Source organism: Streptomyces sp. NPDC093018 (genome assembly GCF_040684035.1).
Taxonomy (GTDB): Bacteria; Actinomycetota; Actinomycetes; order Streptomycetales; family Streptomycetaceae; genus Streptomyces; species Streptomyces murinus.
The window spans coordinates 408,880-466,550 of record NZ_JBFBFF010000002.1 but is presented as its reverse complement, the minus strand read 5'-3'; the positions used below and the strand labels follow the sequence as shown (position 1 = coordinate 466,550).

General features: G+C 71.6%; 50 protein-coding genes, 1 pseudogene and 1 riboswitch (2 of these 52 only partly in view). Of the genes and pseudogenes, 22 read left to right on the top strand and 29 right to left on the bottom strand.

All coding sequences use genetic code 11. The features are described from left to right. From AB0N90_RS05970 to AB0N90_RS05950, 5 genes are all read right to left on the bottom strand, one after another. Positions 1–147: the beginning of an ABC transporter permease gene (locus AB0N90_RS05970; RefSeq protein ID WP_365193277.1), read on the bottom strand. It extends 633 nt beyond the left edge of the window; only the first 147 of its 780 coding nucleotides appear in the window; it begins with the start codon at positions 145–147; its stop codon lies off the left edge, out of view. Continuing rightward, entirely contained in the window at positions 144–1,139 is a 996-nt protein-coding gene (locus AB0N90_RS05965; protein ID WP_365193608.1) for an ATP-binding cassette domain-containing protein, read from the bottom strand. Before AB0N90_RS05965 ends, AB0N90_RS05970 begins: the two co-directional genes overlap by 4 nt. A 114-nt stretch (positions 1,140–1,253) precedes the next feature. Further along, positions 1,254–2,093 (bottom strand): DUF4097 family beta strand repeat-containing protein, encoded by an 840-nt coding sequence (locus AB0N90_RS05960; RefSeq protein WP_365193275.1) that lies wholly within the window; start codon positions 2,091–2,093, stop codon positions 1,254–1,256. A 78-nt stretch (positions 2,094–2,171) separates the two neighbouring features. Continuing rightward, positions 2,172–2,681: a toxin-antitoxin system HicB family antitoxin gene (locus AB0N90_RS05955; protein ID WP_365193273.1), complete on the bottom strand. Its 510-nt coding sequence runs from the start codon at positions 2,679–2,681 to the stop codon at positions 2,172–2,174. A 187-nt stretch (positions 2,682–2,868) separates the two neighbouring features. Next, positions 2,869–3,759: a LysR family transcriptional regulator gene (locus tag AB0N90_RS05950; protein WP_365193271.1), complete on the bottom strand. Its 891-nt coding sequence runs from the start codon at positions 3,757–3,759 to the stop codon at positions 2,869–2,871. Between the two features lie 116 nt (positions 3,760–3,875). On the opposite strand from AB0N90_RS05950, the gene AB0N90_RS05945 reads away from it, so the two are divergent. Then, a complete protein-coding gene (locus AB0N90_RS05945; RefSeq protein ID WP_365193269.1) occupies positions 3,876–4,241 on the top strand; it encodes a nuclear transport factor 2 family protein in 366 nt (121 codons plus the stop codon). 24 nt (positions 4,242–4,265) lie between these two features. On the opposite strand, the gene AB0N90_RS05940 is transcribed toward AB0N90_RS05945, so the two are convergent. Continuing rightward, positions 4,266–5,129, bottom strand: coding sequence for a thioesterase family protein (locus AB0N90_RS05940; RefSeq protein WP_365193267.1), 864 nt, complete (start codon positions 5,127–5,129; stop codon positions 4,266–4,268). Positions 5,130–5,288: 159 nt separating this feature from the next. Here AB0N90_RS05940 and AB0N90_RS05935 point away from each other — a divergent pair, with 159 nt between their 5' ends. Continuing rightward, a complete protein-coding gene (locus tag AB0N90_RS05935) occupies positions 5,289–6,599 on the top strand; it encodes an alpha/beta hydrolase-fold protein (RefSeq protein WP_365193265.1) in 1,311 nt (436 codons plus the stop codon). On the opposite strand, the gene AB0N90_RS05930 is transcribed toward AB0N90_RS05935, so the two are convergent. The 10 genes from AB0N90_RS05930 to AB0N90_RS05885 all read right to left on the bottom strand — a co-directional run bounded on the left by AB0N90_RS05930 (position 6,508) and on the right by AB0N90_RS05885 (position 17,893). Continuing rightward, positions 6,508–7,167, bottom strand: a complete 660-nt coding sequence (locus AB0N90_RS05930) for a trimeric intracellular cation channel family protein (RefSeq protein WP_085566662.1) — start codon at positions 7,165–7,167, stop codon at positions 6,508–6,510. The genes AB0N90_RS05935 and AB0N90_RS05930 overlap by 92 nt on opposite strands. Positions 7,168–7,214: 47 nt before the next feature. Then, the gene (locus AB0N90_RS05925) at positions 7,215–8,606 is read right to left on the bottom strand and encodes a M1 family metallopeptidase (RefSeq protein WP_365193264.1); all 1,392 of its coding nucleotides are present in this window, start codon (positions 8,604–8,606) and stop codon (positions 7,215–7,217) included. A 134-nt stretch (positions 8,607–8,740) separates the two neighbouring features. Further along, on the bottom strand, positions 8,741–10,198 hold the full coding sequence (locus AB0N90_RS05920) for a dipeptide ABC transporter ATP-binding protein (RefSeq protein ID WP_365193263.1): 1,458 nt from the start codon (positions 10,196–10,198) through the stop codon (positions 8,741–8,743). Next, positions 10,195–11,280, bottom strand: coding sequence for an ABC transporter ATP-binding protein (locus tag AB0N90_RS05915; RefSeq protein ID WP_365193261.1), 1,086 nt, complete (start codon positions 11,278–11,280; stop codon positions 10,195–10,197). Before AB0N90_RS05915 ends, AB0N90_RS05920 begins: the two co-directional genes overlap by 4 nt. Then, entirely contained in the window at positions 11,277–12,284 is a 1,008-nt protein-coding gene (locus tag AB0N90_RS05910) for an ABC transporter permease (protein ID WP_361677371.1), read from the bottom strand. Before AB0N90_RS05910 ends, AB0N90_RS05915 begins: the two co-directional genes overlap by 4 nt. A 72-nt stretch (positions 12,285–12,356) precedes the next feature. Further along, positions 12,357–14,126, bottom strand: a complete 1,770-nt coding sequence (locus AB0N90_RS05905) for an ABC transporter substrate-binding protein (RefSeq protein WP_361677374.1) — start codon at positions 14,124–14,126, stop codon at positions 12,357–12,359. Between the two features lie 33 nt (positions 14,127–14,159). Further along, positions 14,160–15,158, bottom strand: a complete 999-nt coding sequence (locus AB0N90_RS05900; protein WP_361677377.1) for an ABC transporter permease — start codon at positions 15,156–15,158, stop codon at positions 14,160–14,162. Between the two features lie 297 nt (positions 15,159–15,455). Further along, complete coding sequence (locus tag AB0N90_RS05895) at positions 15,456–16,268, bottom strand: enhanced serine sensitivity protein SseB C-terminal domain-containing protein (protein ID WP_361677380.1); 813 nt, start codon at positions 16,266–16,268, stop codon at positions 15,456–15,458. Between the two features lie 92 nt (positions 16,269–16,360). Beyond that, positions 16,361–17,146 carry an enhanced serine sensitivity protein SseB gene (locus AB0N90_RS05890; protein WP_361677383.1) on the bottom strand — a complete coding sequence of 262 codons (786 nt, stop codon included), beginning with the start codon at positions 17,144–17,146 and terminating at the stop codon, positions 16,361–16,363. 42 nt (positions 17,147–17,188) lie between these two features. Beyond that, positions 17,189–17,893 carry an AAA family ATPase gene (locus AB0N90_RS05885; protein ID WP_365193605.1) on the bottom strand — a complete coding sequence of 235 codons (705 nt, stop codon included), beginning with the start codon at positions 17,891–17,893 and terminating at the stop codon, positions 17,189–17,191. Between the two features lie 172 nt (positions 17,894–18,065). Further along, positions 18,066–18,163, top strand: a riboswitch (glycine riboswitch). Positions 18,164–18,320: 157 nt separating this feature from the next. Between AB0N90_RS05885 and gcvT the strand changes: the two genes are divergently transcribed. The 6 genes from gcvT to AB0N90_RS05855 all read left to right on the top strand — a co-directional run bounded on the left by gcvT (position 18,321) and on the right by AB0N90_RS05855 (position 26,010). Beyond that, positions 18,321–19,439: a glycine cleavage system aminomethyltransferase GcvT gene (gcvT, locus tag AB0N90_RS05880; protein ID WP_361677386.1), complete on the top strand. Its 1,119-nt coding sequence runs from the start codon at positions 18,321–18,323 to the stop codon at positions 19,437–19,439. A 130-nt stretch (positions 19,440–19,569) separates the two neighbouring features. Then, complete coding sequence (gene gcvH, locus AB0N90_RS05875; protein ID WP_037657181.1) at positions 19,570–19,947, top strand: glycine cleavage system protein GcvH; 378 nt, start codon at positions 19,570–19,572, stop codon at positions 19,945–19,947. 15 nt (positions 19,948–19,962) lie between these two features. Next, the gene (glyA, locus tag AB0N90_RS05870) at positions 19,963–21,228 is read left to right on the top strand and encodes a serine hydroxymethyltransferase (RefSeq protein ID WP_365193259.1); all 1,266 of its coding nucleotides are present in this window, start codon (positions 19,963–19,965) and stop codon (positions 21,226–21,228) included. Between the two features lie 55 nt (positions 21,229–21,283). After that, the gene (locus tag AB0N90_RS05865; protein WP_365193257.1) at positions 21,284–22,651 is read left to right on the top strand and encodes an L-serine ammonia-lyase; all 1,368 of its coding nucleotides are present in this window, start codon (positions 21,284–21,286) and stop codon (positions 22,649–22,651) included. 53 nt (positions 22,652–22,704) lie between these two features. Then, positions 22,705–23,922, top strand: a complete 1,218-nt coding sequence (locus AB0N90_RS05860; RefSeq protein WP_365193255.1) for a GNAT family N-acetyltransferase — start codon at positions 22,705–22,707, stop codon at positions 23,920–23,922. 375 nt (positions 23,923–24,297) lie between these two features. Then, positions 24,298–26,010 (top strand): hypothetical protein, encoded by a 1,713-nt coding sequence (locus AB0N90_RS05855; protein ID WP_365193253.1) that lies wholly within the window; start codon positions 24,298–24,300, stop codon positions 26,008–26,010. Here AB0N90_RS05855 and AB0N90_RS05850 read toward each other — a convergent pair. Then, complete coding sequence (locus tag AB0N90_RS05850; protein ID WP_365193251.1) at positions 25,983–28,439, bottom strand: NB-ARC domain-containing protein; 2,457 nt, start codon at positions 28,437–28,439, stop codon at positions 25,983–25,985. The genes AB0N90_RS05855 and AB0N90_RS05850 overlap by 28 nt on opposite strands. 491 nt (positions 28,440–28,930) lie before the next feature. Between AB0N90_RS05850 and AB0N90_RS05845 the strand changes: the two genes are divergently transcribed. Next, positions 28,931–29,485, top strand: coding sequence for a glycoside hydrolase family 25 protein (locus AB0N90_RS05845; RefSeq protein ID WP_365193249.1), 555 nt, complete (start codon positions 28,931–28,933; stop codon positions 29,483–29,485). 52 nt (positions 29,486–29,537) lie between these two features. Here AB0N90_RS05845 and AB0N90_RS05840 read toward each other — a convergent pair whose 3' ends face one another. Beyond that, positions 29,538–29,750: an EF-hand domain-containing protein gene (locus tag AB0N90_RS05840; RefSeq protein WP_361677408.1), complete on the bottom strand. Its 213-nt coding sequence runs from the start codon at positions 29,748–29,750 to the stop codon at positions 29,538–29,540. 60 nt (positions 29,751–29,810) lie between these two features. Next, positions 29,811–30,722 (bottom strand): MerR family transcriptional regulator, encoded by a 912-nt coding sequence (locus tag AB0N90_RS05835; RefSeq protein ID WP_365193247.1) that lies wholly within the window; start codon positions 30,720–30,722, stop codon positions 29,811–29,813. 49 nt (positions 30,723–30,771) lie between these two features. Here AB0N90_RS05835 and AB0N90_RS05830 point away from each other — a divergent pair, with 49 nt between their 5' ends. Further along, positions 30,772–31,434: a GNAT family N-acetyltransferase gene (locus AB0N90_RS05830; protein WP_365193245.1), complete on the top strand. Its 663-nt coding sequence runs from the start codon at positions 30,772–30,774 to the stop codon at positions 31,432–31,434. On the opposite strand, the gene AB0N90_RS05825 is transcribed toward AB0N90_RS05830, so the two are convergent. From AB0N90_RS05825 to AB0N90_RS05800, 6 genes are all read right to left on the bottom strand, one after another. After that, positions 31,405–32,592: a YncE family protein gene (locus AB0N90_RS05825; protein WP_365193243.1), complete on the bottom strand. Its 1,188-nt coding sequence runs from the start codon at positions 32,590–32,592 to the stop codon at positions 31,405–31,407. The genes AB0N90_RS05830 and AB0N90_RS05825 overlap by 30 nt on opposite strands. After that, complete coding sequence (locus AB0N90_RS05820) at positions 32,592–33,416, bottom strand: polysaccharide deacetylase family protein (protein ID WP_365193241.1); 825 nt, start codon at positions 33,414–33,416, stop codon at positions 32,592–32,594. Before AB0N90_RS05820 ends, AB0N90_RS05825 begins: the two co-directional genes overlap by 1 nt. 70 nt (positions 33,417–33,486) lie before the next feature. Next, positions 33,487–34,095 carry an ATP-binding protein gene (locus AB0N90_RS05815; protein ID WP_365193239.1) on the bottom strand — a complete coding sequence of 203 codons (609 nt, stop codon included), beginning with the start codon at positions 34,093–34,095 and terminating at the stop codon, positions 33,487–33,489. Positions 34,096–34,315: 220 nt separating this feature from the next. Beyond that, positions 34,316–35,083: an enoyl-CoA hydratase-related protein gene (locus AB0N90_RS05810; RefSeq protein WP_365193238.1), complete on the bottom strand. Its 768-nt coding sequence runs from the start codon at positions 35,081–35,083 to the stop codon at positions 34,316–34,318. A 79-nt stretch (positions 35,084–35,162) separates the two neighbouring features. Then, positions 35,163–36,386 carry an Ig-like domain-containing protein gene (locus AB0N90_RS05805; RefSeq protein ID WP_361677429.1) on the bottom strand — a complete coding sequence of 408 codons (1,224 nt, stop codon included), beginning with the start codon at positions 36,384–36,386 and terminating at the stop codon, positions 35,163–35,165. A 172-nt stretch (positions 36,387–36,558) separates the two neighbouring features. Then, on the bottom strand, positions 36,559–37,782 hold the full coding sequence (locus tag AB0N90_RS05800; protein WP_365193236.1) for an Ig-like domain-containing protein: 1,224 nt from the start codon (positions 37,780–37,782) through the stop codon (positions 36,559–36,561). A 267-nt stretch (positions 37,783–38,049) separates the two neighbouring features. Here AB0N90_RS05800 and glgX point away from each other — a divergent pair, with 267 nt between their 5' ends. After that, the gene (glgX, locus tag AB0N90_RS05795; RefSeq protein ID WP_365193234.1) at positions 38,050–40,299 is read left to right on the top strand and encodes a glycogen debranching protein GlgX; all 2,250 of its coding nucleotides are present in this window, start codon (positions 38,050–38,052) and stop codon (positions 40,297–40,299) included. A gap of 198 nt (positions 40,300–40,497) precedes the next feature. Further along, entirely contained in the window at positions 40,498–41,004 is a 507-nt protein-coding gene (locus AB0N90_RS05790; protein WP_361677438.1) for a SigE family RNA polymerase sigma factor, read from the top strand. A 17-nt stretch (positions 41,005–41,021) separates the two neighbouring features. On the opposite strand, the gene AB0N90_RS05785 is transcribed toward AB0N90_RS05790, so the two are convergent. Next, on the bottom strand, positions 41,022–41,582 hold the full coding sequence (locus AB0N90_RS05785) for a hypothetical protein (RefSeq protein ID WP_365193232.1): 561 nt from the start codon (positions 41,580–41,582) through the stop codon (positions 41,022–41,024). 66 nt (positions 41,583–41,648) lie between these two features. On the opposite strand from AB0N90_RS05785, the pseudogene AB0N90_RS05780 reads away from it, so the two are divergent. The 3 genes and pseudogenes from AB0N90_RS05780 to AB0N90_RS05770 all read left to right on the top strand — a co-directional run. Beyond that, positions 41,649–42,368, top strand: a pseudogene (locus tag AB0N90_RS05780) (dolichyl-phosphate beta-glucosyltransferase); the annotation flags it as partial. A gap of 38 nt (positions 42,369–42,406) precedes the next feature. Continuing rightward, the gene (locus AB0N90_RS05775; protein WP_365193230.1) at positions 42,407–43,642 is read left to right on the top strand and encodes a glycosyltransferase family 39 protein; all 1,236 of its coding nucleotides are present in this window, start codon (positions 42,407–42,409) and stop codon (positions 43,640–43,642) included. Positions 43,643–43,730: 88 nt separating this feature from the next. Continuing rightward, entirely contained in the window at positions 43,731–44,216 is a 486-nt protein-coding gene (locus tag AB0N90_RS05770; RefSeq protein ID WP_365193229.1) for a hypothetical protein, read from the top strand. Positions 44,217–44,229: 13 nt separating this feature from the next. On the opposite strand, the gene AB0N90_RS05765 is transcribed toward AB0N90_RS05770, so the two are convergent. Genes AB0N90_RS05765 through AB0N90_RS05755 form a run of 3 tightly spaced genes read right to left on the bottom strand, consistent with a single transcriptional unit; the run spans position 44,230 to position 48,667 of the window. After that, positions 44,230–44,751 carry a GNAT family N-acetyltransferase gene (locus tag AB0N90_RS05765; protein WP_365193228.1) on the bottom strand — a complete coding sequence of 174 codons (522 nt, stop codon included), beginning with the start codon at positions 44,749–44,751 and terminating at the stop codon, positions 44,230–44,232. 11 nt (positions 44,752–44,762) lie between these two features. After that, complete coding sequence (locus AB0N90_RS05760; RefSeq protein ID WP_361677453.1) at positions 44,763–46,571, bottom strand: ABC transporter ATP-binding protein; 1,809 nt, start codon at positions 46,569–46,571, stop codon at positions 44,763–44,765. After that, the gene (locus tag AB0N90_RS05755; protein ID WP_365193227.1) at positions 46,568–48,667 is read right to left on the bottom strand and encodes an ABC transporter transmembrane domain-containing protein; all 2,100 of its coding nucleotides are present in this window, start codon (positions 48,665–48,667) and stop codon (positions 46,568–46,570) included. The genes AB0N90_RS05760 and AB0N90_RS05755 overlap by 4 nt, the downstream gene beginning before the upstream one ends. A gap of 219 nt (positions 48,668–48,886) precedes the next feature. On the opposite strand from AB0N90_RS05755, the gene AB0N90_RS05750 reads away from it, so the two are divergent. The 7 genes from AB0N90_RS05750 to AB0N90_RS05720 form a co-directional block, all read left to right on the top strand. Continuing rightward, a complete protein-coding gene (locus AB0N90_RS05750; RefSeq protein ID WP_365193225.1) occupies positions 48,887–49,795 on the top strand; it encodes an ABC transporter ATP-binding protein in 909 nt (302 codons plus the stop codon). Then, positions 49,792–50,526, top strand: a complete 735-nt coding sequence (locus tag AB0N90_RS05745; protein ID WP_365193223.1) for an ABC transporter permease — start codon at positions 49,792–49,794, stop codon at positions 50,524–50,526. Before AB0N90_RS05750 ends, AB0N90_RS05745 begins: the two co-directional genes overlap by 4 nt. 26 nt (positions 50,527–50,552) lie before the next feature. Beyond that, a complete protein-coding gene (locus AB0N90_RS05740) occupies positions 50,553–51,803 on the top strand; it encodes a sensor histidine kinase (RefSeq protein WP_365193221.1) in 1,251 nt (416 codons plus the stop codon). Then, positions 51,793–52,458: a response regulator transcription factor gene (locus AB0N90_RS05735; protein WP_365193219.1), complete on the top strand. Its 666-nt coding sequence runs from the start codon at positions 51,793–51,795 to the stop codon at positions 52,456–52,458. The genes AB0N90_RS05740 and AB0N90_RS05735 overlap by 11 nt, the downstream gene beginning before the upstream one ends. A gap of 131 nt (positions 52,459–52,589) precedes the next feature. Then, positions 52,590–54,356 carry an ABC transporter ATP-binding protein gene (locus tag AB0N90_RS05730; protein ID WP_365193218.1) on the top strand — a complete coding sequence of 589 codons (1,767 nt, stop codon included), beginning with the start codon at positions 52,590–52,592 and terminating at the stop codon, positions 54,354–54,356. Further along, a complete protein-coding gene (locus tag AB0N90_RS05725; RefSeq protein WP_365193216.1) occupies positions 54,353–56,131 on the top strand; it encodes an ABC transporter ATP-binding protein in 1,779 nt (592 codons plus the stop codon). Before AB0N90_RS05730 ends, AB0N90_RS05725 begins: the two co-directional genes overlap by 4 nt. A 306-nt stretch (positions 56,132–56,437) precedes the next feature. Further along, on the top strand, positions 56,438–57,671 hold the 5' portion of the coding sequence (locus AB0N90_RS05720) for a M4 family metallopeptidase (RefSeq protein WP_365193214.1). 422 nt of this gene lie beyond the right edge of the window; only the first 1,234 of its 1,656 coding nucleotides appear in the window; the start codon lies at positions 56,438–56,440; the stop codon falls past the right edge of the window.

The window sequence follows — 57,671 nt, the reverse complement described above, 5'->3', positions numbered from 1 at the left end:
GCCCCCGAAGGCGTACACGAACAGCAGCAGCATCAGGATCGGCATCATGGCGGCGCCGAGCCCCACGGAGGGATAGCGGATCGCGTGCTTGAGATTGCGGCGCAGCATCGTCCGCGAGTCGTGCACGGCGTGGGCGAACGTGCTCATCGGTTCTCCTTGAGGTGCAGCGGGGAGCCGGGGCCTGCGGTGCCCTGGCCGGTCAGGGCGAGGAAGACGTCGTCGAGGTCGGGGGTGTGCACGGAGAAGTCGGCGGCCCGGATGCCGGCGGCGTCGAGCCGGTCGAGCAGGGCCCGCAGCGCGTCGAGTCCGCCGTCGCCCGCGACCCGCAGGGCGAGTTCGCCGTCGTCCCGGACGGCACCGGGGAAGGCCGTGACGGCGCGCTCGTACTCGGCCGGGTCGGTGAACCGCAGCCGTACATGACTGCCGGGGATGCGCGCCTTCAGCTCGTCGGCGGTGCCCTCGGCCACGATCCGGCCGCCGTCGAGCACGGCGATCCGGTCGGCCAACTGGTCGGCCTCCTCCAGGTACTGGGTGGTGAGGAAGACCGTCGTACCGCCCGCGACCAGCTCGCGGACCATGTCCCACATGGTGCGGCGGCTGCGCGGGTCGAGGCCGGTCGTCGGCTCGTCCAGGAAGATCACCTGGGGCTCGCCGACCAGCGTCATGGCGAGGTCGAGCCGGCGCCGCATCCCGCCGGAGAAGGTCGCGGCCCGCTTGCGGGCGACGTCCGCGATGCCGAACCGTTCGAGCAACTCACCTGTACGGGCGCGCCCTTCGCGCTTGCCGAGGCGGAGCAGGTCGGCCATGAGAAGCAGATTCTCCTCGGCGGTGAGCAGGTCGTCGAGCGCGGCGAACTGCCCGGTGACCCCGATCGCGCCGCGCACCCCGTCCGGGGCGGTGGCGATGTCGTGGCCGGCGACCTGGGCCTGCCCGCCGTCGGCGGCGACGAGCGTGGACAGGATCTGCACGGTGGTGGTCTTGCCGGCCCCGTTGGGCCCGAGCAGCGCGAACACGGTCCCGGCCGGGATGCGCAGATCGATGCCGTCGAGGACGGTCTTGTCGCCGTACGACTTGCGCAGATCGAAGGCGGAGACGGCGGCGGGTGGCCGCGCGCCGCCGCTCCTACTTGGCGTGGGCATGACAGAAGAAGGCATGACGCCCCCCGTTCGAAGGCTGAGGTGGAGTGAAGAAGAGCGTGCGAAGGACGAAGGAAGAAGGAAGAAGGTGCGGTGCGCGGGGCCGGGTGCGGCGGCTCAGCGCCGGGCGCGGCGCACGTCGATGTTGCCGTAGCGGGTACGGGCGCGGACCTTGACGGTCTCCTCGGACCGCTCGGGGGCGCCGGAGGCGGTGAGCGTGTTGCGCACATGCCCGCGCTCGGAGCTGACGTCGAGCCAGGCGGCGGTGCCCTCGCGGACCCCGATCTCGATGGCGCCGTAAGAAGTCTCCAACTGCACGCTGCCGCGCACGACTTCGGCGGCGCGCAGGGTGCCGTGGGCGGTGGTGGCGACGACATCGCCCTCGGCGCACTCGATGTCGATGTCGCCGTTGGCACCGTTCACCCGCAGCTCGCCGGTCACCACGCCGACGACCGTGCTGCCGTGCGAGTTCTTCAGGACGGCCGGGCCGTGGACGGTGCCGACGCGCAGACTGCCGGAGCTGGTGGTGATCTCGGCACCGCCCGCGACCCGGTCGACGCTGATCGAGCCGTGGGAGACGGTCAGCCTGAGCGGTCCGGCCGTATCGAGGCGGACATCGCCGACCGAGGTCTTCACCCGGGCCTCGCCGAGCCCGCCCTCGCCGAACACCTGGACCCAGGAGCCGCTGACGTCGACGCGTGAGCCCGTGGGCAGTTCGACCGTCACCTCGACGGTGCCGGTGGGTCCGATGAAGGCACGTTCCTTGGTCCGGACGCTCAGCTCGCCGTTCGCGTACGTGACCTCGGTCTGCTCGGCGGCCCGTACGTCCCTGCCCCGCTTGCCGCCGGGCAGCACCGCCACGACGGTGTCGGGGCGGTCGCTCGCGATGAACCGGACGGAACCGGCGCCCACATGGGCGGTGACCGAAATGGGTTCGGGGGTGTCGAAAGCAGGCATGGCTGTGCCGTCCTCATGAGTCCTGGGTGCGCCCCCGCTGGTGGGACGTGGTCTGAGTGAAGCGGTCGGGCGGGGCGGCTAGCGCACCCAGCCCGTGAAGCTCTGTCCGAACGTCTGGGTCTGCTCCGCCGGGCGCGGCCGGGCCCCGCCGTCGACCGCGGCCGACACGGCCCGCACGAGCCACGCGTTGACGGACAGCCCCTCCCGGCTCGCGGCCTCCTCGGCCCGCGCCTTCAGCTGGGCCGGCAGCCGCAGATTGACCCGGGCGGTGCCGCCCTCTTCGGTGTCGAGGGGCGCCTGCGGCGGCGCGACCGGCTCGGCGGCGGCCTCGACGGGCCCGCCGGTCTCCGGCAGCGTCACCACGAAGTCGGGATCCAGCCCCCGCAGCCGCACATCGACCGAGCCGGGCGCCAGGTCCCGGGTGATCTCGTCCATCGCCGCGGACAGCACATTGAGCATCGTCAACCGGGCCGCCGACTCCAAGGGAGCGGTCAGCCGCTCGGCCAACTCCCGGGCGTCCTCCCCGCCCGCTTCGGCGGCGACGGAGAGTTCGCGACGGAGGTTGTCGACATAGGGGGTCAGGTCCATGACGCCATCATGGCACCACAGTGGCGCCACACGCAAGGGGGGATGGCGTCACACACACAGAAGCCTGCGGGAATCATCGACGCCAAAGCCCTGACCTGCGGAAACATGCTTCACAAACTTCGTGCACCAAAGTGGCGCCGGGCGGTGCCATGTGGCGCCACTTGATGCCATGTGGCGCCACATGACGCTAAGCGTGCGCCGGACCGGTGAACGCCCGGCGGCCGTACGCGAGCAGTTCGCGCACCGCCGGGCCCTGTCCGCCCTTCCAGATCAGCGCGAGCAGCGCGGGCGTCTCGACGTCCTCGATCAGGCGGGCGGTGAGCCGGTCGCCGTAGCGCGCGGCCATGGACTCGCTGAGGACGGCGACCGCGAGATCGCGGGCGGCGAGGTCGGCGATGGCATCGGCGGCGGTGGCCTGGAGGGCGATCACGGGGTGGAGGTCCCGCGCGGCGCACGCCCGGTCGAACACCGTACGCAGTCCGGTGCCGGGCGGCATGCACACGATCGGGTGGGCGACCAGCTCGGCCAGGGCGACCCGGGGCCGCGCGGCCAGGGGATGACCGGGCGGTACGGCGGCGACGAGCCGTTCGCTGATCAGGGTCAGCGTCTCCAGGCCCTCCGGGGCGGCGGCCGCGGCGCCGACCAGCGCCAGGTCGACGGTGCCCGCGCGCACCCCCTCGACGAGCCGGTCGGAGTTGTCCTCCAGGAGCGAGAGTTCCACCCCGGGGTGGTCCCGGTGGAACGCGGCGAGGGCGTCGAACAGCGGGGTCACGGTGCAGCCGACGACCATCCCGACGGTGAGCCGGCCCCGGATCAGATCGCTCACCTCGCCCACCGCCTGCCCGACCGCCCCGGCCGCGGCGAGCGCGGTGCGGGCATGGGCGAGCGCGGCCTTGCCCGCGACCGTGAGCGTGACCGTGCGCGCCGAGCGGTCGAACAACTCGGCCCCCAGCTCCCGCTCCAGCCGGCGGATCTGGGCGCTGACGCCGGACTGGCTGATGCGCACCCGCTCGGCGGCCCGGGTGAAGTTCCGCTCCTCGGCGACCGCGACGAAGTACTCCAGCTGCCTCAGTTCCATGACTGTGGATTCTAGTTTCCAGAAGTTCCATCTGTTGGACTTCTGATCGGCCCGCGACCAGGCTGGGAGGCGTCGAGAGACGGTGTCGGCAGACATCACGGACCGAGGAGGAAGCCGTGCCCGAGTACGAGAAGGCCATGCGCCCGGAGGACATCACCCGCTTGTTCGTCGAGCGGTCCAACGCGGGGGACGCGGCCGGGGTCGCCGCGCTCTACGAGGAGGACGCGGTGCTGGCGTACCCGCCGGGCGAGCGGACCGTGGGCCGGGAGGCGATCCGGGAGCTGTGGGCGAAGGTGCTGGCGAACCGGCCCCGGTTCGCGCCGGAGCCGCCGCTGCCCACGCTGGTCAGCGGCGACATCGCGCTCACCGCGACCCCGCCGAAGGACGGGACCGGCGCCCGCGCCCAGGTCGCCAGGCGCCAGCCCGACGGCAGCTGGCTGCGGCTGCTGGACCAGCCGGAGTTCGTGGCGCCCGCCCGTTGACCCCGGCCCCCGGGCGCGCCCGGGTCAGGCCAGCCTGACCCGCGCCAGCTGGCGGGACTGGGCCACCAGCCGGTCCTCGCTGTCCCAGACCTCCGCGTCCTCCTCCAGGAAGCCGCCGGCGAGGTTGCGGGTCGTGATGGCGACGCGCAGCGGGCCCGGGGCGGGGCGGTGCCGGATGTGGGCCGTCAGTTCGACGGTGGGGACCCAGCCCTTGAGGCCCATCTCGAAGGCGGTCGGCGGCAGCGCGTCCACGGCGAGCAGCAGCGAGAGCGGGTCGGCGTCACGGCCGTCCGCGAGGCCGAACCAGGCGCGCATCTCGCCCTTGCCCGAGGGCTGTCCGATCGCCCAGCCGACGGTGGCCGGGTCCAGCTTGAGCAGCAGCCGGTCGGTGATTTCCGAGACGCCCTTGAGCGGGTCGGGGCCGTCGGCCGGGCCGAAGCACCGCTCGTAGGGCGGGATCGCGGGCGGCTTCGCGGTCGTACGGACGTCGTCGGGGAGGCCGGCGAGGTCGCCGTAGGAGGCGAGGACGCGGATCCGCTCGACCTCGTTGCCCTCGTCGTCGTACTGGAAGAGCGAGGCCTGGCCGGTGGAGAGGGTGCGGCCGGTGCGGACGGTCTCGGTGCGGATCACGGCCCGGCCCGGCCGGGACGCGGTCAGATAGTGCGCGGAGATGGTGAAGGGGTCCGGGTGCGGCAGGGCGTCCCCGAGGGCCCGGCCGAGCACGGCCAGCAGATAGCCGCCGTTGACGGCGCCGAGGATGGTCCAGCCGGCCGAGAGATCGATGTCGTAGACCCCGGGCTCGCGGCGGACGACGGCGGTGTCGCGGTCGAACTCGCTGTCGCCGGTCACGGCCCGCGACGGGGAGGGCGCGGAAGCTGCTTCTGCCATGACTGAACGGTACAACAGGCAATTACTAAGCGGTAGCTTTCCTGCTTCACCACCCCTCGCCGTCACGGTAGGATCACAGGAGGTGAGGTTTCGGCAATTTCTCGGTAAGTGTCAGGACACGTCCGTAACCCCGGGGCCTTGTTTTCCCTCTATCGGGACATGAGCCTCACCGGGACTCCGTTCCTCTACACGACCGTCGTGCTGGCCGTGATCGCCCTCATACTGCCGCTTCTGCTGTGGTCGAAGATGCGCGGCCCCAAGCACCTGCGCACCGTCGCCCGCGTACTGATGCTGCTGTTCGCCCAGGGCACGGCCGTCACCCTGGTCTTCGTGCTGGTGAACAACCAGAACAACCTGTACGACAACTGGGCCGACCTCTTCGGCACCGGCAGCCATGTCGAGCAGGCCGCCGACCTCGGCCGCGACGGCACCGGCGGCATAGCGGTCAAGCACCTGCCCAAGGTCAAGCAGACCTTCACGCAGGCCACGGGGCCCGGCATGCACTCCGCCGGCGGCGTCCGCGTCACCCAGCTCAAGGGCCGGGTCTCCGGCGTCGACGCCGAGGTCTACGTCTGGCTGCCGCCGCAGTACAACGACCCGGCGTACCGGCACAAGAAGTTCCCGGTGGTCGAGGTGCTGCCCGGCTACCCCGGCTCGGCGCGCGCCTGGTTCGGCTCGATGAAGGCCCATGAGCAGCTGCTGCCGCTGATGAAGAGCGGCCAGGTCGCCCCCTTCATCATGGTCGCCCCGCGCACCAACCTGCTGGCCGGTGTGGACACCGGCTGCGCCAACATCCCGGGGCAGGTCAACGCCGACACCTGGCTGAGCATCGACGTGCCCAAGATGGTCATGGACAACTTCCGTGCCCAGCCGGCCCCGCAGGGCTGGGCCATCGCCGGGTACTCGGCGGGCGCCCAGTGCGCGGTCAAGCTGGCCGTGGCGCACCCGGACCGGTACAAGGCCGCGGTGAGCATGTCGGGCTACAACGACCCGATCGGCGAGCGCAACTCGCTGGCCGCGCAGAACCCCACCCTGCGCGCCGAGAACAACCCGTATCTGCTGCTGAAGAAGGCCACCGTGCCGCCGCCCATCGCGCTCTACCTCTCCGGCGAGTCCGGTGACGGCTACGAGGCGGGCATGGCACTGGAGTCCGTCGCCAAGGCGCCGACCACCGTGCACGTGGTCTTCCTGCCGAAGAGCGCGGGCGGGCACACGATGGCGCTGTGGCGGCCGCAGGTGCCCGATGTGTTCCGCTGGCTCACCCTCCAGATGGGCCAGAGCCACGCCAAGGGCCGGGACCACTCCGTGCCCGGCACCCCCGCCCCCGGTACCGGCGTCGGCGCCCCCGCCGGAACGGCCGCGGCCGGGAGCACCGGTACTACTCCTCGGTCACCGTCGAACGGCGGTTCCACGCACGCGGAGCTCGCCAGTGGTACCGCATCGCGAGCAGACGCAGCACAAAAGCGGTGACGGCCGCGATCCCACTGGTGAGGGGGGTCAGCGCGTCGTAGCGGATGCACAGCACCACCATGCCCGCGCCGACCATCGCCGGGACCGCGTAGAGATCGCGGTCCCAGCGCAGCAGCGAGGGCACCTCGTTGGCCACCAGGTCGCGCAGCACACCGCCGCCGACCGCGGTGGCCAGGCCGAGCGTCGCCGACGCGGTCAGGCCGAGGCCGTAGCCGTACGCCTTCGTCGTACCGCTGACACAGAACAGCCCGAGGCCGGCCGCGTCGAAGACCAGCACCGCCGTCTGGATCCGCTCCACGTGCGGGTGCAGGAAGAAGACGACGAGGGTGGCGAGCAGCGGGGTGACGAAGTACCCGAGGTCCGTGAACGCGGCCGGCGGCAGGGCCCCGATCACCACATCGCGGAAGAGTCCCCCGCCCAGCGCGGTGACCTCGGCGAGCACGGCGATGCCGAACACGTCGAAGTTCTTCCGGACGGCCAGCAGCGCGCCGGAGATCGCGAAGACGAAGATGCCGATCACGTCGAGCGTGTGCTGGACGGAGGGGCTGAAGAACTGTTGGAGCTGCACCCTGACATTCTCACCTGTCGAGCGGGCTGAACCTTACAAAGCCAGGTTTACAGGGCGGGTTTACCTGTGGTGAACAGCCAGGTGTCGAACAGATCGCCGAGCTGCTGTCCGCTGATCCGCTCGGCGAGGCGGATGAAGTCCGCGGTGTCGGCGTTGCCGTGCCGGTGCAGCCGGGTCCAGGCGGGGAGCAGCCTGAAGAACGCCTTGTCGCCGATCCGCTCGCGCAGCACCTGGAGGGTCATGGCGCCGCGGTCGTAGACGGCGTCGGCGAACATCGTGTCCCGCTGCGGGTCGGCGACCTTCGTCTGCCAGAAGTGCGAGTCGGCCGGGTACGAGTCGTAGTCGGCCAGGAACGCGTCATGGGCGGTGCGGGTCCCCCGGTGCTCGGCCCACAGCCACTGGGCGTAGGTGGCGAAGCCCTCGTTGAGCCAGATGTCCTTCCACTGGGCCACGCTCACCGAGTCACCGAACCACTGGTGGGCCAGCTCGTGCACGATGGTCGTCTCGTTGCGCACGGCGGAGTACGCGGGCTTGGACTGCACCTCCAGCGAGAACCCGGCCTCGGGCATGTCGTCCACGATCGCGCCGGTCTCCTCGAACGGGTAGGGCCCGAAGATCTTCGACCAGTAGTCGGTGGCCTCCGCGGTGACCGCGTACACATCGACCTTGTTCGAGTTCTTCAGCACCGGGTCGACGGCGACGTAGATCGGGATGCCGCCGGGGGTGCGGCCGGTGCGGACGTCGAACTTCCCGATGGTGGCGGTGGCGAGATAGGTCGCCATCGGCTCGGACTCCCGCCAGTGGGTGTACGTCGAGCCGCCTCGGTCGCGCGTCGACACCAGCCGCCCGTTGGAGACGGCGGTCAGGCCCTTCGGCGCCTTGATCCGGATGTCGTAGGTGGCCTTGTCGGAGGGGTGGTCGCTGGACGGGAACCAGGTGGAGGCGGCGTTGGGCTCGCAGGCGACGAAGACGCCGTCGGAGGTCTTCATCCAGCCGTACTCGGAACCGAAGACGATGGGCCCGCTCAGGGGCTGGGGCACGCCGCCGTAGGTGACGCGCACGGTGAAGCGCCGGTTCCTGGCGAGCGAGCCGCGCGGGGTGACGGTGACCTCGGCGCCGTCCCGGCTGAACCGGGCGGTCCGTCCGTTCACCTCGATCCGGGTGATCTCCAGCTGCTGGAGGTCCAGATCGAAGGAGGAGAGGTTCTGGGTGGCGCGGGCGGTGAGGGTCGTACGGCCGTCCAGGCGGCCGGTGCCGGGGGCGTACGCCAGGTCGAGGTCGTAGTGCAGCGCGTCGAAGCCGCCGTTGCCCAGCTCGGGGAAGTAGGGGTCGCCGATGCCGGGGGCGCCGGGGGTGGGGGCCGGGGCGGCGGCGATGAGCAGGAAGGAGGCCGCGGCGGTGGCCAGGACCCCCGCACGTGCCGAACGGGAGAGTGCCATGAGTCGTCCCTTTCGAGCGTGTACCGATCAGGTGTCGGACACGGGCGACTCTGCACTCTCCCGTTCAGGCATGTACATGCCCTTGCGTGAACCGGCCTCGGGCGGCGGGCCCTTTTCGGCTACTTGCCCTTCGGCTACTTGCCCTTCGGCTTCGGGGACTTGGGAGCGGCTTCGGGCTCGGCGCCGGACTCGGGCTCGGGCTCGGGCTCGGCAGCGGCTTCCGCCTCCGGCTCGGACGCCGACTCCTCGGCGGCGGGCTCCGGGTCCGCGGCGGCCGCGGCCTCTGCCTCAGCCTCGGGCGCGTCCTCGGACTTCGCGGCGGCCTCCGGCTTCGAGTCCGACTTCGGCTCCGGCTCCGGCTCCGCAGCCGACTCCGGCGAAGTCTCCTTCGCAGTCTCGGACTTGACCTCGGGCTTGGCTTCAGACTTGGCCTCGGGCTTGGCCTCGGCCTCCGGCTCCCCGGCCAGCACCGCGTCCGGCACCAGCTCCGACGCCGCCTTCGCCGCCGACAGCAGGACCGTGTCCTGCGGGGCCTGGTCGGCGAAGTTCTCCGGGTGGTGGCAGGCGACCCGCTGGCCCAACTTCAGCTCGACCAGCTGGGGTTCGGTGGTCCGGCAGATCTCCGTCGCCTTCCAGCACCGGGTGTGGAAGCGGCAGCCCGACGGCGGGGCGATCGGCGAGGGTACGTCGCCGCGCAGCAGGATGCGCTCGCTCTTCTGGCCCCGGCGCTTGGTGTCCGGCACCGGCACCGCCGACATCAGCGCCTTGGTGTACGGGTGCATCGGCGCCTCGTACAGGGCGTTGCGGTCGGCCAGTTCGACGATCTTGCCGAGGTACATCACCGCGATCCGGTCCGAGACATGCCGGACGACGGAGAGGTCGTGCGCGATGATGACGTAGGTCAGGCCCAGCTCCTGCTGGAGGTCGTCCATGAGGTTGACGACCTGGGCCTGGATCGACACGTCCAGCGCGGACACCGGCTCGTCGGCCACGACCAGCTTCGGCTTCAGGGCGAGCGCGCGGGCGATGCCGATGCGCTGGCGCTGGCCGCCGGAGAACTCGTGCGGGTAGCGGTTGTAGTGCTCGGGGCTCAGGCCGACCAGTTCGAGCAGCCGCTGGACCTCCTTCTTCACCCCGCCCTCCGGCTCGACGCCCTGCAGCCGGAACGGCGCCGAGACGATCGAGCCGATGGTGTGCCGGGGGTTCAGGGAGCCGTACGGGTCCTGGAAGATCATCTGGATGTCGCGGCGCAGCGGACGCATCTCGCCGGTGGACAGCCGGGTGATGTCCTGGCCCTCGAAGGAGATCGAGCCGCCGGTCGGGTCCTGGAGGCGGGTGATGACCCGGCCCATGGTCGACTTGCCGCAGCCCGACTCGCCGACGACGCCCAGGGTCTCGCCCTTGCGCACCTCGAAGTCGATGCCGTCGACGGCCTTCACCGCGCCGACCTGGCGGCGCAGGAGGCCCTTCTTGATCGGGAAGTGCTTGGTCAGGTTCTCGACCTTGAGCAGCACCTCGCGCTCGTCCGGAGCCGACGCCTGCTCGGGTACCGCGGCCTTCGCGGCGGTGTCCGTCTTCTTCGTCTCACTCACAGCTTCGGCGCAATCTCTTCGGTCCAGATCCGCTCGCGGTCCTCGGCCGGCAGGTGGCAGGCGGACCAGTGTCCGGCGCCGACCAGCTGCAGCTCGGGGCGCACCGTGCGGCTGACGTTCTCCGCGGGGACGTCCGCGTACGGGCAGCGCGGGTGGAAGGCACAGCCCGAGGGGACGTTGATGAGGCTCGGCGGCTGGCCCTTGACCGGGATGAGCCGTTCGGAGGTCTCACGGTCGATGCGGGGCATCGAGCCGAGCAGGCCCCAGGTGTAGGGGTGTTGCGGCTTCTCGAAGACCTCGGCGGCGGCGCCGCGCTCCACGCACCGGCCGCCGTACATCACGAGGACGTCGTCGGCTATCTCGGCGACCACGCCGAGGTCGTGCGTGATCATGATGACCGCGGAGCCGAACTCCTTCTGGAGGTCGCGGATCAGGTCGAGGATCTGCGCCTGGACGGTCACGTCGAGGGCGGTGGTCGGCTCGTCCGCGATGAGCAGTTCGGGGTTGTTCACCAGCGCCATGGCGATCATGGCGCGCTGGCGCATACCGCCGGAGAACTCGTGCGGGTAGCCGTCGACGCGCTTGGCCGGCTCGGGGATGCCGACGCGGTCGAGCATCTCGATGGCGCGGGTGCGCGCTTCCTTCTTGCTGACCTTGTGGTGCACCCGGTACGCCTCGACGATCTGGTCGCCGACCTTGTAGTAGGGGTGCATCGCGGACAGCGGGTCCTGGAAGATCATCGCCATGTCGCGGCCGCGGAGCCTGCGCACCTCGTCCGGGGAGGCGCCGACCAGCTCCTTGCCGTTCAGCCAGATCTCGCCGGACATCCGCACGTTCTTGCCGCGCGCGCCGAGCCGGTGCAGGCCCATGACGGCGAGCGAGGTGACGGACTTGCCCGAGCCGGACTCGCCGACGATGGCGAGGGTCTTGCCCTTGTCCACCGAGAAGGAGAGCCCGTCGACGGACTTGACGATGCCGTCGTCGGTCGGGAAGTGCACCTTGAGGTCGCGGACCTCCAGGAAGGCCGAGGGTGCCTTGGCGGGGGTTCCCTCGCCCGTTTCGGTCTTGGAGAGTTCGGTCACGAGAGCCTCACCCGCGGGTCGGCGGCGGCGTAGAGCACGTCCACCAGGAGATTTGCGATGACGACGAAGATGGCGGCGAGCAGGGTCACGCCGAGGATGGGGGGCAGGTCGTTGTCGCCGATGGCCTTCACCGCGTACTCGCCGACCCCGTGCAGCGAGAACACGGTCTCGGTGATCACCGCGCCGCCGAGCAGCAGACCGAGGTCCATGCCGAAGACGGTGATGATCGGGGTGAGGGCGGCGCGCAGACCATGTCTGCGGACGACGACGCGTTCCCTGAGGCCCTTGGCGCGGGCCGTGCGGATGAAGTCCTCGTTCATCGTCTCCAGCATGCCCGAGCGGGTGAGCCGGGCGTAGATCGCGGAGTACAGCAGCGCCAGCGAACACCACGCGGGGAACAGGGTGTTGGCCCATTGCGCCGGGTTCTCGGTGAACGGGACGTAGGTGCGGCCGAAGATCGGCCAGGTGTAGGTGAAGAGCAGCAGCGCCAGGTTGCCCGTGAAGAACATGGGCAGCGAGACACCCGCCAGGGCGACGCCCATGAAGGAGCGGTCGAACAGCGAGCGCGGCTTGAGCGCCGAGATGACGCCGACCACGATGCCGGAGACCAGCCAGAGCACGGCCGCGCCGGCGGCCAGCGAGAGGGTGACGGGAAGGCGGCTGGTGAGCTGCGGCCAGACCGCTTCGTGCGTCTTGAAGGAGTAGCCGAAGCAGGGCGCGCCACAGTGCACCGTGCTGGGACCGACGCTGTAGTCGGCGCCGGCCACGATCCCCTTGATGAAGTGCCAGTACTGGACGTAGACGGGCTGGTCCAGACCGAGGTTGTGCTTGACCGCGGCGATGTCCGCCTTCGACGGGCTCTTTCCGATGTACTGCTGCGCGAGCTGATCCGCTGTCTGGCCGGCGATGCGCGGCAGCAGGAAGAAGATGGCGAAGGTGACCGCGGAGACGACCAGCAACAGGATCACTGCCGCGACCGTCCGGCGGAGGATGTACGAGATCACGGGGACCGGCGCTGGTGCCCGCGGGCCTCGCGGCCCGCGGGCACCAATGCCTTCACCTGCCTTCCGGGGCTGCTACTTCTTCGTGGTGCCGAGGTTGAGGTAGTCGTACTGACCGCTGAACGCGGACGTGGAGACCACGTTGGTGGCGTACGGCGAGCGGTACAGCAGAACCTTGAAGTAGGTCAGCGGGACCAGCACGGCGTCGTCCATGGCCTGCTTGTCGATCTGCGCGTACAGGGCGTTGCGCTTGGCCGGGTCGGGCTCGGCGATCGCCTTGGCGAGCAGGTCGTTGACCTGCTTGCTGTCGTACTGCGACAGGTTGGTGTTGCCGGACTGGCTGATCGCCGCGCCGTTCAGGATCTGCTGGAGGAAGCCGTAACCGGAGGGCCAGTCGGCACCCCACTGCATCATCATCAGGCCGACGTTCTGCTTCTTGTCGAAGCTCGGCACACCCGCGTAGTCGGTGAAGTACTTGCCCGACGGGTACTGCTTGAGGGTGGCGTTGATGCCGACCTTCTTCAGCGAGTTGATGATCGCGGTGGCCGCGTCCACCTCGCCCGGACGGTCGGAGCGGGCCGTGATGTTGGTGTTGATCGTCTTCTGGCCGCAGGACTTGAGCTGGTCCTTGGCCTTGGCGACGTCGCCCTTGCTGCCCGCGGAGGCGTAGACGTCCGCCTTCTGGTAGCCGGTGATGTCCGGCGGCAGGACGGTGGTGGCCACGTCACCGCGGATCGGGCCGCCCATGGCGGTCTGCACGGAGACCTTGTCGATGGCGTACTCGACGGCCTTGCGGCAGGCCACGTTGTCGAACGGCTTCAGCTTGGTGTTGATCGCCGCGTAGACCAGACGGCCGCCGTAGGCGTTGTCCGTGTTGGCCTTGGCGTCCGCGGAGTTGAGCAGGGACGCCTGGGTGGAGTCCTGGACGCCGGTGCCCCCGAGGTCGACGGTGGCGTCGCCGGACTGGAGGTCCTTGTCGATCGTCTCCGGGTTGACCTTCAGGTTGACGATGATCTTGCTGGCCAGCTGCTTGCGCAGCGGGTCGGTCTTCGCGTCCCAGTTCTTGTTCGGGACCAGGACGACCTGCTTGCCCTCCTGGTAGCTCTGGATCTCGTACGAGCCCGAGGACACGATGTTCTTGACGTAGTCGACGCCCTTGTCCTTGGACTGGGGCACCGGGGCCGTCTCCGGCTCGGCGGCCAGGTAGTCGAACTCCTGGAACGGCTTGCTCAGGTGGAAGACGATCGTGCTGTCGTCCGGGGTCTCGATCGAGGACAGGCCCTTGGCGCTCTTGTCCTTGTACGGACCCTTGTACTTGTCGCCGTCCTTGAGGAACTGCTGGAAGTAGTTCGGGCCGAGCGAGAGCACGTCACGCGCGAAGTTCGACCGCTCGACGGCGTACTTGACGTCCTTCGAGGTGATCGGGGTGCCGTCCTGGTACTTCACGCCCGTGCGGAGCTTGTACGTCCAGGTCTTGCCGCCGTCGCTGGAGACGCCCTTGCCCGCGGCGAGGTCCGGGACGAGGGTGTTGCCCTTGCCGCCGGGGCCCGGGGCGAACGTCATCAGCGGACGCGCGTAGAGGCGGCTGAAGTTCCACATGTACGCGTAGTACTGGTTGCCGGGGTCGAACGAGTCCGGCACGTCCGACAGTTCGTAGGTGACCGTGCCACCCTTCTTGTCGGACGCGTTGACCACCTTCGTGGTCGCCGCGTTGGCGCCGGCCGCCTTCGGTGTGTCCTTGTTGTCATCGGCCTTGCTGCAGCCTGCGAGCAACAGGCTTGCTGAGCCGATGGCCGCGACCGCGGCCAGCGCTGACCTTCGCATGATGGTCTGCTTCCCCTCCATTGATCGGAAAACTTGGGTGAGCTCTCTGGCTGCCTAGCGGCTGCGCGGGTCGAGAGCGTCGCGGAGACCGTCGCCGAGCAGGTTGAACGCGAGGACGGTGACGAAGATGGCGAGGCCGGGCACGATCATGTACTGGGGATCGACCTGGTAATAGGTGACCGCGTCGCGGATCATGCCGCCCCACGATGCCTGCGGGGGCTGGATGCCGACGCCGAGGAAGCTCAGCGAGGCCTCGAAGAGGATGTTGGTCGGGATGAGCAGCGTCGAGTAGACGATGATCGGGCCGACCAGGTTCGGCATCAGCTCACGGAAGAGGATGTACGGGCCCTTGGCGCCCATGCCGCGGGCCGCGTCGACGAACTCGCGCTCACGCAGGGCCAGCGTCTGACCGCGCACGATCCGGCCCAGATAGGGCCAGTTGAAGAAGCCGATCACGAAGATGAGCACGCCGAGGTGGAGCGGAAGTCCGTTCAGACCGAAGGCGCCGCCCTGGAGGGTTGCGGAGATCGCGATGGCGAACAGCAGCAACGGGAAGGCGAGGAAGATGTCCATCAGGCGGCTGATGATCGAGTCGACCCGGCCGCCGTAGTAGCCCGCGATCACACCCATGATCGCGCCGATCACATTGGACAGGACCGTGGCACCGAAGGCGACGACCAGCGAGACCCAGGAGCCCTCCAGGACACGGGTGGCGATGTCCCGGCCGAACTTCGGGTCCACACCGAGCGGGTGGTCAAGGCTCATGCCGCCCCAGCCGCCCTTGGGCAGTGAGGTGTCGGGGTCGATCAGGCCCTGATGGAAGGCGTTGGGGTCGAGGCCGAACACGGCCTGGATGGGGCGCGAGAGGATGGCCAGCAGGATCAGCAGGATCACGATGACGCCGCCGGCCACGGCGACTCTGTCCCGCTTGAAGCGGGTCCAGGCGATCTGGCCCAGGGAACGACCCTCGATCTGCCCCTTGTCGGCTCCCGCGAGCACAGCCTCAGGCTGCGCCTCGGCTGCCGCCCCGGTGGTCTCGATCGGTGCGGTCACGATGTGCGACCCCTCTCGCCGGTGGTGACCGGCCTGCGCTGCCGCGGTTTGCGGCTTTGTCGACTTGCAAGCGAACACGAGTTCTTACGCCTCGTGGTCTGAGTGGGGAGTCTTCAGCGTCCTTGCGATCACTCGCCAGAGCTGACGGTGAAAGTATGCGCAACCGTGATGCACCGCGGAGGATTCCGTTATCCGGACAGTGGGTAACGGCTCCCGGACGCGGGGCAGTTGGGACACAACGCCGTAATGCCGCGGTTCGGGAGGTAGGGCGGGAACGGCGTCCGATCCGGCGGAACCTCAGTAACCGCCGTGCACCGGCGGATAGCCGTAACCCGGCGCGGGGCCCTGGAGTTGGGGTGCCGGGCGGCCGGCGGGGGCGGCGGCGTGGGCCTCGCGGTCGTAGAACGGCCGGGCCTGGGCGCGCATCCACATCACGACCGGGTCGTGGTCGTCGGTCAGCGCGACCGTGGAGACGGGCAGGCCTTCGGGGACGGCGCCGACGGAGCGCTGCATCATCGCGCGCACCGAGTCGACCGCGGCGGGCGAGGTCTCGTACAGGTCCAGGCCGATGGCGAGGTACGGCGCCCCGAGCGCGGGCTGCACCCAGGCGCGGCGCAGCGAGCGCAGGGCGGGGGTGCGGTGGGCGTGCTGGGCGAGCAGGGCGTAGAACTGCGGGATCTCGATGCCGGGTTCGGTCAGCCGCAGGGGGCCCGCGGGCTGCCGGTCCAGGCCGGTGGCGATGCGGCGCAGGTCCAGCCAGGGGATGCCGACGCCGCCGCCGGGGGCGTGCGGGTTGAGCCAGAGACCGTAGTGGTCGGGGTAGAGGGTGCGGGCCACGTCCAGGCCGTCGACCACTTCGTACGAGCGGTTCCAGCCGCTGGCGGACAGCTCCTGGGCGGAGGTGACGCACGGCGCGTAGTGGCAGCCGTCGACCTCCATGTCCCCGTACTGGGCGTCCGGGGAGCCGGCCTGGCCGTGCCACAGCAGCATCCAGATCTGGCCGGCGGAGGGGGTGGCGAGGGCGCGGAGCAGGGCCTCGTAGGCGTCGTAGCGTCCGGGCGTGACGTGGCGGAGCGTGTGTTCGACGCTTCCGCTGTGGGTGGCGCTCACCTTGTCATGCCCTTCTTCTCCCTCGTGCCCCGCGTATGAAGACAGCTTATGCGCCGATGGGCACGGGGCCCGTTGTCCGTTCGCCCAGGCCCCTAGCGGATGTAGAAGGGTCGGACGCTTGACTTCAGCCATTCGGCCACCGGGTCGTCCGTCACGTCCAGCAGGATCAGGTTGACCGGCCAGGCGGTCGGGATCCGGCCGAGGGCGCGGCCCAGGGCCTCCAGGGGCAGGGCCCGGAAGTCGCCCTCCCACTGGGAGAGTTCCACGCCGACGAACATGACCGGGTCGGCGTTCTCGATCGCGGCCAGGCAGCGGCGGGCGGTGACGACCACGCCGGTCGCGGCGAACTCGGCGGACGCGGCGGAGAGGAAGTCGACCGGGTCGTCCTGCCAGTCGGGCTCGAACAGCCGGACCCGGCCGCCGGTGGCGGGGCCGTCCAGCGGGGTGTGTCCGGCGCGGCACAGCTCGGCGACGGCCTCCGGCGGGAGCGGGATGCCGACGGTGCCACCGGGGTTCACCGCGATGCCCGCCTGCGGGGGCAGGCCGCGGGCGAACTCCACGGCCGGGGCGACGGTGTACGCCATGGGGGAGCCGACGGCCTGGCGGAACTGCTCCTCGGAGCTGAACACCGGGACGTACGCCTGGCCCTCGATGTCCAGGGTGGGCAGGTCCAGCGGGCCGCTGCCGGGGCCGCCGCCGGACGGCAGCGGCACAAGGACGAAGCTGCGGCCGAGGACCTCGATGATCCGGCCGCCCGCCGCGGGTATGCCGAGGGAGGCCGAGAGCACCTCCTCCAGCTCATTGCCGGGCCACCCGCCGTGCGGGTGGGGGTGCGCCTGTGCCGGGAAGTCCGCGGGAACGTCCGCCGGGAAGTCCATCTGCCTACCGCCTGCTGGTGACCGCTGCTGTGACCATGAAGGCTAACGGGTACCGGTGACAGAGCCGTACTCCGTGAACACGATCCGCTGTACGGCGTCCGCCGCGGCCCGGTCGAGGAGCACCGCGGAACCGCAGCCCGCGGGCACCTCGCCCCGCCCCACCGCCCGCAGCAGCCGGGCCGTCGTACGCCGGTGGCGGCCGAAGGCGCGGCGGGAGACGGTGCGGCCCCGCTCGTGCTGGCCCGCGCGGGCCGTGTCCTCGGGCACGTCCAGCAGGAGCAGATGCAGGGTGGCGCCGGAGCGGCGGGCCGCGCGGGCCAGCCAGGCGCGCACCCAGGGCTGGGTGCCGCAGTCGTGCACCACCAGCGCCGCTCCCGTGCGCAGGGCGCGGCGCAGCGACCGGTAGTGCGCGGCGCGCACCAGGGGGCGGTAGAGGGCGTACGGCAGGAGGCGGGGCAGGCGGGCGGCGAAGCGGGCCCGGGTGTCCTGGGAGTCGATGCGGTGGGCGGTGACCGCGCGGCGCATCAGTGTGGACTTGCCGCTGCCGGGCAGGCCGGTGAGCACCACGATGTCGCGGGGGCCGAAGCGGAGGGTGTCCGGACCCGGGGCGGCCCGGTCGCGCAGGTCGAGCACGGGAGGCGCGGGGGGTGTGGGAGGCGTGGGGCGGGCGGCCACCCGCTCGCGGGCCGCGGGGCTTCTCGGCCCCGGGATGCGGGCCGCCTGCGCCATGGTCCTGTTCACCGTGATCGTCCTCCCCTTGTGGTTCGCAATCTCCATGCCCAGTGGAAGTAAAGAGAAGGTAATGCCCGGTGTGCCACGGGCAGGTGCGCGTACCGCCACAGCCCGGTTACGGATGCGGCCCCTGACGGGCGGGGGCCCGACGTGCAATGATGTGGCCGCCAACTGCATACCGGCCGTTTGAATCCGCGCGGGAGAGTCCCCAGCAGGCTTCGCTGGGGCGCCGAAGGAGCAAGTCCCTCCCTTGAATCTCTCAGGCCCCGTTACCGCGCGGGCGAGGCACATCTGAAAAGCGGGCCGCCATGACGGCTGCCCCACCCAAGGTGCAAACCGTGGTCGCCTCCGTGGCGGTCCCGGCGAACCTCTCAGGTTCCGATGACAGATGGGGAGGAACGTTCCTCGCCCCATCCCTGTTGCCCTGGGAGACGACCGACCGATGAGCAGTACCGAACTCCGACACACCGCGCTGGACGCCGTGCACCGCTCGCTCGGTGCCACGATGACCGACTTCGCGGGCTGGGACATGCCCCTGCGTTACGGCTCCGAGCGCGACGAGCACGTGGCCGTGCGGACCAAGGCGGGCCTGTTCGACCTCTCCCACATGGGCGAGATCACCGTCACCGGCCCCGAGGCCGCCGACTTCCTGAACATGGCCCTGGTCGGCAACATCGCCTCCGTCGGCGTCGGGCGCGCCCGCTACACGATGATCGTGCGGGCCGACGGCGGCATCCTGGACGACCTGATCGTCTACCGGCTCGCCGAGACCGAGTACATGGTCGTCGCCAACGCCTCCAACGCCCAGGTGGTCCTGGACGCGCTGGCGGAGCGCTCCGGCGGCCTCGACGTCGAGGTGCGCGACGACCGGGACGCCTACGCCCTGCTCGCGATCCAGGGCCCGGCCTCCTCCGGCATCCTGAAGTCCCTCACCGACGCCGACCTGGACGGTCTGAAGTACTACGCGGGCCTGCCCGGCACCGTCGCCGGCGTCCCCGCGCTGATCGCCCGCACCGGCTACACCGGCGAGGACGGCTTCGAGCTGTTCGTGAAGCCCGAGCACGCCGTCGAGCTGTGGCAGGCGCTGACCGAGGCCGGCGAGGGCGCAGGCCTGGTCCCCTGCGGCCTGTCCTGCCGCGACACGCTGCGCCTGGAGGCGGGCATGCCGCTGTACGGGCACGAGCTGAACACCTCGCTGACCCCCTTCGACGCCGGGCTCGGCCGCGTGGTCAAGTTCGAGAAGGAGGGCGACTTCGTGGGGCGCGGCGCGCTCGTCGAGGCCGCCGAGCGCGCCGCGCAGAACCCCCCGCGGGTCCTGGTCGGCCTGATCGCCGAGGGTCGTAGGGTCCCGCGCGCCGGGTACCCGGTCGTCGCCGGCGGCAAGGTGATCGGCGAGGTCACCTCCGGCGCCCCCTCCCCCACCCTGGGCAAGCCGATCGCCATGGCCTACGTCGACGCGGCGCACGCCGCGCCCGGCACCGAGGGCGTCGGCGTGGACATCCGCGGCACGCACGAGCCCTACGAGGTCGTCGCGCTGCCGTTCTACAAGCGCCAGAAGTAGACAGCGAGCCCGGTCGCGCCCCCGCCCCTGACGGGCGGGCACGTGACCCTGCGCACATTCGCCCGCCCACCGGCGGTCACCAGCGTCCTACCGTCATCAGCACTCCCGCGCGTACAGGAGAATTCAGGCCATGAGCAACCCCCAGCAGCTGCGCTACAGCAAGGAGCACGAGTGGCTGTCGGCCGCCGACAACGGCGTCTCGACGGTCGGCATCACCGAGTTCGCGGCCAACGCGCTCGGCGATGTGGTCTACGCCCAGCTCCCCGAGGTCGGCTCCACCGTCGAGGCGGGCGAGACCTGTGGTGAGCTGGAGTCCACCAAGTCGGTCTCCGACCTGTACTCCCCGGTCACCGGCGAGGTCACCGCGATCAACGAGAACGTCGTCGACGACCCGTCGCTGGTGAACTCCGAGCCCTTCGAGGGCGGCTGGCTGTTCAAGGTGCGCGTCGCGGGCGAGCCGGCCGACCTGCTCTCCGCCGCCGAGTACGACGCCCACATCGCCGGCTGAGGAGGTCGTAACCGCATGACTGTCCTGAACACGCCCCTGCACGAGCTGGACCCGGAGATCGCCGCCGCGGTCGACGCCGAGCTGCTCCGCCAGCAGTCCACGCTGGAGATGATCGCGTCCGAGAACTTCGCGCCGCTCGCGGTGATGGAGGCCCAGGGCTCGGTCCTCACCAACAAGTACGCCGAGGGCTACCCGGGCCGCCGCTACTACGGCGGCTGCGAGCACGTCGACGTGGCCGAGCAGATCGCCATCGACCGGATCAAGGAGCTGTTCGGCGCCGAGTACGCCAACGTCCAGCCCCACTCCGGCGCCTCCGCCAACCAGGCGGCCCTGTTCGCGCTGGCCCAGCCCGGGGACACCATCCTCGGCCTGGACCTGGCGCATGGCGGCCACCTGACCCACGGCATGCGGCTGAACTTCTCCGGGAAGCAGTTCAACGTGGTCGCCTACCACGTGGACGAGGAGACCGGCCTGGTCGACATGGCCGAGGTCGAGCGGCTCGCCAAGGAGCACCGCCCCAAGGTCATCATCGCGGGCTGGTCGGCGTACCCCCGCGAGCTGGACTTCGCCGCGTTCCGCCGGATCGCCGACGCGGTCGAGGCGTACCTGTGGGTCGACATGGCGCACTTCGCCGGCCTGGTCGCCGCCGGACTGCACCCGAACCCGGTCGAGCACGCGGACGTGGTCACCTCCACGACGCACAAGACCCTGGGCGGCCCGCGCGGCGGCATCATCCTCGCGAAGAAGGAGTTCGCGAGGAAGCTGAACTCGTCCGTCTTCCCGGGCTTCCAGGGCGGTCCCCTGGAGCATGTGATCGCGGCGAAGGCGGTGTCCTTCAAGGTCGCGGCCTCCGAGGGCTTCAAGGAGCGCCAGCGCCGTACGGTGGAGGGTGCCCGCATCCTCGCCGAGCGTCTGACGGCCGAGGACGCCCGCGCCGCCGGGGTCAATGTGCTCTCCGGCGGTACGGACGTGCATCTGATCCTGGTCGACCTGCGCGCCTCCGAGCTGGACGGCCAGCAGGCCGAGGACCGGCTGCACGAGGTCGGCATCACGGTCAACCGCAACGCGGTCCCGAACGACCCGCGTCCCCCGATGGTCACCTCGGGCCTGCGGATCGGCACGCCCGCGCTCGCGACCCGCGGCTTCACGGCCGAGGACTTCGCCGAGGTCGCGGACGTGATCGCCGAGGCGCTGAAGCCGTCCTACGACGCCGAGTCGCTGAAGGCACGGGTCAAGGCCCTGGCCGACAAGCACCCGCTGTACCCGGGTCTGTCCAAGTAATTCCCCGGTGGGGCACTCACCGACGAGTGCCCCACCACTGCCCCAAGGAGTGACCGTGGCCATCTCGGTCTTCGACCTGTTCTCGATCGGCATCGGCCCGTCCAGCTCCCACACGGTCGGCCCGATGCGCGCGGCGCGCATGTTCGCGCACCGGCTGCGCAACGAGGAACTGCTGGCCTCGGTCGCCTCCCTGCGCTGCGAGCTGTACGGCTCGCTGGGCGCGACCGGACACGGCCACGGCACCCCCAAGGCGGTGCTGCTCGGCCTGGAGGGCGCCTCCCCGCGCACGGTCGACGTGGAATCCGCCGACGAGCGGGTGGAGTCGATCAAGAACTCGGGCCGTCTGTCGCTCCTCGGCGAGCACGAGATCGCCTTCTCCTTCGACGACGACCTGGTGCTGCACCGCCGCAAGGCCCTGCCCTACCACGCCAACGGCATGACGATATGGGCGTACGACGCCTCGGGCGCGGAGCTGCTCAGCAAGACGTACTACTCGGTCGGCGGCGGCTTCGTCGTGGACGAGGACGCGGTCGGCGCGGACCGGATCGTGCTGGACGACACGGTCCTGAAGTACCCCTTCCGCACGGGCGACGAACTGCTGCGCCTGACCAAGGAGACCGGCCTGTCGATCTCCTCCCTGATGCTGGAGAACGAGCGGGCCTGGCGCACCGAGGACGAGATCCGCGAGGGCCTGCTGGAGATCTGGCGGGTGATGCGGGCGTGCGTGCAGCGCGGCCTCACCCGTGAGGGCATCCTGCCGGGCGGCCTCAAGGTCCGCCGCCGCGCCGCCGTCTCGGCCCGCCAGCTGCGCGCCGAGGGCGAGCCGCTGGCGCGTGCCATGGAGTGGATCACGCTCTACGCGATGGCGGTGAACGAGGAGAACGCGGCCGGCGGCCGGGTGGTGACCGCCCCGACGAACGGCGCGGCCGGCATCATCCCCGCGGTGCTGCACTACTACATCAACTTCGTGCCGGGCGCGGACGAGGACGGCGTGGTCCGCTTCCTGCTGTCCGCGGGCGCGATCGGCATGCTCTTCAAGGAGAACGCCTCCATCTCCGGCGCCGAGGTCGGCTGCCAGGGCGAGGTCGGCTCCGCCTGCTCCATGGCGGCGGGCGCGCTCGCCGAGGTACTGGGCGGCACCCCCGAACAGGTGGAGAACGCGGCCGAGATCGGCATGGAGCACAACCTGGGCCTGACCTGCGACCCGGTCGGCGGTCTCGTCCAGATCCCGTGCATCGAGCGCAACGGCATGGCCGCGGTGAAGGCGGTCACGGCGGCCAAGATGGCGATGCGCGGCGACGGTTCGCACATGGTCTCCCTCGACAAGGTCATCAAGACCATGAAGGAGACCGGCGCGGACATGTCCGTGAAGTACAAGGAGACGGCGCGGGGCGGGCTCGCGGTGAACATCATCGAGTGCTGAGCTTTACGTGATCGCACATTTACTTGATCGGTCCGCGGAACGATCATGGCTGCATGGACCGACCGAGTCAGCTCATCGAGTGCGGGGAATTCGTCCTTCGGCGTTTACGGGGGCAGTGTGATTTCGTTCAACTGTTCGCGCTGATAGAGGAATCCCGGGATCATCTGCGGCCGTGGATGCCATGGGTCGACGGCCACGACGAGCAGAGCACCCGGGAACTGCTGGCGAGTTCCGCGTCCAAATGGGAGAGCGGTGAGCTCTACAACTACGTCGTCGCGGAGAACGGCAAGCTCATCGGCATGTGCCAGGCCTATCGGGCCGAGCCCGAAGGGTGCCGGCTGGGGTACTGGCTGCATCCCTCGGCCGTGGGGCGGGGCATCGCGACGAGGGCGACGGCGGCGCTGGGCCGGGAGATGTTCGCGCTGGCGGACGTGGGGTATCTGGAGATCGCGCACGACGTGGCGAACGCCCCCAGTCGCGCCGTTCCGCGCCGGCTCGGCTTCACCGAGCTCCGGCGTGAGCAGGCGCCACCGCCGGCGGCTCCGTCCGGCTGCGGAATCGATGTGATCTGGCGTCTGGCGGCCCCAGGCAAGTGCCCGGAAGGGAATCTCGCCGCCCAGCTCAGCCCCGCTCAGCGTCTCACTGCCCATGTTCGGTCTGCCCTCGGCGACGGCCCGTTCCACTCGCCAGGTGGGTGGACGCATATGGGAGCCGTCATTTGCGACGCCAGCTTCCACGCGCGCTGCAAGTATGAGCTGACCCTGCTGCCGAGGCTTGTCCGTCTCCAATCGGCATGGCCTGACGCTGCCACTGTGCGTGGCTTCCGAGAACGGCTCGCGACGGAAGATCTTGCCGTCGCGATGAACTTCAAGAGTCCCAGGAAGGTCGCGACAGCCCACGCGCTTACAGAGCTGCTGGCTTCCAGCGAGGTCGATACCCGGGCCGACCTGCATGCCTGGCTCGGCCACCAGGACAATCGAGCTGCTCTGCGCGAGGTGAAGGGAGTCGGGCCGAAGAGCGTCGACTACATCGGCAACCTTGTCGGCCGATCGCAGGTCGCCGTGGACGTGCACCTTCGGGCTTTCGCTGCGGACGCCGGTGTCACGGAACTTCGGTACACCGAACTCCGAGCGGCGTACGAGGAAGCAGCAGCCGCTCTCGGGCATGAACCAGGGGGACTGGAGCACGCGGTATGGCGGTTCAAGTCGCAGGGTGTGCAAGCCGCGAGGAGACGGCGCGGGGCGGGCTCGCGGGAGCCTGTGACCGGGTGATCCCATAGCGGGCGGCTACGAGAACCCTCAGCAGCGGTGCCGGATGCCGGTCGATGTTCAATGACCTCCGGGGCCAGCGGCAGGCGGCAAGGTGCACCACCCCGTCCCTCCGATCCAACGGCCCCCACCGGCGCGCCGTCACGCCGCACGACTCGTACCCGTGGCCACTTCACGCGTACAACCGGCCGGTGTACTCACGCCCGGTTGGCCACGAGTTAACGTGTACGAGCCCACACATCCGTCCGCCCACCACGGAACCGCTCAACAGATTGCTATTCGGCGTGAAATGCGATGATGGCCGCCGCGAGCCGCTGATCGGCTGGAGGACTCGGTTTGTTAGAGGCGGACGCCTTGTTCGGTAGTGGGCGGCTCCGTGTGCCCGTGGGTCATGACGCCCACCGCTGGAGCACCTTTCAGGGCGAACGCACTCTCATTGTCGCCGCGCGCACGGTCACCTCCACCGTACGCGTCCTCGAAACGCTGCCGTCACTCCTGCGCGACGACCCACGGGTGACCGTCGTCTTCGCCTACGACGACACCTCCGCCTTCAACTCGGGTGTGCTCCCCCTCCTCCACACCGCCGGATGCCGCGTGATGCCCTGGGAACAGCTGGGACAGATCGCCCCCGACCTCATCCTCTCCGCCAGCGAGAACATCGACGTGCCCGAGGGCGACTGCCCTGTGCTGGTGCTGCCGCACGGCATCGGATTCCAGAAGTTCGTTCCGGACTCCCGGAGTTCGCACGAGAGGCTGTCCGGCGTCGTACCGGATTCCCTGCTGGAGAGCGGACGGGCCTGGCTGGCCGTCTCGCACCCGGCGCAGGAGAAGCAGTTGCTCGCCGCGCACCCGAAGACCGCCGGGCGCACACTGCTGACCGGTGACCCCTGCTTCGACGAACTGGTCGCCAGCCGGCCGCACAGAGCGGCGTACCGAGAAGCCCTGGGCATCCAGGACCACCAGCGCCTGGTCGTGGTCAGTTCCACCTGGGGAAGCACCTCGCTCCTGGGCCGTCACCCGAGCCTGCTCCCACGGCTGCTCGCGCAACTGCCCTGTGACGAGTACCGGGTGGGGGCGATCGTTCATCCCAACGTGTGGTCGGCGCATGGAGCGTGGCACATCCGCGGTCTGCTGACCTCCGCCCTGGACGCGGGCCTGCTGCTCATGCCTCCCGTCCATGCCTGGCGGCCCGCGCTCGTGGCGGCGGACGTCCTGGTGGGCGACCACGGTTCGGTGACGCTGTACGGTGCGTCGGCCGGTACGGCCGTACGGCTGGCCGCCTTCGGCGACGACGCGGTACCCGGGACGGCCGCCCACGACCTGGCCGCCGCGGTGCCCCGGCTCGATCCTCAAGGGGATCTGCTCCAGCAGGTGAGGGATGCCTCGGCCGAGCCCGCGCCGCACCGTCACGCCGCAGTGGCCGCACGGGCTTTCGCCGAGCCCGGACACGCTCTCGCCCGGCTGCGCACCGCGCTCTACCGCCTCCTGAAACTTCCCGAGCCGTTCTCCCCGCCGCCCTCCTCCCCCGTGTTGCCGGTTCCGGAGCCGGCCGCCTCGCCCGTCACCTCCTGGCAGGTGGACACCAGCGTCGCCGAGGAGGGCGCGGAGCCGACCGTCACCGTGCGCCGCTTCCCGGCGGCTGTCGCCGGACACGAGGCCGACCGCCCGGACTCCGCCACCTCCTTCACCCATCTGGCGTGCGTGGACGATGAGCGTGACCGTCGAGTGGCGGAAAGCGCCTCCGTGATCGTCCGGCGCCATCCGGCGACCACCGCGGTCGCGGCGCTGAGGTGGATCGAGGGCATGCTCGACGAGCTGCCGGGAAGCCTTCTCGCGGCAGCAGGCGTACTCGGGGCTCACTGTCTGGTGGGGCTCCGGGACGGGCGGACCGTGGAGGTGACCACCACCGGCCCGGCGCTGGACCCGGGTTTGCCCGCCGCGGTCGTCTACGCCTGCCTGCGCGCCGGAATCCCGCTGGACGACACCCCGGTGACGCTGTGGATCGGCGACCTGCGGGACGAGGACGTGACCCTGCGTCTTCGCCCCGCTCAGCCGAGCCGGCATCAGCCGTCGAGATCCGCCAACCGCTGACGCACGATCTCCGCCCGAGGACTGTCGACCGAAGCGTAGATCGCCTGGGCGCGATCGAGGTACTCGCGCACCAAGTCCTCCTGGCCGCCCGCCTGTTCCACGACATCGGCGAGTTGTTCCAGGGCCCCCGCCTCGTAGTGCCGTGCCCCCTCGTCCTTCAGCGCCCGGATCGCTCCGCGCAGCTCACGCACCGCTTCCTCGGTCTCACCGAGGTGAGCGTGTACGACTCCGATGGCAGCGCTCACCCGGGCCGCCATACGACGGTCGGGCTCCGCCATCTCCGTAAAGTCCCGGACGGCCCGGCGCAGCGTGACCATGGCCTCCGTGTGCTCGCCCTGGGCGTCCTGAGCGCACCCGAGGAAGAAGGCGGCGATCGCCGCGCCTCGGGCTTCCCCGGCGCGTTCGTTGAGTTCGAGCGAGAGCCGGAACGTCTCGACGGCGCGGGAAGGCTCGAAGCGCTCGCGGTACCGTCCGAGGAACTCCAGCGCGGAGGCGTGGACGACGAGGTATCCGGCCACCTCGGCCAGAGCGGCGGCCCGTTCCAGTTCCTCGCCCGCGCGCTCGTTCTCGCCGAGGTCGAGCAACGGGCGCGACAGCAGGCTGCGCAACCGCGCCTCGGCCGCCGTGGCCCGCGCGACCTCCTCCGCGGTGCTCGCCGACGCCGCCGCCGCCGCGGCTGCCGCCACACCCAGCTCCAGCGATTCCCTCCAGGCTCCGAGGTAGCGGCGGTGCAGGAACAACGACGTGAACGCCTCGGCCAGTTGCCAGACCACCGTGTGCAGCCCGAGCCTGCCGGCCGCGCGCAGTACGGCCAGGACGGCGGGGCGCTCGGCGTCCATCCAGTCCAGCGGGGCGGGCCCGCCCGCGGTGGTGAACGGATTGTCCGCGTCCCGCAGCAGTGCGGACAGATCGGCCACCCGCAGGCGGTCTTCCCGCAGCGCACGATCCGCGAGCGCCGTCAGGACGAGATAGTGCGTGCCCACCCGCTTCATGAGCGCCGCGTACTCGGTCTCCGGCTCCTCCTCCACCGCCCGCTCCCGTGCATGCAGACGGACCAGATCATGCATGCGGTAACGGCCGTCGCGCATGGTCTCGACCAGGCTCGCCCTCACCAGGACGCCCAGCAACCGCTTGGCTCTCCCCGTGTCCATGTCCGCGGCGACCGCTGCGACCCCCGCGTCGAAGACGCCGGTCGGCAACCAGCCCAGCAGCCGGTAGACGCGGGCGGCATCCTGCGGCAGCAGCCGGTACGAGGGCCCCAGAACGGCAGACACCGGCGACTCCTCTCCGAACAGGGACAGGCCGGCCAACCGCCCCGCCTCGTCCTCCAGTTCCGCGGACAGTTCCTCCATGGTGAGGCCGTCGCCGATGACCAGCCGTGCCGCCACGACCTGAAGGGCCACCGGCAGACCACCGCACAGCTCCACGAGCCGCGAAGCGGCCTCTCGTTCGGCTTCGACCGCGGACTCGCCCAACCGGTCCGCGAGCAGCGCCAGCCCACCGTGCGCGTCCAGCGGTCTGACGGAGATCAACCGGGCACCGTCGCTCACGGCCAGCTCCCCGAGCCGGCCCTGACTCGTGACCAGAACCGCGCTGCCCGGCCCCTTGGGAATCAGCGCACGCACCTGGGAGGGCTGGTTCACGTCGTCCAGGACGAGCAGGATGCGCAGGTCGGCCGAGCGCGACCGGAAGAGATTGGTGCGCGCCGCCAGCGAGTTGGGAATGTTGCTGTCCGCGCCTCCCGGCAATGACCTCAGGCACATGGCGAGGGCCTCGGAGACATCCGCGCCGACGGTGCCCGCCGGCGCGGACGGATCGCGCAGGGCGGCGAAATCCACGTAGAGCTGTCCGTCGGGGAAGCGATCCCGGGCCTGTTCCGCCCACCGCCAGGCGGTGGCTGTCTTACCGACTCCCGGCAGCCCTTCGAGAACCCCGATGTCGACAGAGCCGCGCCCGCTCCGCGCCACTCCAAGTGTGGCGTCGAGCGCGCCGAGCTCGGCCCTGCGATTGCTGAACCGAGTGGTCACGACCGGAACCTGGTCCGGTCTGTCCGCGCCGTCCGGCGCGGGCGGCTGCGCGGACTGCACGTTGAAGACGATGCCCCCGTGGATGTGCGAGCCCTGGAATGCAGGGCCGTAGTTCACCCCTCCGCTGACCAGGCTGACGAAGGTACGCGAGGCGTCCGGCGCCAGCTCGGTCAGCAGCCGCGCCAACTCGGCCGCCGCGTCGGGGTCCTCCCGGAAAATCCCCTCCAGCCGCTGAGCCCAACGAGCCTGGACGGCGGCCTGGGCACGCTCGTCGCCCGCGGACCGCGCGCTGCCCAGTTCGTCATGTGCCGCCTGCAGTTCGCTCTCGGCCGTCCCGTCTCCCGACCGTCGGCCCAAGAACCGGGCCAGTCGTCCCTTGACCTGCCCGAAGGCTTCCGTCACGAGCAATCCGACGAACGCTTGGGCACCGGACGCGGCAAGAGCCGCCAACTCGGTTTCCACGCAACCCCCTTCGTGTTTCCAGCTTCGCAGAACCGTCCGGCACCAACCTAAGGAAATCCCCCGCGCCCGCGCATCTGGGCTCGCTGCCGGCGCGTTCGGGTCTTCCGCCTCGCCCGCACAGATCGCTCCCCCGGCGTCCCATCGGACGATGCTCACGAGACGACCTGCCGATCCCCAAGCTGACGGACACGGCCCAGAACGGGCGGCTGCGAATGAGCATACGAGAAGCTGCCGCCGGGCGGGCATGAGCGACCCGCAAAGCGAGCGGTCGCCGAAGCCGTCATCAATCCCGTGATCTCAACGGCGACAAGGTGCTCTTCAAATGACAAAAAGAGAAACGCATCTGCCACTTCCAGCACCTGGGAACCGCCCAGAACGCACAAGTACCAGCGCACGTTTCCGGGGGGCCGTGCGGGGGGCACAAACCCTGCATGCTCCACGGCATCGACGTAAGTTCCTTCCAGTCCACGTCATATGACACGGACGGGCTCTCCTTCGTCTTCATGAAGGCGACCGAGGGCCGTTCGTATGTGAACCCCCGCCTCACCGCGCAGACCAAGACCGGCCGCGATGCCGGACTGGTCGTGGGTTTCTATCACTTCCTGTGGCCGGGCAACCTCACCGCACAGGCCGACTACTTCCTCCAGCACGCCCCGGAACGCGCCGGCGACATCCTGGCCGTCGACTGGGAAACCACGAGTGACGGCACGCACGCCAGCAACGCGGACAAGGACGCCTTCATCCGCAAACTGAAACAACTGCGGCCCCACAACCGGGTGATGCTCTATTGCAACCGCGAGTTCTGGCTGAACATCGACCGGACGTCGTACGCGGGCGACGGCCTGTGGATCGCCGATTACGTCACGGCCGGAAAACCCCGCATCAAGGCCAAGTGGCGCATCCACCAATACGCGAGCCAGCCCCTGGACAAGGACCTGGCCGACTTCGCCTCCACGGCGGCGCTCAAGGAGTGGGCGGGCGGCTGAGGCGCACAGGGGTGCCCGCTTCCGGAGGACGGGGCACCCCTGCCGACCCGCGTCACTTGTTCAGGTAGGTCCAGAACTCGTCGAAGGACAGGACCTGGTCGCCGTTGAGGTCACGGGATTTGATGATGGCTTCGGCGACCGTGTCGGTGGCGTTCCAGTCGCCTCCCTGGGCCAGGGCGGACTTGAATTCGGCGGCGGTGATGAAACCGTCGCCGTCCGCGTCGATCCGCTGGAATTCCTTGCGTGCTTCCTCGATGTCCGCCACCGATCCGCCCCTTTTGCTCGTGTTTCTTGTGCCCATGCAGGCGTACTGACGCTGGTCAGATTAGCTGTCCGTGCGGGCGCGCAGTGCCGCGACCACCCAGGCGAAGTCCTCGGCGTGCGGAGGGGCGGGGGCACGATTGACCAGGGCGATGAGTTCGCGGTACCGGGCGACCCGCTCGTCGAAGCCGGCCGTCATGCGCTCCAGGACGTCCGCGCGCGGGGCGTCACCGAAGAGTTCGCGCAGGACGGGCTCCGCCTCCGGTGACTCCGGGGTGATGCCGCGCCCGCGGGCCGGGGCCACCAGCTCCACCAGCCGCTCGGCGAACCAGAGCGAACGGCCGCGGGCCTCCCCCGGCGCCCCGTCCGCCGAGTTGAGCTCCATCGCCCGGCGCATCTGCGCGCGGAACTCCGGGTCCTGGAGCATCTCCGCCAGCTCCACCCACGCGTCCACCTCTTCCGGCGTCGGGTCCGCCGCCAGGTCCACCGTGGTGGCGCGCAGCCGCTCCCGCACCTCGGGGTCCACGGCGTCGAGCCCCTGGAGGGACTCCGCCACGAACTCCGCCATGATCCGCTGCCGTTCGGCCGCCGACAGCCGGGCCAGTCTGTTCATCAGGGTCGTCTCCCTCGCGGTCGAGTCACGTCGTGCGACCGACGACAGCACCGCACGGGTCACCTTCAGCGAGCTGATCTGCGCGTCCAGCGCGGCCACATGCGTCGCCGCGACCTGTGCCACGGTCCGCTCTCCCGCCAGCACTCGTCGCACGTCGTCCAGGCCGAGCCCCAGTTCGCGCAGGGTCCGGATCAGTTCCAGGCGGGCGACGCCCCGGGCGTCGTACAGCCGGTAGCCGCCCGGTGAGCGGGTCACCGGGGTGAGCACGCCCTCGTCCGACCAGAAGCGGATGGTGCGCACGGTCAGTCCGGTGGCCCGTGCCAGCTCGCCGATGGTGAGAAGTCCGCTGCCGTCGTCGTTCATGTCTGGGAGTCTGGGCCTTCCAGCGGGTGGAGACTCAAGGGGTGGCGTCGTGCAGTCCGTGCGGGAGATTCTCGACGATGTGGCGCGGGGTGTGTTCCCGCCGGCGGACGGCCGTACGACGGTCCTGCCGCAGCCCGGTCCCCGGCACGCGGGCGTGCTGGCGTTCACGGCGCACTCCGTCGTCGTCACGGACGAGGACCCCGCCTGGGTGTACGAGGCGCTGCGCGGCCTGGGCTGCGATCCGCTGGCGGCCGCTCTGCACCCGCGTTTCCTGGCCGCGCTGCTGGAGCGCACCGGGCGGCGGGCGGAGACGGTGGACGCGGTGCTGGTGGCCGGACCGCTCCCCGGCGCCCCCGCGCTCGCGCTGACGGAGATCCGGGACGCCGGTCATCCCCGGATCCGGTACGCGCGCGAGCACCGCGACGAGGTGCGGGCCTGGCAGGCGGACGGCGGGGTGCTGGTGACGGGGCGCGGGACGGCCGGACGCCTTGAGGTCTCGGTGGAGGTGGCCGAGGCGGCCCGGGAGCGGGGCCTGGGGCGGCGGCTGGCGGGTGCGGCCCGGCGGCTCGCCGGGGAGCCGCTGTGGGCGCAGGTGGCGCCGGGGAACGCCCGGAGCATGCGGGCGTTCCGGGCGGCCGGCTACGACGTGGTCGGCGCGGAGCTGCTGCTTCGGCTCCCCGGCTCAGCGGAAGACGCCCGTGTGCCCCAGTGAGTAGCGGCCCGGCTGGGGATAGACCGCGAGGCCGTGCGGGCCGCTGCCGACCGGGATGCGGGCCAGTTCCTTGCCGGTGCGGGTGTCGATGGCGTACACCTCGGCGTCGTAGCGGCCGGACAGCCACAGGACCTTGCCGTCGGCGGAGACGCCGCCCATGTCGGGGCTGCCGCCGCCGGGCAGTACCCACTTCTTGGTGAGCTTGTTCCGGGCGAAGTCGAAGATCGAGATGGTGCCCTCGCCCCGGTTGGAGACGTACATCTCGCGGGAGTCGCGGCTGATGTAGAGGCCGTGCGCGCCCTTGCCGGTGGAGAGCAGGGTCGGCTTGGTGAACCGGTCGCCGTCCAGGACCCACACCCCGTTGGCCATCATGTCGGCGATGTAGAACCGATTGCCGTCCGGGGAGACCTTGACGTCCTGCGGCATGGAGCCGTGCACGGGCAGCTTCTCCTGGCCGACCACCGCCATCCGCGCGGTGTCGACCTTGAGGATCTCGCCACTGAACTCGCAGGAGACGATGAAGTAGCGGCCGTCGCGGGAGAAGTCCGCGTGATTGACGCCGTAGCAGCTGACCGGCACCGCCTTGACGGTCTTCATGGTGTGGGCGTCGCGGAAGACCAGTTGGCGGTCCATGGAGGCCATCACGATCGCGTACTTGCCGTCGGGCGTGAAGTACAGGTTGTACGGGTCGTGCACGGCGACCGCCTTGCCCGCCTTGCCGGTGCGCGGGTCGAGGGGGGTGAGGCTGTTGCCGAGGTCGTTGTTGACCCACAGGGTCTTCAGGTCCCAGGAGGGCACCACGTGCTGGGGCTGGCGGCCGACCGGGATGGTGTCGATGACCTTGTAGGTGGCGGGGTCGATGACGGTGACCGTGTCGGAGTTGGTGTTGGGGACGTACACCCGGGAGGGGAAGTCCTTGACCACCGGGGAGAGCAGCCCCGGCCGGTCCGCCGCGTAGATGTCCGCCGGGTCCTGGACCGGGGGCATGCCGGGCAGCACGTTCACCCGCGCCTGGTCCACCTGCGGCTGGGCCGGCGGTTTGCTGCCGATGGCCTCGTTCGCGCGGTGCGCGCCCTGGCCGCTGCACGCGGACACCAGGGCCAGGGCGGCGAGGGCGGCACCGGTGGCCAGCCGGCGGGCGGCTTTCGTGGTTCGCATCAGCTCAGCAGCTCCGTGGTGGTGACGGCGCGCAGTTTGCGGCGGTCGAGTTCCGTGAGGACGTCGGGGAGGGCGGCGACCGTGTCCTCATAACCGAAATGCAAACTCACCACCGAGCCCTCGCGCACCTCCGAGAGGACCTTGCGGGTGACGGCGGCGGCGCCGGGGCGGGTGTAGTCGAGCGAGTCGACGTCGTACGACAGCACGTGCGGGTAGCCCGCTCGGCGGGCCAGTGCGGCGACGAGCGCGGAGGCGGTGGGCGCGCGGGACGGGCGGAACCAGGTGCCGATGGAGCCGGTGAGCCGTCTGAGCCGGTCGGCGCAGTCGGTGATCTCCTTGCGGGCGTCGGCCTCGGCGAGGTCGTTGACGGAGATGTGCCGCTGGGTGTGATTGCCGAGGTCGTGGCCGCCGTCGAGGATGCGGCGGGCGATGTCGGGGTGTTCGTCCAGCCAGGTGCCGACGGCGAGCACGGTGAGGCGGGCGCCGTGCCGTTCGGCGGTGTCGAGCAGGGTGTGGGCGATGGCGGGGTCGCCCTGGCCGTGGAAGGTGAGCGCGACCCGGGGGCGGGTGCGCGGGCCGTGGGTGATCTGGGCCGGCTGTCCGGGGTAGGCGCGGGGGGCGGGGGCCGGACGGGTGGGGGACGGGGACTTCGGGGTCTTCGGAGAGTTCATGGCGGACTCGGGGGTGGTCCGTGCGGTGGTGGACTGCGCGGCGGCGGTGGTCTTCGGGCCCGTGCCGCAGCCGGCGGCGAGCGCGCCGCCCGCGACGAGTCCGGCGCCCGCACGCAGCGCGTCACGGCGGTTGGTGGTGGTCACTCGCGCCATTTAAGGGATGAAAGGTAAGAAAAGCGAGTTTTGTCCGACTTGCCGTCAGGAGGCGTGCCGCGCCCCGCCGCTACCGCTCGTTCACCCGCATCTCGAACCAGGTCGTCTTGCCGCGCGGCAGCAGATCGACGCCCCAGCGGTCGGACAGCTTGTCGACCAGGAACAGGCCCCGGCCGCTGATGTCCAGCTCCTGGACCGGCATCAGACAGGGCAGCCCCCGGGAGGGGTCGCGCACCTCGACGCGCATCCAGCCGGGGCGGCAGCGCATGCGCAGTCCGAAGACGCGGGCGCCGGTGTGCCGTACCGCGTTGCCGACCAGTTCGGACACCAGCAGGACCGTATCCTCGGCCAGCTTGGGGGTGAGCCGCCAGGTGCGCAGGACCACGACCTGGGCGAGGCGGCGGGCGGTGGCGGCGGATTCCGGGCGGGAGGGCAGCTGCACCTCGCGCTCCGTCGGATTGCCGAACAGTTCGAGCGCCTTGAGCGCCTGTTCGTCCTCGACCGTGGGCGACCAGCGCCCCGCGGAAGCGCGGCTGTGTCCCCGCGGCTGTTCGATGCCCTCCAGCCCCGCCATGCCCCCATGATGGCCGTCGCAAGGCGCCTCGGGGGCCGTTCCGGAGGAATACGCCCCCCGTACGCCCCCGCTGTGCACCCCACGATTGGCATATGCCGATGGCATGTCACTGGCCGGTACACCCCGGCTGAGCTGCGAGGACGACTCGGTTCCGGGCAATCGCGGGGCTCCCTCGACCAGACAGACTTAAGGGTGCTTTAAGGCTCCCATAATCCGCCCCATCGAGGGACCCGTATGAGACGACACGTCAACTGCTGGTGGACTCAAGGGAGTTCAGTTGCGTTTTAAAGGAACTCCGGGTCGCCTTCCACCAACCCCGGGCCGTCTAAAGGAACTTGGCCTTTCCGGGGCCCTCCTCCACGAAGCTGCGCATCCCGCGCTCGCGGTCCTCGGTGGCGAACAGGCCCGCGAACCAGTTGCGCTCGACGGCGAGCCCGGTGTCGATATCGGTCTCCAGGCCCACGTCGACGGCCTCCTTGGCGGCGCGCAGCGCGACGGCCGGGCCCTGGGCGAGTCTCGCGGCCCAGGTGTGCGCCTGCTCGTAGACCTCGGCGGCCGGGACGACCCGGTCCACCAGGCCGATCGCGAGGGCCTCGTCGGCCTTGACCATACGGCCGGTGAAGATGAGGTCCTTGGCCTTGGAGGGGCCGACCAGGCGGGGCAGACGCTGGGTGCCGCCGGCGCCCGGGATCAGGCCGAGCAGGATCTCGGGCTGGCCGAGCTTGGCGTTGTCGGCGGCGATGCGGTAGTCGGCACACAGGGCGAGTTCGCAGCCGCCGCCGAGGGCATAGCCGGTGATGGCGGCCACGACGGGCTTGGGGATGCGGGCCACCGCGGTGAAGGCGTCCTGGAGGCCGCGGGAGCGCAGGACCATCGCGGTGTGGTCCATGTTCTGCATCTCCTTGATGTCCGCGCCCGCCGCGAACACCCGCTCCCCGCCGTAGATCACCACGGCACGCACGTCGTCGCGGCGCGTGGCCTCCTCGGCGAGTTCCCTCAGCCGGTCCTGGGTGGCGACGTCCAGCGCGTTCATCGGAGGGCGGTCGAGACGCAGCGTGCCGACGCCTTCGGCGACATCAAGAATGACGGTCATACGGCTCAGGTTAACGGCGACTAACGGCGGCGGGCCCGGTGCCGTAGGTCACAGCACCGGGCCCGCACACCGCGAGGGCTTACTTCTTCCAGTCCGCCCAGGACATGTTCCAGCCGTTGAGCCCGTTGCCCGGGTCCACGGTCTTCTCGTGGGAGTGCTTGACGACCACCACGTCGCCCAGGATCGAGTTGTTGAAGAACCACGCGGCCGGTGTCGAGGAGTCGTAGCCGCCCTTCACATCGCGCAGGCCGATGCAGCCGTGGCTGGCGTTGAAGTTGCCGAAGGCGCCGCCGCCCCAGTAGTTGCCGTGCGCGAAGGTGCCGGAGGTGGTCAGGCGCATGGCGTGCGGGACGTCCTTGATGTCGTACTCGCCGCCGTAGCCGACCGTCTCGCCGTTCATCCGGGTCACGGACAGCTTCTCGCTGATGACCATCTGGCCGTTCCAGGTGTCGTAGCCGGGCTTGCCGGTGGTCACCGGGAGGGTCTTGATCACCTTGCCGTCGCGGGTGACCTTCATCGTGTGCTTGCTCGCGTCCACGACGGAGACCTGGCTGCGGCCGATGGTGAAGGACACCGTCTTGTGCTGCTTGCCGTAGACGCCGTCGCGGCCCTCCACACCGTCGAGGTCGAGGTCGACGGTGACCTTGGTGCCGGCCTTCCAGTAGTTCTCGGGGCGGAAGTCGAGGCGGTCGTTGCCGAACCAGTGGCCCTCGACGTCGACCGGCGGCTCCGTCTTGACCTTGATGGACTTCTCGACGGCGTCGGGGTGGGTGATGCCCCGGGAGAAGTTCACGGAGAACGGCATGCCGACGCCGACGGTGGAGCCGTCCTCGGGCGTGAAGTAGCCGGTGAAGGTGGCCTTCGGGGTGACGGTGGTGAAGCTGGAGTCCTTGGTGGTGCTCTTGCCGTCGGTGTCCTGGGCGACGGCGTGCACCGTGTACCTGGTGTCCGCGGCCAGATGGGCGGACGGCGACCAGGAGCCGCCGTCGCCGGTGATGGCGCCGTCGACCTTCGCGCCCTTGGCGTCCTTGACGGTGACTTCGGTCAACTTCCCCCGGGCCGCGCTGACTTTGAGGGCGCCGTCGGTGGCGACGCCCGTGGCCCCCTGCTCCGGCGCGATGCTGACGGCGGCCGTGGAGGGCCGGCCCTGCTGGGTCGCGGCGCCCTTGCCGTCGTCCTTGCCACCCCCGCCGCCGCCCCCGCCGCAGGCCGCGAGCGACAGCACCAGGGAGCCGGCTATGAGCCCCCCTGCCGCGCGCCGCCGCCTCGCCACCGACGCCCCCGATATCGGCCGCACGTTCACGTCGTTCTCCCCTCGCAGGGCCTGCTCGGCCCGCTCCCCACCACATTTGGTGCGCGAATATTAACTGCCCGGTTTTGAGCGGGGTGTCAGGCGAATGTCACTGTTCCGTCGCAACTTCCGCCCGGCACCCGCACCGGCCCCCCGCGCGCCGCCCTGTGGCCGTCCCACGTGGTTATTTCACCGCGGAGCCCGCCTTCCATGCCGCCCACGTCAGGTTCCACCCACCGAACCCGTTGCCGGGGTCGACGGTCTTGTCCTGGCTGTTGACGATCTCCACCACGTCACCGACGAGGCTGCGGTCGAAGAACCACCCGGCGGGGGTGTCCGAACTGCCGCCCTGGACGTCCCTGAGGCCCACACAGCCATGGCTGACGTTGGCCACACCGGGGGCGGTCGGGTCCCAGTAGTTGCCGTGCAGGAAGGTGCCGGAGTCGGTGAGCCGCATGGCGTGCGGGACGTCGGGGATGTCGTACTCACCGCCGAAGCCGACCGTCTGACTGTTCATCCGGGTCTCCTCCAGCATCTCCATCACCACCATCTTGCCGTTGTAGGTGGGGTTCGCCGGGGCGCCCGCGGTGATCGGGACGGTGGCCAGCAGCCGGCCGTCGCGCCGCACCTGCATGGTGTGCGCCGCCGCGTCGACCAGGGAGGTCTGGCTGCGCCCGATGGTGAAGGAGAACGACTTGGACTGGAGCCCGTAGACACCCTTGGCGGCCTCGACGTCCCGCAGCCCGAGGTCGACGGTGACCTTGGTGCCGGGCTTCCAGTACTTCTCCGGGCGGAAGTCGAGCCGGTTCTTGCCGAACCAGTGCGGGCGGATCTCCACCGCGGGCCGCGCCGTGACCCGCACCGCGCGTTCGACGGCGGCCTTGTTCACGATGTCCGTGCTGAAGGCCAGGGAGACGATCTCCCCGGTGCCGACCAGGGAGCGGTTCTCCGGGGTGGCGTAGGCGATGAACCGTTTGCCGGGGACGTAGGTGGTGAAGGACGCGTGCCGGGCCGAGCGGCGCCCGCCCGAGTCCAGCGCCACCGCGTCCACGGTGTACCTGGCGGCGAGCGCCAGCCGGTCGTCGTCCGGCGCCCAGGTCAGCCCGTCGGCGCTGAGATGCCCGGCCACCGGGGTGGCCTGTGCGTCCTGTTCCTTGACGACCTTCACCTTCTCCAGTCGGCCGTCGGGCACCCGCACCCGCAGCCGCTGGTTCTGCGGGACGGCGGTGCTGCCGTCGTTCGGGGCCACCCGGATGGCGTCCCGGGGTGCCGAAGTTCCGCCGGGTCTGCCGCCCAGGCCCAGCGGGCCCGAGCCGCCCGCGGAGCATCCGGCCAGCAGTCCGGCCCATGTCAGTACGGCCGCCAGTGCGGCCCCCGCGCGCCGTGCGCGCCCATGTACGTGCCTCACGCGCTGCTCAACGACCGGGCACGCTCCGGGGAAACGTGAGTGCGAGCCATGCGGTGGGCAGAACTGTGGGAAGGACGACACGTCGGGGAGCCGATCGCCGCGCCCGTACCGGAGCCGAGGGGCGCGGCCGCACCGGGTGGCCGGGTCCGCCGGCGGCCCGGGGCGCCGTGCCGAGGCGGGTCCGTCCGGGTGCCTTCGGGCCTGCCCGGCGACCCGCCGCGGCGGGCTGCGCCGCTCCGGCCGAGCCACTGGAAGAGGGGCCGACAGGTGACGAGCGCAGCCGAGCAGCGGGCACCGGCCACAGGGCGGGCCGCGGTGCCCTCGACGAACGGCGCCCGGCGCGCCCCGGTGCCCGGGCCGCCGGTGTGGCCGGGCGCGCCGACGCCGCTGGGGGCCCGGTTCCGGGTCGGCCCGGACGGGGTGGCGGGCACCAACTTCGCGCTGTGGGCGGCCGGGGCGCGGTCGGTCCTGCTGTGCCTGTTCGACGCGGACGGCCGGGAGACCCGGGTCCCGCTGACCGAGCTGACGCACGAGATCTGGCACGGCTTCGTGCCGGGCGTGCTGCCCGGACAGCGCTACGGCTACCGGGTGGACGGCCGCTGGGATCCGTGGACCGGCGCCCGCTGGAACCCCGCGAAGCTGCTCCTCGATCCGTACGCGCGCGCGGTGGACGGCGAGTTCACCCTGCCGGCCGAGGTGTACGGCCATGTGCGGGACTGGCCGGAGCAGCGGGTCGCCGACACGGTGCGCGACGAGCGGGACTCGGCGCCGTACGTCCCGAAGGGCGTCGTCGTCCACGATGACGACGACTGGTCCGACGACCGCCGCCCCAAGACGCCCTGGGCGGACTCGGTCATCTACGAGCTGCATGTGCGCGGCTTCACCAAGCTGCACCCCGGCGTCCCCGAGGAGCTGCGCGGCACCTACGCCGGGCTCGCCCACCCGGCCGCCGTCGAGCACCTGGTGGAGCTGGGCGTGACGGCCGTGGAGCTGCTGCCCGTGCACCAGTTCGCGCACGAGGACCATCTGCTGCGCCGGGGCCTGTCCGACTACTGGGGCTACAACTCCGTCGGCTACTTCGCCCCGCACGCCGCCTACGCCGCCTCCGGTACGGCGGGAGCGCAGGTCGGCGAGTTCAAGCGGATGGTGCGCGCGCTGCACGCGGCCGGCATCGAGGTCATCCTCGACGTGGTCTACAACCACACCGCGGAGGCCGGGGAGCTGGGCCCGACGCTGTCCCTGAAGGGCATCGACAACCGCGCCTACTACCGGCTCCAGGACGACGCCCGCCGCTACGCCGACTACACCGGCTGCGGCAACACCCTGCACGTGGTGCGGCCCCAGGTGCTGCGGCTGATCACCGACTCGCTGCGCTACTGGGTGACCGAGATGGGCGTGGACGGCTTCCGCTTCGACCTCGCGGCGGCGCTCGCCCGCTCCATGCACGACGTGGACATGCTCTCGCCCTTTCTCGCGGTGATCGCCCAGGACCCGGTGCTGCGCCGGGTCAAGCTCATCGCCGAGCCCTGGGACATCGGCTCCGGCGGCTACCAGGTGGGCGCCTTCCCGCCGCTGTGGACCGAGTGGAACGACCGCTACCGGGACGCTGTGCGCGACTTCTGGCGGCACGCGCTGCCCGATGTGCGCGAGATGGGCTACCGGCTGTCCGGCTCCAGCGACCTGTACGCCTGGGGCGGGCGCCGCCCGTACGCCTCGGTCAACTTCGTCACCGCGCACGACGGTTTCACGCTGCGCGACCTGGTGTCGTACGAGCGCAAGCACAACGAGGCCAACGGCGAGGACAACCGGGACGGCACCGACGACAACCGGTCCTGGAACTGCGGCGCGGAGGGCGAGACGGCGGACCCGGACGTGCGGGCCCTGCGCCGCCGCCAGCTGCGCAATCTGCTCACCACGCTGCTGCTGTCCACCGGGGTGCCCATGCTGGTGGCCGGTGACGAGTTCGGGCGCACCCAGGGCGGCAACAACAACGCGTACTGCCAGGACAACGCGACCGGCTGGCTGGACTGGTCGCTCCTTGAGGAGCCGGGCTGGCGGGCGCTGTTCGCCCTCACCTCGCGGCTGATCGCGCTGCGCCACCGGCATCCGGTGCTGCGCCGGCGGGCCTTCTTCGCCGGGCGGGCGCAGGCCGCGGACGGGCTGCGGGACCTGGCCTGGTTCACGGCGCGGGGCGCGGAGATGACCGAGGGCGACTGGTACGCGCCCGCGGCCACGCTCGGCATGTATCTGTCCGGGCGGGACATCCCGGGCCGCGACGAGCGGGGCGCGCAGGTGGTGGACGACAGCTTCCTCGCGGTGCTGCACGCGGGCGCGGAGCCGACCGGCTTCGTGCTGCCGGGGCCGCCGTGGGCCGAGGGGTACGAGATGGTGGTGGACACCTCACGCGAGGACCAGTCGGCGCCGCCCGGCACCGCGCACCCGGCGGGCGCGGAACTCACCGTGCCGGGGCGGTCGGTGCTGCTGCTGCGGGTCCTCGGCGGGCCGGGGACCGGCTGAGCCCGGGGTTCCGCCGAGTCCGGGGTTCCGCCGAGTGCGGGGTTCCGCCGAGCCCGGCTTCCCGTCCGGGTCCGGGCGCCGGCCGCGCCTGTGCGGCGGCTGTGCGTGACGTGGATCACGTGCCGCGGGTGCAGCGTCCGAGGGGGTCCAGGGCCTTTCCCCTTGTGAAGAGCGCCGGCGAGAACGGGGACCGTGGGAATGGAGCAGGCTCGGGCCGGTGAGTACGACGCGTTCGTGGCGGCCCGCTGGTCGGTCCTCGTCCACCTGGCCCGTCTGCTCACCGGGGGCGATCGGCATCGGGCCGAGGACCTGTTGCAGGAGTCCTTGGTCAAGCTGTGGTTCGCCTGGCCGAAGGTGGCCGACGAGGCGCCGGAGGCGTATGTGCGCACGGTGCTGGCGCGGGCGGCGGCCCGGTCGGCGCGGCGGCGCTGGTGGGGCGAGCGGCCCGTGGAGGAGCTGCCCGAGGTGGCGGCCGGCGGCGATCTGTCGGCGACCGTGGCCGAACGCTCCCGTCTGGAGGCCGCGCTCGCGCAGCTGTCGCCGCGCCAGCGGGCCGCCGTGGTCCTGCGCTACTACCAGGACCTGCCCGACCGGCAGGTCGCCGAGACCCTCGGCTGCCCGGTCGGCACCGCACGGTCCCATGCCGCGCGCGGGGTGGCCCGGCTGCGGCAGCTGCTGTCGGACGTCGTCGAGCCGGTGGGGTGAGTGATGAAGCTCGGGAATCACGTGGATGAGACCGGCCTCGGCAGGGCCGACGAGACCGAGGGGGCCGAGGGGGCCGACGCTTTCGAACAGCGGCTCGCGCGGCTGATGCACGGGACGCTGGAGCCCGCGCCGTTCGAGCCGCGGCACCGGGAGCGGCTGCGGGCGGGGGTGCGCACCCGGCGCAGGGTGCGCACGGCGTACCGGGCGGCCGGTTCCGCGGCGGTGGTCGCGGGGCTCGGCCTCGGGCTGTTCCTGTGGCCGCACCAGAACACCCAGGTGCTGCCCGGCGCGCCGGGGCCCCGGCCCGCCACGAGTCCGGCGCCCTCGCCGTCGGTCCCGCCGAGCACGACACCGAGCGCTCCGCCCAGTACGTCGCCGAGTACGTCGCCGGCCGTACCGCCGAGCACATCGGTGACCGTTCCGCCGAGCACGTCGGCGACCCTTCCGCCCTCGTCGACTCCGGACTCCTCGCCGAGCTCGTCGAGTTCGGCACCGCCCGGCGCGCCCAGTACGACGCCGACCACGTCGTACCCGCCGCCCACCACGACCGCCACCGAGAACAGCGAACGGGGAACCACGTGATCAGCATCCGACCGGGCCGGGCGTCCGCGCCCGCCCAGGCCCCCGCGCCCCGGCGCGCCCCGCTGCCCACCCATCACGACGAGCCCGTACTGGACCTGGTCGTACCGGTGTTCAACGAGGAGAAGGACCTGCAGCCGAACGTCCGGCGGCTGTACGCGCATCTGCGGGACACGTTCCCCTACCCCTTCCGGATCACGATCGCCGACAACGCGAGCACCGACGGCACCGCGCGCATCGCGGCACAACTCGCCCTGGAGATAGCCGAGGTGACCTCGCTGCGGCTGCCGGTGAAGGGCCGCGGCCGGGCGCTGCGGGCGGCCTGGTCGGGGTCCCGGGCGCCGGTGCTCGCGTATCTGGACGTCGATCTGTCCACCGGGCTCGCGGCGCTGCTGCCACTCGTGGCGCCGCTGATATCCGGCCACTCCGACCTGGCCATCGGCACCCGGCTGGCGACCGGCTCGCGGGTGGTGCGCGGGCCCAAGCGCGAGGTGATCTCGCGCTGCTACAACACGCTGCTGCACTGGGCGCTGGCCGTCGGCTTCTCGGACGCGCAGTGCGGGTTCAAGGCGGTGCGCCGCGAGGCCGCCGAGCGGCTGCTGCCGCTGGTGCGGGACGAGGAGTGGTTCTTCGACACCGAGCTGCTGGTGCTCGCCGAGCGGGCCGGGCTCAGGATCCACGAGGTGCCGGTGGACTGGGTGGACGACCCCGACAGCAGCGTCGACATCCTCGCCACCGCGCTGGCCGACCTGCGCGGGATCGCCCGGATGCGGCGCACCCTGGCCGCCGCCGGCCCGCGTGCCCGCCGTCCCCGTACGACCGCGTGACCGCGACCCTGCCGCGGCCCCTCGCCCCGGCCCTCGCGCCCGGCTCCCGCCTGCGCGCGGCCGCCCGCCGGCACGGCCCGGTGCTCGCCGTGTTCGGCGCGCTGAAGCTGGTCGGCTTCTGCTCCTTCATGTATCTGCTGTCCGCCGCCGGTGACTACCGGGGCAAGGACCCCCGCTTCGGCGGCGGGGCGCACGCCTGGGACGTGCTGGCGACCTGGGACGGCTGGTGGTACCAGCAGATCGCGCTGCACGGCTACGACCCGAAGCTCGTCCCGGTCCCGGGCGCCACCGGGATGATCACGCTGGAGGGCAACTCGGCGGCGTTCTTCCCGCTGTACCCCGCGCTGATCCGGATGACCTCCGCGGTGACCGGCCTCGGCTCGTACGGCGCCGGGCTGCTGGTGTCGATCCTCGCCTCCTTCGCGGCCGCGCTCGGCGTCTACGCGGTGGCGGAACGCTTCGGCGGCCGTCGCGCGGGGTTCGCCGCGGCCGGGCTGTGGGCGGTGTGGCCGGGCTCGGGCGTGGAGTGGGCGGTCTACTCCGACTCCCTCTACGTGGCCCTGGCCGTCTGGGCCTGCTACGCGGTGCTGACCCGGCGCTGGCTGGCCGCGGGGGTGCTCACCTTCGCGGCGGGGCTCAACCGGCCCACGGCCGCCGCGCTGATCGCCGCGCTCGCGGTGGCGGCGCTGCTGGCGGTGCGCCGGGGCGAGGACGGGGTGGGACGGCCGCTGTTCGCGCTGGCGCTGGCCCCGCTCGGACTGCTCGGCTATCTGCTGTGGGTCGGCGACCGGATGGGCGACCTCGGCGGCTACTTCAAGCTCCAGTCGGGCGCGTGGGCGCACCGCTTCGACTACGGCAGCCAGACCCTGGACGTGCTGCGCTCGGTGCCGGTGGGACGGTTCGGGGACTATCTCTTCGCCTACCCCTACGCGGACATGATCGGCGTCGGCGTCGTCCTGCTCGCCTTCGCACTGCTGCCGCTGCTGATCCGGCTGCGGCCACCCGCGGTGCTGGTGGTGTACACGGTCCTCACCCTGGCCCTGGTCCTCGGCAGCCAGCAGATCTTCGCCAATGTCTCGCGCTATCTGCTCCCCTGCTTCCCGCTGTTCCTGCCGCTGGCCGCGGCCCTGCGCCGGCTGTCGCCGCCGATGCTGTGCACGGTGCTCGGCGTCGCCGCGCTGGCCTCCGGCTCGTACGCGGGATACGCGCTGTTCGAGCTGGGGGTGCCGTAGCCGGGGCCGTCGCGCACCCCGGCGGTCCGCCGGGATCACTCCGACGGTGTACAACTATGCCTCGAACTCAACGAGGCAAGGACGAGGCGTGCGTCAGGCAGCAACCGACGAGATCATCTGCGTCACCGATTGGACCCCTTCCGCACCGGGTCAGTTGACGACTCTGGCCGTGAGCGGGGAGCGGGCCGAGGCGGCGGAGCGGGTGGCGGCCGCCGCGCTGGGCGAAACGGCCGAGCTCACCTCCTGGCTGGAGCTGCCGGCGGATGCCCGGCGACGGCTGGTGGGGGCGTGCCGGTCGGTGCCGACGCTGGGCATGCACTGCGTGCGGGGCGACGTCCGGCAGGCGGCGGCCGACGACACGGCGGAGCAGTTCCTGTCCCGGCTGCCCGGCCGGGCGGAAGGCCACCGGCCCCGCTTCGTGACGGACTCGTCCTACCCGGGGCTGCGTGAACTGGTCCGGCTGACCGCCCTGGTGTGCCGGGAGACGTACGACCGGACGGATGTGCCGGAGGACGAGGATCTCCTGGAGATCTACGAGACCTACTCGGTGGGTTCCCTGTCCGGGCATCACTGACGACCCGGCACGGTCAGGCGGGCCGGTCGCTCCAGCGGACCTCGCCGTCGGTGATCCGGTCCGTCGGGCGCAGTCCGAGGGCCCGCGCGACGCCCATGGACGCCTCGTGCCCGGGGTGGATGTGCGCGACGAGCCGGTCCACCCCGTGGGCGCCCAGCCAGTCGGCCATGGTCCGCGCGCCCTCCTGCCCATAGCCCTCGCCCTGGTGGTCGACGCCGATCACCCAGGCGAGTTCGGCCTCGGTACCGCCCTCGTCCGGGCGGGAGAGGGTGGCCTGCACGGTGCCGACGAGCCGGCCGTCCGCGCGGCGGCGCAGCATCCAGTTCAGCCAGCCGTGCCGGCCGTCCGGGGACTGCCCGGCGCACTGGCGCCGGTATCGGGCCGCCAACTCCTCCAGGGGCGCGGGCGCGCCGCCGGTCCAGGTGTGCAGTCGTACGTCGTCGAGGACCGCGAAGGCCTCCGCCGCGTGCCCGGCCCGCAGCGGTTCGAGGCGCAGCCGGGGCGTGTCGACGGGGGTGGCGCTCGGCCAGGTCACGAGTCTCCCTCTCAGGCCAGGCTGTCCTGCCACGCCTGGTGGAGGTCGGCGAACCTGCCGGTGCCCGCGATGAGTTCGGCGGGGCGGCCGTCCTCGATGACGCGTCCTTCGGACATCACCAGGACGCGGTCGGCGATCTCGACCGTGGACAGGCGGTGCGCGATGACCACGGCGGTGCGGCCGCGCAGAACGGTGGACATGGCGCGCTGGACGGCCCGTTCGCCGGGGATGTCCAGGGAGCTGGTGGCCTCGTCCAGGATGAGGACGGCCGGGTCGGCGAGCAACGCCCGTGCGAAGGCGACCAGTTGGCGCTGGCCCGCGGAGATGCGGCCGCCGCGCTTGCGTACGTCGGTGTCGTAGCCGTCGGGCAGCGCGCTGATGAACTCGTGCGCGCCGATCACCTTCGCGGCCCGCTCGATCTCCGCCCTGGAGGCGTCCGGGCGGCCGATCGCGATGTTGTCGGCGACGGTGCCGGAGAACAGGAACGCCTCCTGGGTCACCATCACCACCCCGCGCCGCAGTTCGGCCGTGGGCAGGTCGCGCAGGTCCACCCCGTCGAGCAGCACCCGCCCCTCGGTGGGGTCGTAGAAGCGGGCGAGCAGCTTGGCCAGGGTGGACTTGCCCGCGCCGGTGGAGCCGACCACGGCCACCGTCTGCCCGGCCGGCAGGGTCAGTTCGAAGCGGGGCAGTACCTCGCCGCCGGTGCGGTAGGCGAAGCGGACCTGCTCGAAGCGCACCTCGCGGCCGGGGAACTCGCTGCGGGAGGGCGGCAGTTCGCCCGGTGCGACCGGCTCGGGCACGGACGGTGTCTGGGCGAGCAGACCGGCGATCTTCTCCAGGGAGGCGGCGGCCGACTGGTAGGAGTTCAGGAACATCCCGAGCCGGTCGATCGGGTCGTACAGGCGGCGCAGATACAGCACTGCCGCCGCCAGCACACCGAGCTCAAGGGAGCCGTCCGCCACCCGGTAGGCGCCCCAGAGCACGATGCCCGCGACGGCCGTGTTGGCGACCAGACGGGAGCCCACCACATAGCGGGCCATCTCAAGCAGCGAGTCCCCGTTGGTGCGCTCATGGGCGCGGTTCAGCTCGGCGAACGCGGCGTCGTTGGCCGCCTCCCGGCGGAAGGCGCGCACCGGGCGGATGCCGTTCATGGTCTCCACGAACTTCACGATCACCGCCGCGATCGCCGTGGACCGCGCCCGGAACACCCGTCCCGCGCGCCGCTGGTAGAGCCGGATCAGGAAGTACAGCGGAATGAAGGAGCCCACCGCGACCGCGCCGAGGCCGAGGTCCAGCCACAGCAGCATGGCCGAGATGTAGACGAAGGACAGGACGACCGTGACCAGTTCCTGCAGCCCGTCCTCCATCAGCTCCCGCAGCGACTCCACATCGGTGGTGGAGCGGGAGATCAGCCGCCCGGAGGTGTACCGCTCATGGAAGTCGATGCTCAGCGCCTGCGCGTGCCGGAAGATCCGCCCGCGCAGATCGAGCAGCACGTCCTGGCTGACCCGCGCGGACTGCCGTACGAACGCCACCTGGAGCCCGCCGGAGAGCAGCGCGCACAGCAGATAGCCGGTGCCCACCGCGATCAGCGGTCCGTACCGGTGGTCGCGGAAGGCGGGTACGGCGCGGTCGATGGCGTACGCCACCAGCAGCGGGCCGACCTGCACGGCCGCCTGCTGGAGCAGCAGCAAGGCGGTGGTCAGGGCGACCCGGGCCCGCATCGGCGCGAGCAGGGAGCGCAGCAGGGCGGCGGTGGCGCCCGGCGGGGAGGGCAGGAGGTCCTGGTCGAAGGGGTTGTCGGGGCTCGGGGCGGTCAACGGGGGTCCTCCTCGCCGGACATGAGGTGTGCGTACTCGGCGTTGTCGCGGAGCAGTCCCTGGTGCGTGCCCACGGCCGCGATCCGGCCGTCGGAGAGCAGCGCCACCCGGTCGGCGAGCAGCACGGTGGAGGGGCGGTGCGCCACGATCAGCGCGGTGGTGTCCGTGAGCACCCGGCGCAGCGCGGCCTCCACGGCGGCCTCGGTGTGTACGTCCAGTGCGGACAGCGGATCGTCCAGGACCAGGAACTCCGGGCGGCCGACGACGGCCCGGGCCAGCGCGAGCCGCTGCCGCTGGCCGCCGGAGAGGCTGAGGCCCTGCTCGCCGACGCGGGTGCCGGTGCCCTCCGGAAGGGCGTGCGCGAACTCGGCCCGGGCGATGGCGAGGGCGCGGTCGAGGTCGTCCTCGCCGGTGCCGTCCGGGGCGCCCATGAGGACGTTCTCGCCGACGGTGGTGGAGAAGAGGGTGGGTTCCTCGAAGGCCACGGCGACCTTCTCGCGCAGTTCCTCGCGGGGCATGGCGGTGATGTCGACGCCGTTCAGGGTGATACGGCCCGAGGTGACCTCGTGGAGGCGGGGGACGAGGGCGGTGAGGGTGGTCTTGCCGCTGCCGGTGGCGCCGACGAGGGCCATGGACTCGCCGGGGCGGATGTGCAGGTCGATGTGCTGGAGGAGGGGCGGGGAGTCGGGGGCGGCGTCGGGGTAGCGGAACCGTACGTTCTCGAAGCGGAGCCCGGCTTCCTGGAACACGGCCGACTCGGGCGCCGGAGCGGAAGCGGACGCCGGAGCCGGAGCGGACGCCGGAGCCGGAGCGGGCACCGGAGCGGAAGCGGACGCCGGGTCGAGCGGCCGGGTCCCCGCGGGTTCGAGCGGCCGGGTCCCGGCAGGCCCGGACGCCGCAGGCCCGGACACCGGGTCGAGCGGCCCGTCCCCGGCCGGCTCAGCCGGCGCAAGCCCGGACGCCGCGGGTTCGGACACCGGGTCGAACGGCCGGGTCCCCGCGGGTTCGAGCGGCCGTTTCCCGGCAGGCCCGGACGCCGGGTCGTGCGGGGCGTCCTCGCCGGGCTCGGGCGCCGACTCGCGTGGGCCGCCCGCCGATTCCCCCTCCGGTGCCTCGTCCATCGCCTCGAAGTACCGCTCCGTGGCCGTGGCCGCCTCCTGGCTCATCGCCAGCAGGAACCCGATCGACTCCACGGGCCAGCGCAGCGCCAGCGCCGTACTGAGGAACGCCACCAGCGTGCCCGCCGAGAGGTCCCCGTCGGCGACCTGGACCGCGCCCAGCACCAGCGCCGCCCCGATCGCCACCTCCGGCAGGGTGACGATGACGCCCCAGATCGTCGCCAGCAGCCGCGCCTTGTGCAGTTCGGTCCCGCGCAGGTCGGCACAGAGCGCGTCGAACGCCCGCGCCTGGCTGCGATGGCGGCCGAAGCCCTTGACGACGCGGATGCCGAGCACGCTCTCCTCGACCAGGGTGGTCAGGTCCCCCACCTGGTCCTGGGCCCGCCGCGCCACCCGCGCGTACCGCCCCTCGAAGACCACGCACGTCCACAGCACCGGCACCGCGGGCACCAGCACGACCAGGCCGAGCAGCCAGTCCTGGGCCAGCATGATGGCCACGCCGACCAGGATCGTGACGCCGTTGACCAGCAGGAAGGTCAGCGGGAAGGCGAGGAACATGCGCAGCAGCATCAGATCGGTGGTGCCCCGCGACAGCAGCTGACCGGATGCCCACCGGTCGTGGAAGGCGACGGGCAGCCGCTGGAGATGCCGGTACAGATCGGCCCGCATCCCCGCCTCGACGCGTGACAGCGGCCGGGCCACCAGCCACCGCCGGATGCCGAACAGCACGGCCTCGGCGATCCCGAGCAGCAGCAGGTACAGCGCGCCGAGCCACACGCCCGCCGGGTCCCGGTCGGACACCGGGCCGTCCACCATCCACTTCAGGACGAGCGGGATCACCAGGCCCGTGCAGGAGGCGACGATCGCGACGAGGGCCGCGGTGAGCAGCCGCGCGCGCACCGGCCGCACATAGGGCCACAGCCGCAGCAGGCTGCGGACGGCGGAGCTGTCCTGGGTGGTTGCACGTGTCGTGGGCATCACAGGAGAGCGTACGGACCGGCACCGGCGCCGCCCACCGAGTTTTGGCCGGACCCCGCTCCGCCGCTGGTCCTACGACTCCCGGTCCCGCGCCGGGTCGCCCCCGCCACCGGCCCTGGTCACGCGTCGGGTCGTACCCCCGCATCAACCGATCGGCTGATGCGCCTTCGAGCGGGCCGGCCGATGTGCCGGACCCCGCCCGAACGGGATTCTCGACGCATGCCATCCGTCATCGAAGTCACCGATCTGCGCAAGTCGTACGGCGGCCGGCCCGTCGTGGACGGCGTCTCCTTCGCCGTCGAGGAGGGCGAGATCTTCGGGATCCTCGGCCCGAACGGCGCCGGAAAGACCACCACCGTCGAGTGCGTCGAGGGCCTGCGGGTCCCCGACGGCGGCCGGATCCGGGTCGCCGGGCTCGATCCGGTCGCCGACCACGCGAAGGTCGCCCAGCTCCTCGGCGCCCAGCTGCAGCAGAGCGAGATCCAGGCCAAGTTGACCGTACGGGAGGCGCTGGAGCTGTACGCCGCGTGCTATCCGCGGCCCGCCGACTGGCGGCCGCTGGCCGAACGCCTCGGTCTCACCGACAAGCTCGGCACCCGGTTCGGGAAGCTGTCCGGCGGCCAGCAGCAGCGGCTGTTCATCGCGCTGGCGCTGATCGGCGGTCCCCGGATCGTGGTCCTAGACGAGCTGACCACCGGGCTGGACCCGCGGGCCCGCCGGGACACCTGGCAGCTGATCGAGGACGTCCGCGCGAGCGGGGTCACCGTGCTGCTCGTCACCCACTTCATGGAGGAGGCGCAGCGGCTGTGCGACCGGATCGCGGTGATCGACAAGGGGCGGGTGGCCGCCCTGGACACCCCGGCCGGGCTGATCCACCGCTCGGCGGGCGCCACCGTCATCAGCTTCACCCCGTCGGCGCCGCTGGACGAGCGTGAGCTGGCCGCGCTCCCCGCGCTCGCCTCGGTCGAGCACCAGAACGGCCGGCTCACCCTGTCCGGCACCGACGAGACCGTCGACGCGGTCCTCACCCTGCTCGCCCGGCACCGCGTCACCGCCCATCAGCTCCGTGTCGTGGACGCCACCCTGGACGACGCGTTCCTCGATCTGACCAAGGAGGCCACGGCATGAACACCGCCGTCCTGCGTACCGAGTTCCGGCTGTTCCGGCGCGAACCGGCCGCCGTGTTCTGGATGTTCCTGTTCCCGACGCTGCTGCTGGGGATCCTCGGCTCGATCCCCGCGTTCCGTCAGGCCGACCCGTCGATGGGCGGGCTGCGGCCGATCGACGCCTATGTGCCGGTGGCGGTGCTGATCGCGCTGCTGATGTGCGGGGCCCAGTCGCTGCCGCAGGTCCTCACCGGTTACCGGGAGCGGGGCATCCTGCGCCGGATGTCGGCGACCCCGGTGCGGCCGGTCGCGCTGCTGAGCGCGCAGATGACGGTGCAGGGCGGGGTGGCGCTGGCCTCGGCGCTGCTCGCGCTGCTGGTCGGCCGGGTGGTGTTCGACGTACGACTGCCGAAGCAGCCGGGCGGCTATCTGCTGGCGCTGCTGCTCGCGGCGGCGGCCTCGCTCGCCCTCGGCTCCGTCCTGTCCGCGCTGTCGCGGACCACGAAGATCGCGGGGGCGATCGGATCGGCGGTGTTCTTCCCGATGATGTTCTGCGCGGGGGTGTGGCTGCCGGTGCAGAACATGCCGCACACGCTGGCCCGGGTGGTGGGCTTCACACCGTTCGGGGCGGCGGCCGAGGCCCTGAACCAGGCGGCCGCGGGCGACTGGCCCGGCTGGGAGCACCTGGGGGTGCTGGCGCTGTGGGCGGTGCTGCTCACGGCGGGCGCGGCCCGCTGGTTCCGCTGGGAGTGAGCCCGGCCGTGCCGGACACTGAGTGCATGACGCAGGCGACCGGACCGCAGCGCAGGGCCTCCTTCGACCGCTGGGGGCCCTACGCGCTGCTCGCCGTGGGCCTGGTGACGTCGGGGGCCTCGGCCCATGCGATCGGGATGTCGCGGGGCGAGACAGAGGCGGCCGGGGCGCTGGTGGCCGCCGCCCTGCTGCTCCAGCTGTCGTGGCGGCGGGTGACATCGGACACACCGGGGCCGACCCGGGTCACCGCGGTCCTCTACTTCGTGCGCTGGGCGCTGGCGTTCGCGCTGACCTGGCTGAACCCGTTCTTCGGGATCTACGCGGCCGTCGGCTACTACAGCTCCAGCCTGCATCTGGCGCGGCGGCTGATGCCGCTCGGGCTGCTCATGACCGCGGTGACCATGGCCGGCAGCGAGATCGGCGGGATGCCGCCGCACGGGCCGCTGATGTGGGTGATCTTCGCGGCGGTCTTCTGCACCAATGTCGGTCTGGTCGGTCTGTTCTTCCGGTTCGCCGATCAGGAGCAGCGGCGCATCGAGGACCAGGCGGACACCATCGACGAACTGGAGCGCACCAACGCGGCGTTGCAGCAGGCGCTGGACGAGAACGCGGCCCTGCACGCGCAGTTGCTGGTGCAGGCACGGGAGGCGGGGGTCGCCGACGAGCGGCGCAGGCTCGCCGCGGAGATCCACGACACGATCGCGCAGGGCCTGACCGGCATCATCGCCCAGCTCCAGGTGGTGTCCAACGCGCCGGACCTGGCCACCGCGCACACCCATCTGGAGCGCGCCTCCGCGCTCGCCCGGCACAGCCTCGGCGAGGCCCGCCGCTCCGTGCACAACCTCGCCCCCGTCGAACTGGCCTCCGCCGGGCTGCCGGAGGCGCTGCGGAAGCTGGTCGCCGACTGGGGCGAACGCACCGGCGCACGGGCCGAGTTCACCGTCACCGGCACCGCCGAGTCGCTGCACGAGGAGGTCTCGGCGACGCTGCTGCGGACCGCCCAGGAGGCGCTGTCCAACGCGGCCCGGCACGCCCGCGCGACCCGCCTCGGCGTCACGCTGACCTATCTGGGCGACGAGGTGATCCTGGACATCCGCGACGACGGCACCGGCTTCGACCCGGCCGCCGTCCCCGCCCGCAGCCACGCCGGAGGTTTCGGTCTGCCGGGGATGCGGGCGCGCGCCGAACGGATCGCGGGCAGCTTCGCCGTCGAGTCGGAACCGGGGCACGGCACCGCGGTGTCGGCTCGCGTACCGTTGGTGCGCGATGACCACTGAACCCCTCATCACGCTGCTGATCGTCGACGATCACCCGGTCGTCCGGGACGGTCTGCGCGGCATGTTCGAGTCCGCGTCCGGCTCCGCGCCCGGCTCCGCGTCCGGCTTCCGGGTGCTCGGCGAGGCCGCGAGCGGTCCCGAGGCGGTCGCGCGGGCGGCCGAGCTGGACCCCGATGTGATCCTGATGGACCTGCGCATGCCGGGCGGCTCCGGGGTCGCCGCCATCCGCGAGCTGAGCCGCCGCGGCGCCCGCGCCAAGGTCCTGGTCCTCACCACGTACGACACCGACTCCGACACCCTGCCCGCGATCGAGGCGGGCGCCACCGGCTACCTCCTCAAGGACGCCCCGCGCGACGAGTTGTTCACCGCCGTCCGCGCCGCCGCCGAGGGCCATACCGTCCTCTCCCCCGCCGTCGCCTCCCGCCTCGTGCAGGCCGTGCGCACCCCCGCTCCCGGCAACGAGCCGCTCTCCGCCCGTGAACGCGAGGTCCTCGCCCTGGTCGCCAGGGGCACCTCCAACCGGGAGATCGCCCGCGAGCTGTTCATCAGCGAGGCCACGGTCAAGACCCACCTCACCCACCTGTACACCAAGTTGGGCGCCAAGGACCGCGCGGCCGCGGTGGCGGCGGCGTACGACCGGGGAATCCTGGGCTGAGCCCACGCCCACGGCCCCGCCCGCACCCGCACCCTCGCCCGCATCCGCCCGGCCGTTAATGGATGGATCCGTGCCGGGGGGTGTCGATAGCGTCGGACGTTTCCGGTGGCGGCACGGTGGGTGGGGGCTCGATGGTCGACGCGTACGAGGATCCGGGGACTCCGCAGACGCGTGGCGGCTGGTGGTACCTGTGGTGGGCGGTGGCCCGGCAGGGGGCGCGGCCGTGGGCGGCGGGCGGCCTGGGGACGGTGTGGATGGTGCTGCTGGCGGTGCAGCCGTACATGATGCAGCGGGCCGTGGACGAGGGGCTGCTGCCGGGGCGTACCGGGGTGCTGGCCGCGTGGACCGCGGCGATGTTCCTGGTGGGGGCGGTGACCGCCTGGCTGAGCATTCTGCGGCACCGGACGATGACCCGGCTGCGCATGGACGCGAGTTTCCGGACCAGCAAGCTGGTCGTGGAGCACGCGGTGCGGCTCGGGGCGGCGCTGTCGCGGCGGGCCGGGGCGGGCGAGGTGGTGACGGTCGGGGTCGGCGATGTGAACGCCATCTCGGACTCGCTCTCCATGGTCGGACCTGGCGTCGCCTCGATCGTGCTGTACGGGATGGTCGCCGGGCTGCTCGTCAGCGTCTCCGCGCCGCTCGCCCTGGTCGTGCTGCTCGGCCTGCCCGCCCTCGCCGTGGTCACCGGTCCCCTCAGCCGACGGCTCCAGGGCGTCGAGAGCGAGTACCGGGAGCGGCAGGGCGTGCTCACCGCGCGCATCGGCGATCTCGCGGGCGGACTGCGGGTGCTGGGCGGCCTCGGCGGGAAGTCCCTGATCGCGGACGCGTTCCGCGCGGACTCGCGGCGGCTGCGCGAACAGGGGTACCGGGTGGCCTCGGTGGCCAGCTGGGTGCAGGCGCTCGCCGTGGGCCTGCCCACCCTGTTCCTCGCCGTCGTCACCTGGATCGCGGCCCGCATGGCCGCCCAAGGGAGCCTGAGCATCGGCCAGTTGGTCGCCGTGTACGGGTATGTCGCGGTCCTGGTCGGCCCCGTCGCCTTCTTCGTGGAGATGGTCTACGACCTCAACCGGGGCGTCGTCGCCGCGCGTCGGGTCGTACGGCTGCTCCGCCTGGAGCCGGAGCCGGACGAGGGCACCCTGCCCGCGCCCGAGCGGCCCGCCGAGCTGTGCGACCCCGTCTCCGGGACCCGGGTGGCGCCGGGCCTGCTGACCGCGCTGGCCGCCGCCCGGCCCGCCGACGCCACCGCCGTGATCGACCGCCTCGGCCGGTACGGGCCGACCGACGCCACCTGGGGGGACGTTCGCGTGGACGCCGTACCGCTCGCGGACGTACGGCGACGGATCCTCGTCGCGGACAACGAGGCCGATCTGTTCGCCGGGCCGCTGCGGGAGGCCGTGGCCGCGGGGCGGCCCGCCGGTGCGGACGCCATGCGGCGGGCGGTGTACGCGGCCGCCGCCGAGGATGTCGTCGACGGGCTGCCGGACGGCCTGGACACGGCGGTCTCCGGGCAGGGCCGCAGCCTGTCCGGCGGGCAGCGGCAGCGGCTGCGGCTGGTGCGCGCCCTGCTGGCCGACCCCGAGGTGCTGCTCGCCGTGGAGCCGACCTCCGCGCTGGACGCGCACACCGAGGCGACGGTGGCCCGGCGGCTGCGGGCGGCCCGGGACGGCCGTACGACGCTTGTGGCCAGCACCTCCCCGCTCGTCCTGGACCACGCGGACACCGTGGTGTTCCTGGCCGAGGGAAAGGTCGCCGCGACCGGGCCGCACCACCGGCTGCTGGCCGAACAGCCCGCCTACCGGGCGCTGGTGGCCCGGGACGCGGAGGACACCGACGCCGAGGACATCCACACCGAGGACATCGGCGCGGAGGACATCGACACGGAAGGGGCCGCTTCATGAGCGCCGCCGAGACGCTGCTGCCCGTCGCGGACCGCGCGGGCGTACGCCGGGCCGTGCTGCGCCTGGTGCGGGCCGACCGGCGGGGGTTCACCGGCACCCTGCTGCTGAACGTGCTCGCCGCGGCGGCCGGGCTCACCGGGCCCTGGCTGGTCGGCCGGATCGTCGACGAGGTGCGGGCCGGCCACGGGACCGGCCCGGTGGACCGGCTGGCCCTGTGGATCCTGGTGTGCTCGCTGGCCCAGCTGCTGCTGGCCCGCTGGGCACGCCGGGCGGGCAACCGGTTCGGCGAACGGACCCTCGCCCGGGTGCGCGAGGAGTACGTGGACCGCGTGCTCGCGCTGCCCTCCTCGATGGTGGAGCGGGCCGGGACCGGCGATCTGACCGCGCGCGGCACCGCGGACGTGGCGACCGTGGGCTCGACCCTGCGGGACGCCGGTCCGGAACTGCTCATCAGCGGGGTGCAGGCCCTGTTCGTGCTGGGCGCGGTGTTCGCGCTCGATCCGCTGCTCGGCGGGATCGCGCTGCTTACGCTGACCCCGATCTGGCTGGCGCTGCGCTGGTATCTGCGGCGCGCCCGGGACGCCTATCTCGCCCAGGGCGCGGCGGGCTCCGCCGTCGCGGAGATCGTCGCGGCGACGGCCGAGGGCGCCCGCACCGTCGAGGCGTTCGGGCTCGCCGAGCGGCGGATCGCCGCGAGCCGGGACAGCCTGGAGCATTCCCGCCGTACCCGCTTCCACACCCTGTTCCTGCGCTCGGTGTTCTTCCCGGTCATCGAGACGACGTACGCCGTCCCGGCGGCCGCCGCGCTGCTGCTCGGCGGCTGGCTGCACGCGCGCGGCGAGGTCGGGGTGGGCGCGGTGGTGGCGGCGGCGCTGTATCTGCGGCAGTTCGTGGATCCGCTGGACCAGATCCTGATGCGGGTGGAGCAACTCCAGAGCAGCGGCGCCTCGTTCGCCCGGGTGGAGGGGCTGGCCCGGTCGCAGGACACCGGCCCGGCGGACGGCCGTACGACCACCGGTGTCACCCCCGCTCCCGACGCCCGTATCGAAGTCCGCGCTCTGCACTACGCCTACGACCACGGCGCCGAGGTCCTGCACGGCGTCGACCTCGCCGTCCGGCCCGGTGAACGCCTCGCCCTGGTGGGGCCGTCCGGCGCCGGCAAGACCACCCTGAGCAGGCTCCTCGCGGGCATCGACCGCCCCGGCACCGGCTCGGTGACCGTCGGCGGGGTGCCCGTCGCGGACCTGGCGCCCGAGGTGCTGCGCCGCCAGGTCGTCCTCGTCACCCAGGAGCACCACGTCTTCCTCGGCACCCTGCGCGACAACCTGCGCATCGCCGAACCAGCCGCCACCGACGCCGAGTTGTGGGCCGCGCTCACCGCCGTCGGCGCCGCTGCCTGGGTGCGTGAGCTGCCCGACGGCCTCGGCACCCGGCTGGGCACCGGCGGCCGGCCGACCGACGGCTCCCGGGCCCAGCAACTCGCCCTGGCCCGCGTCGTACTGGCCGATCCGCACACCCTGATCCTGGACGAGGCGACCGCCCTCCTCGACCCGACGACCGCCCGCCACACCGAACGCGCCCTCGCCGCCGTGCTGCGCGGCCGCACCGTCATCGCCGTGGCGCACCGGCTGCACACCGCCCATGACGCGGACCGCGTCGCGGTGATGGAACACGGCCGGCTGACCGAACTGGGCACCCACGACGAGCTGGTGGCAGCCGGCGGCACCTACGCGGCGCTGTGGCGGACCTGGCACGGGGACGCCGTACAGCCGTGACCGATATCAAGCCACGCACGGCACACCCTCCAGGGACGAACGGAATATGGCGTTCCTGTGAATCGCTTCCCAAACCCCATAAAACTCAAGGCAGTTGAGTGTCACAGTCCGCTCAGCCGCCACTTGTTCACACCACTGCAACATTTCCCCGGCCATCGCTTTCCAGCCAACATCACTTCAGGGTCCTGACATGTACGCGCCCTGGGTGTCACTCTCTCTCCACGCCGCAAGCAGCACAGCAGCTTCACAGCGAAATACCCGGTCAGTAACCCCACGCTGGCCGGCCTCCCCCACGAAGGAGCTTGCGTGAGCCCCCTCTACGCGCGTCACCAGCGCACCACCCTGGCCATCGCCACCGCCGTCGCCGCCGGAGCGCTCATCTCCGCCGGTCTGGCCACCAGCGCCTCGGCCGCCCAGACCCCGGCCGCCGCCAAGCCGCTGGCCGCGGCGCCCACCGCGCTGTCCGCCGCCGCCCACACCTCGCTGATCAAGCAGGCGCAGGCGGACGCCCCGGAGACCGCGCAGCAGATAGGCCTGGGCGCCAAGGAGAAGCTGGTCGTCAAGGACGTCGTCAAGGACGTCGACGGCACGGTCCACACCCGCTACGAGCGCACCTACGCGGGCCTGCCGGTCCTCGGTGGCGACCTGGTCGTGCACACCGCGAAGTCCGGCAAGACCGAGGGCGTCACCAAGGCGAACAAGGCCACCATCAAGGTCGCCTCGCTCACGCCGAAGCTCACCCCGGCCAAGGCCGAGAAGCAGGCCGTGTCCGCCGCCAAGACCCTCGGCTCCGCCAAGTCCACCGCGGACGGCGCCCGCAAGGTGATCTGGGCCGGCTCCGGCTCCCCCGTCCTCGCCTACGAGACGGTCGTCGGCGGCCTCCAGGACGACGGCACCCCGAACCAGCTGCACGTCATCACCGACGCGGCCACGGGCAAGAAGCTCTTCGAGTACCAGGGCATCGAGAACGCGACCGGTACCGGCAAGACCCTGTACTCGGGCTCGGTCAGCCTGACCACCACCCAGTCGGGTTCGACGTACCAGCTCACCGACGCCGGCCGCGGCGGCCACAGCACCTACAACCTGGCGCACAAGACGTCGGGCAAGGGCACGCTGTTCACCGACGCGGACAACGTCTGGGGCACCGGCGCGGCCTCCAGCTCCACCACGGACCAGACGGCCGCCGCGGACGCCGCCTACGGCGCTCAGGAGACCTGGGACTTCTACAAGAGCACGTTCGGGCGCAGCGGCATCAAGAACAACGGTGTCGGCGCGTACTCCCGCGTGCACTACGGCAGCCAGTACGTGAACGCGTTCTGGGACGACAGCTGCTTCTGCATGACGTACGGCGACGGCGAGGGCAACAACCACCCGCTGACCGCGCTGGACGTGGCCGGCCACGAGATGAGCCACGGTGTCACCTCCAACACCGCGGGCCTCAACTACAGCGGCGAGTCCGGCGGTCTGAACGAGGCCACCTCGGACATCTTCGGCACCGGTGTGGAGTTCTTCGCGAACAACGCGTCCGACAAGGGCGACT

Coding starts and splice junctions, on each gene's coding strand:
- AB0N90_RS05965 (WP_365193608.1), bottom strand. CDS start 1,139: ATGCCCACGCCAAGTAGGAGCGGCGGCGCGCGGCCACCCGCCGCCGTC.
- AB0N90_RS05960 (WP_365193275.1), bottom strand. CDS start 2,093: ATGCCTGCTTTCGACACCCCCGAACCCATTTCGGTCACCGCCCATGTG.
- AB0N90_RS05955 (WP_365193273.1), bottom strand. CDS start 2,681: ATGGACCTGACCCCCTATGTCGACAACCTCCGTCGCGAACTCTCCGTC.
- AB0N90_RS05950 (WP_365193271.1), bottom strand. CDS start 3,759: ATGGAACTGAGGCAGCTGGAGTACTTCGTCGCGGTCGCCGAGGAGCGG.
- AB0N90_RS05940 (WP_365193267.1), bottom strand. CDS start 5,129: ATGGCAGAAGCAGCTTCCGCGCCCTCCCCGTCGCGGGCCGTGACCGGC.
- AB0N90_RS05935 (WP_365193265.1), top strand. CDS start 5,289: ATGAGCCTCACCGGGACTCCGTTCCTCTACACGACCGTCGTGCTGGCC.
- AB0N90_RS05925 (WP_365193264.1), bottom strand. CDS start 8,606: ATGGCACTCTCCCGTTCGGCACGTGCGGGGGTCCTGGCCACCGCCGCG.
- AB0N90_RS05905 (WP_361677374.1), bottom strand. CDS start 14,126: ATGGAGGGGAAGCAGACCATCATGCGAAGGTCAGCGCTGGCCGCGGTC.
- AB0N90_RS05890 (WP_361677383.1), bottom strand. CDS start 17,146: ATGGACTTCCCGGCGGACGTTCCCGCGGACTTCCCGGCACAGGCGCAC.
- gcvT (WP_361677386.1), top strand. CDS start 18,321: ATGAGCAGTACCGAACTCCGACACACCGCGCTGGACGCCGTGCACCGC.
- gcvH (WP_037657181.1), top strand. CDS start 19,570: ATGAGCAACCCCCAGCAGCTGCGCTACAGCAAGGAGCACGAGTGGCTG.
- glyA (WP_365193259.1), top strand. CDS start 19,963: ATGACTGTCCTGAACACGCCCCTGCACGAGCTGGACCCGGAGATCGCC.
- AB0N90_RS05860 (WP_365193255.1), top strand. CDS start 22,705: ATGGACCGACCGAGTCAGCTCATCGAGTGCGGGGAATTCGTCCTTCGG.
- AB0N90_RS05845 (WP_365193249.1), top strand. CDS start 28,931: ATGCTCCACGGCATCGACGTAAGTTCCTTCCAGTCCACGTCATATGAC.
- AB0N90_RS05835 (WP_365193247.1), bottom strand. CDS start 30,722: ATGAACGACGACGGCAGCGGACTTCTCACCATCGGCGAGCTGGCACGG.
- AB0N90_RS05825 (WP_365193243.1), bottom strand. CDS start 32,592: ATGCGAACCACGAAAGCCGCCCGCCGGCTGGCCACCGGTGCCGCCCTC.
- AB0N90_RS05820 (WP_365193241.1), bottom strand. CDS start 33,416: ATGGCGCGAGTGACCACCACCAACCGCCGTGACGCGCTGCGTGCGGGC.
- AB0N90_RS05815 (WP_365193239.1), bottom strand. CDS start 34,095: ATGCCATCGGCATATGCCAATCGTGGGGTGCACAGCGGGGGCGTACGG.
- AB0N90_RS05810 (WP_365193238.1), bottom strand. CDS start 35,083: ATGACCGTCATTCTTGATGTCGCCGAAGGCGTCGGCACGCTGCGTCTC.
- AB0N90_RS05790 (WP_361677438.1), top strand. CDS start 40,498: ATGGAGCAGGCTCGGGCCGGTGAGTACGACGCGTTCGTGGCGGCCCGC.
- AB0N90_RS05755 (WP_365193227.1), bottom strand. CDS start 48,667: ATGCCCACGACACGTGCAACCACCCAGGACAGCTCCGCCGTCCGCAGC.
- AB0N90_RS05750 (WP_365193225.1), top strand. CDS start 48,887: ATGCCATCCGTCATCGAAGTCACCGATCTGCGCAAGTCGTACGGCGGC.
- AB0N90_RS05745 (WP_365193223.1), top strand. CDS start 49,792: ATGAACACCGCCGTCCTGCGTACCGAGTTCCGGCTGTTCCGGCGCGAA.
- AB0N90_RS05740 (WP_365193221.1), top strand. CDS start 50,553: ATGACGCAGGCGACCGGACCGCAGCGCAGGGCCTCCTTCGACCGCTGG.
- AB0N90_RS05735 (WP_365193219.1), top strand. CDS start 51,793: ATGACCACTGAACCCCTCATCACGCTGCTGATCGTCGACGATCACCCG.
- AB0N90_RS05730 (WP_365193218.1), top strand. CDS start 52,590: ATGGTCGACGCGTACGAGGATCCGGGGACTCCGCAGACGCGTGGCGGC.
- AB0N90_RS05725 (WP_365193216.1), top strand. CDS start 54,353: ATGAGCGCCGCCGAGACGCTGCTGCCCGTCGCGGACCGCGCGGGCGTA.